We start from the raw sequence: 54,324 nt of genomic DNA, 5'->3' as shown, positions 1-54,324 counted from the left end.
CGCCAGAGGTACTGCGCACCATGGCCATTTCGCCGGAGTCCACCGCACTGTCCAAGGACCTGAAGAAGCGCGGCTGGCGTTTCGTCGGCCCCACCACGATGTATGCGCTGATGCAGGCCATGGGCCTGGTCAACGACCACCAGGAAGGCTGCGCCACGCGCGTGCAGGTGCTGGCGGCGCGCAAGGTATTCAAGGTGCCGCGCTAGCCGGTATACGGGCCGCCGCGTATACGTGGCGGCAAGGTGCTACCGCCACGCGCAATGGTCCTGGCTGTCATCTTTATATTGTTTACGTATGTAAACATAGTAGTAGTAGGTAAACCTGGCTGCGGGCCGTGGATAAGTCACCTTTTCCCTTCCGGCTCAGTGACTTGCAGCAAAGATAACGGCCCCGGGATAACCCTGATTTCCCGGGACAAGACGCCGGCAACGTATACATCTGCCGCGCGCCCACGCGAGTTGTTCGTATACGTTTCACAGCGCATCCCCAACCGCGACACAGCTTGTCCGGCCGGTTATCCCCAGCCTGGGCAAAGCTGTCCACAGCCCGGCTCAACCCTCGGCAGTGGCTGCGCCCACGTATACCGGGTCGACGTGCGTCATCACGTTCAGCACATGGTGGTGTTCCAGCGTGCGGCGCCGCGCTTCCACGGCGATGGCATGGCCCTGCGCCACGGTCAGGGTGGCGTCGATCTCGAGGTGAACGTCGACCAGGACCTGGTCGCCCATCTTGCGCGTGCGCAGTTCGTGCAGGCCCAGCACGCCGGGCGTGGCCAGCATGGTCGCGCGGATTGCGGTGACGGTCTCCTCGTCGGCGGCGCGGTCCATCAGGTCGTTGAGCGCGTCCCAGCCGAAGCGCAGCCCCATGCGCGCCACCATCAGCCCGACCACGAGCGCCGCGATCGGGTCGAGGACGTGGTAGCCCAGCAGGTTGCCGCCGATGCCGAGCGCCACCACCAGCGAAGACGCCGCATCGGAGCGCGCATGCCAGGCGTTGGCCACCAGCATGCTCGACCGTACCCGCCGCGCCACGGCCAGCATGTAGCGGAACAGCAGTTCCTTGGACGCCAGCGTGGCCAGCGCCACCCACAGTGCCACCGGCTGCACCGGCTGCGCCCCGCCCGCGGACTGCAGCTTGCCCAGCGCCGCCCACAGCATGCCGGCCCCCACGGTCAGCAGCAGCACGCCCAGGGCGAGGGAGGCAGCGGTCTCGAAGCGCAGGTGGCCGTACTGGTGATCGGCATCCGGGTCCTTGCGGCTTTGCCAGCCGGCGGCCAGCACGACAAAGTCTGAAAGCAGGTCGGACAGCGAATGCGCGGCGTCGGCGATCAGCGCCTGCGAGCCGGAGATCACGCCGGCGACCGCCTGCACCGCGGTCAGGCCGATATTGACCGCCACGCTGACCAGCGTGCTGTTGCGGCCGGCGCGATGGCGTGCCTCGGCTTGCGCCGCGGGCGGGGCGTCGTCGTCTGGCAGGCTGCCCGGTCTTGCGCGCAGGCGGGGCGAGTGCGAATCCATCGGGTGACTATAGCCGAACCTGCGGGCCGCGCCATCGTGCCGAATTCGTAACAGCGCTGGCTAACTTATTGCGCCGCCTTTACCGTAGACAGGACGGGCACCGCACGAAGCGTGCGGACCAGCGCCAGCGGGCGCACCCGGTCTTTGCAAGGAGGGCTCTCACGATGGCGATCCGTTCGCTAGCCTCGCACAGCACATCCCAGCTACGCCGCCTGGTCGGACAGATGCAGGCGGAAGTCGATGCACTCGAAAACCTTTCCACGCCCGATGCCGATGCGCAAAGCCGCCTGGGCTATGCCACCGGCCGCCTGCGCGACGGCATCGAAGCGGTCGAGGATGCCCTGCAGTCACTGCGCGCGCTGCAACAGGTACGCCCGTCGGCGATGAAGGCCAGGCGGCCTGCGCGGGTGGCCTAGCCTGCGCCTCAGGTCGCTCAAGCGCCTGCCGCGGCTGCAGCCGGCGAGTCCGCCGGCCCCTGGCGCAGCGCCAGCCCCAGGGCGCGGGCCAGCGCTTCGCATGCGGCCGGGATGGGCCCGATCACGGGTACCGCGAAGCGCTGTTCCAGCGCCCGCGCGGCCTCGCCAAGCGGCCCGCCGCCGATGATCACGGCCTGCGCGCCATCGTCGATGCATGCCTGCACCGCACCGGCGAGCCGTTCCTCCTGTTGCTGCGGCGCGCTGCCCAGCGCGCGGGGGTCGCCATCAGTGAAGCGCGCACCGGTAAACCAGGCCTCCAGCCCGTGCCGGCGCACGCCCGACGCGATCGACGCCGCCAGCCGCGGCGTGGTGGTGGCGATGCCGAAGCGCCGCTTGCCCGCCGCGGCGGCGCGCATCGCCGCCTCGCCGATGCCCACCACCGGCACTGTCAGCTGCGCGCGCAGGGCTTCCAGGCCCGGATCCCCGAAGGCGCCCACGATCACGCCCCCGGCAAGGCGGGCCAGGCGCACCATGTCCGCATCATTGACCGCGTCGGCGGCCACCGCCAGATCGCCATCGTCGACGATCATTGGCGCGCCGCGCGTCGCCGTCGCGCCGACCACGGCCGGCGGCGCGGCCAGGCGCTGCGCCAGCCAGGCGCGGGCGATGCCGACCATCATCTGCGTGGTGGCGCTGGAAGTATTCGGGTTGATCAGCAGGATATGGCTCATTCACGTCTCGGGATTCAGGAATGCTGGCCGGCGGCGGGCTGGCCGGCCGGATGCCGCGGTGCGTCGCCGGGCTCGTCGTCGGCGCCGTCCAGCGCCCGGCCAAAGGTCTCGGGGGCGAACTGCAGCACCAGCGCGAACACCGCGTACATGCCGGCCATCATCCCGAACATGCCGCCGATGCCGTACTGGTCGAACACGCGTCCGGCGATCAGCGGCATCGCCGCGCCGGCCATGGTGCCGAGCGCCAGGATGAAGGCGGTGCCGAAGGCGCGCACGCGGGTCGGATACAGCTCGGGCGCGTAGATCCAGATCGAGGTGTTCAGCAGCAGCACGCAGAACTGGAAGGCCGCGCCGAACACCAGGACCAGCGCCGCGGAGCTGGACAGGAAGCCGAAGCACAGGCCGATCACGCACGCCAGCAGCGCGCCCAATGTGAGCACACGCTTGCGCGGGAAGCGGTAGCCGAAATACGAGGCCGCCACCGCACCCAGCAGGCTGCCGGACTGCATCACGATGGTGAAGGCAAAGCTCTTGGTCAGCGTATAGCCCTGCGCCATCAGGATCGTCGGCATCAGCGTCAGCACCGAGATCTGCGCGCCGTAGGTCATGCATACCGCAATCCCCACCGAGATCGTGCGGCGTGCCAGGCGGCCGGTGAAGACTTCGCTCAGACGGACCTTTTCCGGCTGGATATCGCCCTCGCGCGCGGCACTCAGGTATTCCGTCGACTGCGCCGTGCGCCGCGACAGCTTGCCCGAGGCGAGGATATTGAGCACGTGGTTGGCCTCGTCGACGCGCCCCTTCGACAGCAAAAAGCGCGGCGTCTCCGGGATAAAGCGCCGGTACAGCAGCACGAAAAATGCCGGCAGCACCAGGCAGCCGAACAGCCAGCGCCAGCTATCCGGGCCGGGGAACAGGGCAAACACCGCCAGCCCGAAGGCCGGCGCCAGCATATTGCCCAACCCGCCGCCCGCCACATTGATGGCCCCGACCGCGACGCCGCGGAAACGCGACGAGCAGAACTCGGCCAGCATGGTCACCGCGATCGAGATCTCGCCGCCCAGCCCGAAGCCGACAATGAATCGCCCCGCGGCCAGCACCGCGTAATTCGGCGCCAGCGCGCAGATCAGCGCACCCAGCGTGAACAGCATCAGGTTGATGCTCAGCATCGCGCGGCGCCCATACCGGTCGGCGATATAGCCGGAACCCAGCCGGCCCAGCGCCGCCGCGCCGAAGGTCAGGGTGTTGAGAAAGCCGATTTCCGCCGCCGACACGCCCCAGTGTTCCCGCAGCAGCGGCCCCACCAGGCCCACGGCATTCTGCTCGAACACGTCGAACAGCACGCCGAACAAAATCAGCGCCAGGATTTTCTTGTGCGACGGGGTGACGCCGATACCGTCCAGCGCCCGCTCAAGTTGCTGCAGCCGCGGCTGCGTCGAGGAAACGATGACTTCCGCACCCATGCCCTGCCTCCATGCGCACGCCGGCGCTTTTTTTTCAGGCCGGGATTCAGCCGCTCCCGACGTAATGTTTTTCTTTTTTCATATGATAAATATTTGAAAAGAATTTTTCATGCGGGTTTATACCGACGCGTGCCGGATGCGTATCGGCAGCGTGTGGTTTAAGGCGGCCGGCAATGCGGCGAAACGTAGGAAACGGAGTGGCATCCCGCCGCCGGCGGCAGGTGCTGACGCTCAGAGTTCGTCGAGCGCGTCGTGGAAAGCCTCGACCAGCCCCAGATGCCGCCTGCCCGGCGTACCGGCCAGTTCCATCACCTGCGTGACGATCAGGTGGCACAGGCCGATCACGGCGGCATGGTTGTCCAGCACGCCAGGAGCCTGCACATCGCAGCGCAGCACCCACCGGGCGGGCACCTTGGTCGTGGCACCCTGCTCTGTGATGTAGAGCAGCCTCGGACAAGCCTTCGCCGCCTGCGCCACCACCGACGGCAGTTCGCGCACGCGCCGGCGCAAGGCCAGCACGATCACCACGTCGTCTTCGGTCATGCCGGCGAGATGTTCGCCCATGGTCTCGCCGGCGCCGGGCACCGCCTGTGCGCTCGGCACGATCTGCAACAGTTGCCAGCGCAGGTACATGGCCAGCGGCTGGCTCGAGCGAAAGCCGACGATCCACACCTTGCGTGCGTTGAGGATGGCCTCGGCGATTTCCCGCAGCGTTGCCTCTGACAGGCGCCGGTAAGTGGCGCCAAGGTTGGCCAGGCCCTGCTGGAGATGCGCGCCGAGCGATCCGGTATCGGCCGCGCCGGGCCCGCTTTCGGTGCCGGCCAGCAGCAGCGGCGAGCCTGCGCTCTTCTCCGAGCGCACATGCTTGCGCGCATCGTCATACGAGGCATAGCCCATGCGCCGCACGAAGCGCGTTACGGTGGCATTCGACACATTGGCCAGCCCGGCCAGTTCCGAGGCGGTATAGCCGGCGAGATCGCCGGGGAAATCCAGCGCGAACTCCGCCAGCCTGCGCTCCGAAGGCGACAACTGGTCCAGCTGTTCGCGGATGCGTCCGACGAACGATTTCCTGGTGGCTTGCATGGGTCGAGGCGGCTTTGGTGCGCACGGTCGGTCGACTGAGCCCGGCGCGCGCACGGGGCTCCAAGGGGCTCAACGATAACGTATGGCGCCGCGCGATGCGAGCCGCAGGCGCCGGCCTGCCTGACCTGCCGCGCGTGGCGCTTAACGCTGCGCCGCGCTGGCATTCATGTGGGATTCAGGTGGCATTAACCCATCGCGGCGCTGGCGCTGCGCCGGCATTAAATGCCCGTCCTGGCCTGGCCCGAGCCAGCGCAATTACCTTTTATTTAGCCCGAAAAATCGCGCGCGATGATATTTCCGCGTACGGAAGACTGTCCACAAATCGAACAAATCCTTACATGTGATCCTCGGGCGAGTAATCGTTACGTCTCAACTACGCACTGCAATAGTGCACAGGTGCCCCGCCCGAAAATCACACGTAACCCATTGTTACCGCTCTGTACGGTGTCGGACGCGTACCCCTAGTATCGCCGCTGCCGGGTTTTCCAAGGGGTTAACCCGATCCGCTTTTTATGCCACTGCAATTCGTCGCGCACACTGCAAACCGGCTCAAGAACGGGCGTGGTGATGTTTATTCACTTTCATCTTTTATCCATTTACTTAAAAATCAATGACTGGGAAAAATCTACCTCGCGATAACCCATCCGACCTGCGCAGAGCGCGCAATTCTTACATTCTCCCGAGCCTGAACTTCCTGGCTGCTGCCTGTGCCGCTGTGGTGCTTACGGCATGCGGCGGCGGTGGCGACAGCGCTGATGCAACCAGCTCCGGTAGCACCTCGTCGACCGAAGCCTCGCGTAGCCCGACCACTCCTGCTGAATCGACCCAGGTCGCCGACGAGATTTTCGACGGTTCCGGCAATTTGAATGCCGACGAATATGTCGCCATTGCTTCGGATTATTCCGGCGAAAAAGCCATGGCTTATCGCTACGGCGCAAGTAATTCCGCCGCCGCAGCAGTTGGTACGGTATGGAAGCCCGAGGACAAGACCTTTTACCCGCACGGCAATACCTGTTTCCAGCAGGATTACCCGGGCGCCACGATGGATACCAGCACCAACGTGATCTATCAGCTGGGTAACATCGACTGCGCCCGCAACGACTACGGCAGCAACATGGGCGACGTGATTTTCCGCGCGGACGCCGCTTCGGATTCCGGCGTCACGCCGCTGCTGACGCTCGCGCTGAGCGCCGGCACCATTGCCGAAAAGCCGCAGACCCCGTGGTTCTGGGGCCATACCACCACCAATCCGCTGCTGAAGGAACACGTCACGGCCAACGGTGGCGCGATGCCGACGCAGCCGATCGCCATGGGCCGCTGCAGCGAGCACGATTGCGCACAATCGCTGGTGGCTTTCCAGAACGGCCTGATTGCCTCGGTCGGCATGAATACGGCTTCGCACTCGGCTTCGGTGAAGCTGCCGGAGGGCAAGGTGCCCACGGCAATCGCCATTACGTCGAATTCCGAATTTGCCCTGGTGACCATCTGGGACACCAAGAACCTGAAGGGGCAGGTGGCGGTGATTGCGCTGGGCAGCCTCGCCGACGGCAGCCAGGTGGGCGGTCCGTATGACTCCAGCGATATGTCGTGGCATGGCCTCTATCCGGGCTTCCGCAACATGTCGAACTTCGTCTTCATGAAGCTGCTGGGCTTCGTTGACCTGCCGGATATGAAGGCCCCGACGGAGATTTCCGCCGTGACCGACTTCAGCACCATGCAGGACAACACCACCCAGGGCTGGATGCGTGACCCGGTGGGTGACCGCGGCGCGAGCCTGGGTCGCGACGAAGCGACGCCTGGCCTGAGCGAAGCCAACCAGAAGAGCTACGCCGTGGGTGGCGTCAATGCCGACCTGATCTCCCGCGCCGGCGTGGCCGCAGTGATCTCGAAGTCGGAAAAGAAGGTGGTGTTCCTGGACCTGAAGCCGCTGTTCGACAAGGTCAACAACACCTACTTCGAAGGCAGCTTCAGCGATCTGCAGAACACCCTGAACAATACCGGCCTGGAAGACTCGCAATGGCCGCAGACGTTCTCGGTGGACAACTACGCTCCGACCATCGTCAAGACCATGAGCCTGGCCGAAAAGCCGACCGCGGTGCGGGTCTCGATGCTGGCAAACCCCGGCCAGGCCTGGGTGGCGACGGAAGACGGCGTGATCCACGCGATCTCGGTGGCTGGCGTGCAGTCGGGTACCAACCTCGATCCGGAACTGATCAAGGAAGTGACCAGCCTGCAAGTGGGCAAGAACCCGACCAGCATGATCCACCAGGTGAATCGCGAGAGCTTCGGCAACTCGAACACCAAGATGTGGGTGGTGTCGCGCGGCGAGCAGAAGGTCCAGCTGGTCGACATGGCAACGCTGACGGTCGAAAAGACGCTGCAGGATTCGCGTATCGTCGACCCGATCACGGTGTCTGAAACCCAGCAAAGCCCGCTGCTGACCAGCGTGATCTCGGTGACCGACTATGCCGGCAAGCAGGTGCTGAACTATCGCTATGCGCCGATCGACCTGCAGGGCGGGAACACCCCGCTGTATATCGGCGTGGGCCAGTCGGGCAATGAAGAGTTCGAGTTCGGCGGTTCCTATCAGGTGGCCGGCAAGCCGTTCAACTTCACCCAGAGCAATGTACCCTGAGCGCCATGTCAGCCTGAAGCGCGCCGGTTGATTCCGGCAAGCTTCTCTCCCTGATATCGCTTGTCAGAGGCCCGCACGGTTCGCCGTGCGGGCTTTTTCCATTGTGCGGACGCCGGCCACGCCGTGACGCCGCGTGCGCTGGAGCACAGATATCCTGCCCGGGGACATGACAACCTCGCCATATGCGCAAGGAGCCTGTCCCATGCCGAATCCGTCCACTCACGACCTGAACGCCCGTGGCATCGGCGCCACCATCAGCCTGGTCGCGCCCGGCGAAGGTGGCGTCAGGGACTATGCCGCGACGCTCAACGGGCTGCTGCAGGGACATCTGGTCGAGGCAACGCCCGACCTGCCGGCGGCCGCGCTGGCCGGCGCCGACGTGATCCTCCATTACGTCGGCTACGGCTACGCCCGGCGCGGCACGCCGCTGTGGCTGCTGCGGCGCCTGCGCGAGGCCCGGCCGCACATGCGCCGCCTCGGCATCTTCTTCCACGAACTGTATGCCGACGGCGCGCCATGGCGCTCGGCGTTCTGGCTCTCCCCGGTGCAGCGCTACATTGCCGCCGAACTGGCATCGCTGGCCGACTTCTGGGTGACCAACCGCGAGGGTTCGGCGCGCTGGCTCAACGCCCACGCGCCGGCGCGGCCGCACCGGGTGCTGCCGGTGTTCTCCAACCTGGGCGAAAGCGGCGCGCAGCAGCGGGACCGGCAGGCTGCCGTGGTGGTGCTCGGGGGCTCCGCGCTGCGCGCCCAGACTTACCAGGAGGCAGGCGAGGCCCTGTTCGACTGGGTCGGCCGTGCCGGCTTCACGCTGCATGACGTCGGCCCACCCCTGGGCGATGCCGGCCTCGCCGCCCGTATCGCCCGGCGCGGCGCGGTGGTGCACGGCCGCGTCGAAGCCGCCGAAGCGGCGCGGCTGCTGTCAGTGTCGACCTACGGCGTGCTGGCCTACCCCGTCGACTATGCAGCCAAGAGCGGGGTCTTCGCCGCGTACTGCGCCCACGCCCTCTGCCCCGTGCTGCTGTCCCGCCACGGCGGCGTGCACGATGGCATCACGCCCGGCCACTACCTGCCTTCGATCGAGGCCATGACGCCGGACCTGGACGCCGCCTGGCGCATCGGCCGGGCCGCCAACGCCTGGTATGCGCCGCACGCGCTGCGGCACCACGAGGCAGGGTTCAGGGAGTTGCTGGGCCTGGAAACGCTGCCGGTGCAGGTCGCCGCGGCGTTGTGAGGGGGCGGCGGGAACGCCGCCAACAAAAAACCCCGGCAGCCTGGCGGCTCCGGGGTATTCGGCGCGTATTGCGGATACTGGCAAGAATTCTGGTGGACCGAAGGAGGATCGAACTCCCGACCTCTGCATTGCGAACGCAGCGCTCTCCCAGCTGAGCTATCGGCCCGTCGCGGAGGATTGTAGCGTACTTGGGCGGCGCGCTTCAATCCTCCGCGCCCCCATGCGTGCTGTTGGCCACATCACGCCGCGATGCCGGCATTGCCGTCCATGCCGCGCACGCGCGGCAGGTTCAGCGGGCGCGCGCTGACTTCGCGGGTGCTGCGCAGCCACTGCGCCATCACGTCCCAGATCGGCGCCGCGCCGGATTCACGCGCTTCCTCCGCGACCGGTGCCCAGCCGGCTACCTTGTAGGTCTTGCCGGCCTCCAGCGGCTTGCCCGCAAGGCGCATGTCGGTGATGCGCTTGCCCATGCCGGCGGCCGGATCGATGGTGTACTGCAGGCCGCCGACGCGCACCATGTCGCCGCCCTGCTGGTAGTACGGGTCGGGATTGAACAGGTTGTCGGCGACGTCTTCGAGGATGGTCTTGATGGTCGCGCCGCTCATCTGCGTCACCGTGGTGTACGGGTACGTGATGGCGGTCTGGTCCATCAGGTGCTCCATGGTGATGGCCTGGCCCGGCAGCAGCGTGGTGCCCCAGCGGAAGCCCGGCGAGAACGCGATCTGCGCGCCCTGCGCCTGCATCAGGCCGTCGAGGATCAGCTGGTCGAAGGTGCCGTTGAAATTGCCGCGGCGGTACAGCAGGCCACGGTTGACGGCGAGGACTTCGGACAGCTTCTTTTCATACGGCGCCCGTACCTTGCCGATGAGCGCATCCATGGCCGGGTCGGCCGGCAGGTAGTTGGCGAAGACCGGCAGCAGCCGGTAGCGGAAGTCCGCCACCTTGCCGTTTTTCACGTCGAAATCGAGCACGCCGAGGAACTTGCCGTTGGAGCCGGCATTGGTTACCAGCGTGGTGCCGCCGGCGTTCTTCACCGCCACCGGCGCGGGCACGCCGTCATGGGTATGGCCGCCGAGGATGGCGTCGAGCCCGCGCACGCGCGAGGCCAGTTTCAGGTCGACGTCCATGCCGTTGTGCGACAGCAGCACCACCGCCTGCGCGCCCTTGCCGCGCGCGGCGTCGATGACCTGCTGCAGGTTCTCTTCCTGGATGCCGAAGGTCCAGTCCGGTACGAAGTAGCGCGGATTGGCGATGGGGGTGTAGGGGAACGCCTGGCCGATGATGGCCACCGGCACGCCGTTGATCTCGCGGATCACGTACGGATCGAACACCGGGTCGCCGAAGTCGTTGGTCTTGATGTTCTGCGCCAGGAACGCGACCTTGCCCTTGAAGTCCTTGTCGACGATCTCCCTGACGCGCTCGGCGCCCAGGGTCATCTCCCAGTGCGGCGTCATCACGTCGACGCCCAGCGCCAGCGCAGCATCGACCATGTCCTGGCCCTTGGTCCACAGCGCCGTGGCCGAGCCCTGCCAGGTATCGCCGCCGTCGAGCAGCAAGGCGCCCGGCCGGCCGGCCTTGAGCCGCTTCACCAGCGTGGCCAGGTGCGCGAACCCGCCGACCTTGCCGTAGCGGCGCGCCGCCTCGTTGAAGTCGAGGTAGGTGAACGCATGCGCCTGCGCAGTGCCGGGGCGGATGCCGTAGTGGCGCAGCAGCGCCTCGCCGACCAGGTGCGGCGGCTTGCCGGCATAGTCGCCGATGCCGAGATTGACGTTGGGTTCGCGGAAGTACACCGGCCGCAGCTGCGCATGGCAGTCGGTGAAATGCAGCAGGTGCACGTTGCCGAAGCGCGGCAGGTCGTACATGGCGTCGGCGGCCTGCGCGGCGTGCGCATCCTGGTGGGGGAACGTCATGCCGCCGGCGCCGGCGATGGCCAGCACCTGCAGGAACTCGCGTCGGTTCATGTCTCTTCCTGTGGATAAGTGCGTGCCGGTGTGCGCGTGGCGTCCGGCATCGCATCGCTATGGCTTTGCGTAACGCTCCAGCGCGGCCACGTCGTCTTCGAGCATCTCGCCCACTTCCTTCTGCACCACGCGGCCGCGCGCGTCGATCACGTACAGTTCCGGCAGGCCCTTGCGCTTGCCGAACACCGCCTGCAGCGCGGCCGAATCCATGGTCGCGGCGAAGGTGTAGCCGCGCTTCTTCATGTAATCGGCGGCTTCGCGCGGGTCCTTGTCGATGCTGATGGCCAGCACCTGCAGCGGCGTGCCGCGCGTGCGCTCGTACAGCTTCTGCAGGCGCGGGTTCTGCATCGCGCAGAACGGGCACCAGGTGGCCCAGTACTCGACCACCAGCGGCTTGCCGGCGAGCGCGGCCGCGCTCAGCGTGCGGCCGTCGAGGGTGCGGACCTCGGGCAGGCGCACGGTGTCGCCCACCTCCAGCGCGGCGGCGCCGGCCGCGGCCAGCATCAGGCTCGCGGCCAGCAGCGCGCGCAGCAGGATGGCGGGCGCGCGCATCGGCGTTACTGGTTGACCGGCGAGGCCGGGTCGAGCAGCAGCGCCATCACGTCGCGGATCTGGGCCTCGGTCAGGATGCCCTTGTGGCCGAAGCGCGGCATGTTGGAGCAGGCGGCGTAGGCGCTGGAGTCCCAGATCTTGCCCCAGGTGTACTTGATGACCTCCTGCGAGTTGCCGCGCAGCTTGCCGTACTGGTACAGCGACGGACCGATATTGCCGAACGAGATCTCGGCCTTGGTCATCTGGTGGCAGGCGTAGCAGTTGCCGCCATTGGTGCCGCCGACCTGGTCGGTGAACTGCATGCCGCGGCCGTTCTGGGCGACCTTCTCGCCTTCCTTCCAGTCGCCGAGCCATTTGTCGTCGGCCGGGTACTTGATCTGCTTCAGCTCGGCGGCTTCGACCTTCTTCGCCACTTTCGCCGGCACCCTGGTGCGGTCCGGGTACTGGCTGCAGGCCTGCTGCATGCCGTCCTGGTTCAGCACGCCCTCGACCGTGACCGGGCCGCGCGAAGAGAACGAGTCTTCGATCAGGTGTTTCATGTCGGCGCCGCTGACGGCGGCGGGCCTGGCCTTGGCGGGGCGGGCCTTGGCGCCGCCCTGTGCGCTGTCCTGTGCGTAGGCGCCGGTTGCCAGCAGGGCGGCCAGGGCCGCGACGGCCACTGCCTTGGTATGTCGTTGCATGGTGTCTCTCCCGTCCTGGTCAGCGCTTCATCGCCGGGCCGTCGTAGGTGCCGCCGTTGGCGTTCCTGGCCAGGAACATGGTCAGCGCGGTGATCACGTCCGAGCCATAGGCGGGTTCGGGAAAGCGCTGCTGGCGCAGGCAGTCGTACAGGCGGTGCTGCATGGTGCGGACCTCGCCCTGCGACACGCGATAGGCGGGCCAGGTGGTGTAGGCCGCCTGCGCGCCCTTGTCGGTCAGCAGGTTGGGCAGGTCTTGCAGGCGGATGCGCTGGCCGTCCACCGCATGGCAGGTGGCACAGGCAAAGTCATAGGCGCCGCCGCGGTAGAAGAACATCTTCTCGCCCAGCGCATAGGTGCGCTTCTCTTCCGGATGGCTGAGCTGCACGTTCATCTTCACGCCGCGCGACTCGCCGGTCAGGTAGGCCACCAGCCGTTCGATCTCGGATGGCTTGCCCGACGACGAGAACGGGTTTTTGGTGGCCTCTTCCTTGCTCAGCCCCTGCAACGTCATGCGGCAGTGGGCCAGCCGCTGCTCCAGGTCCATTACCTTGTTGGTGTCCTTGAAGTAGCGCGGCAGCTCCGCGTAGGCGCCCTTGGTCACGCCCGGGCCCTTGCCCAGGTCGCATTGCTCGAGCGAGGCGTTTTTCGGCCCCGCGGGCTTTTTCCACAGCTCTTCGCCGGCGGCTTCCCACAGCTCGGCGGGGTTGCCTTCGGCCAGCATCTGGCGATATTTGGCGATTTCGTCGGCGGTGCTGCCCTGCGCGTGCACGGCGGCAGCGCCTGCGGCCGCCGCGGTGGCGGCCAGCGCCAGCGCAGCGCGCCGGGCCAGGCTTGGGATCGGTTTCATGGGGCTTCTCCTCGCGGCCGCGCCTTGCGGGACGGGCCGTTTTTTCTGTCTTGTCTTGCCGTCAGGCCGCGCCAGCCCGGCTCAGGGCTTGATATACGCGTAGCCTTCCTCGGCCTGCAGGCGGGCGATCTCGACCACGCCGGCCTGGACCACCTTGGCTTCCATCAACAGCTGCGACTCGCTGATCTTGCGCGCGGTCAGCGTATTGCGGCACACGCGGAACTCCACGCCTTCGGCGGCCAGCGCGCCCACCGGGCTCTCGAAGCTGTTGCCGCGCGCATCCTTGGCGCCTTCCACCAGAAAGTCGATGCCGTAGCCGAACGCGACCACCACGATCTTGGTGCCGGGGGCGCCATTCAGGTGGTTGCGCAGGTTGCCCATCGCGCGCACCGCCTGGTCGATGCCTTCCGACAGCTGGTACACCACCTTCACGCGCCCGCCCTTGCCCGGCCCGCCCACCGCCGACTGGCCGGACTGTGCCGAGGCCTTCGCCGCCAGGCCGATGGCAGCCAGCGCCGCCGATGCTCGAATAAATGCTCGCCGCATAATGCTCCTTCGGGCCGGGTCCGTCCCGGCATTCCGCCCCGAACCTTAGCAGAGGACGGCGCGGCGTGCCGGCGCCATGCAAGCGTGGCCGCGCGGCCTCAGGCGATGGTGGCCTCGTCGGTGCGCTTGTCGCCCTTGTTGTCGATCCAGGTCACGGCGACCTTGTCGCCCTTGGCGCCGCCCTTGAACTTGAAGTTCAGGAACGGGTCCTTGGACACCGCCGGGCCGAACTGGGCGCGGAACACTTCCTTGCCCTTGCACTGGGCGGTCACGGTCTGGATATGCCAGGCCGGGATGACCTTGCCGGCCGCATCCTTGCGCTGGCCAGTCTCCATGTCGTGCTTCATCAGAATCTTGACGTCCACCACGCCGCCGTTTTCGGTGGCGCGTACGCGCATCGGGTCTGCCATGTGTTTCTCCTGTTGCAGTTTGGCGGGAATCTCGGTCGGGGGCGCGGCGTCAGCCGCCGCAGCCGCCCAGCGTGACCTTGATTTCCTTCGATGCCACGTACCACTTGCCGCCGGCCTTGACCGCGGCGTGCACCACCGAGGTCTGGCCCATCTTCACGCGCGTGGAGACGAACGGCTCGGTGCCGGCCGGGATGATGAAATCTGCGGCCAGGGTGTTGGGGTTCTTTTCCACCAGGATGGCGATCTGTTCGGTATCCGGCAGGGTGCTGGTCACGGCCACCGGCACCACGGCGCCGTTTTCGGCGATATCGGGGGCGTTGAAGGTAATGGCGGTGCTTTTCTCGGTGCCACTGCCGCCGAGGGCCTTGATCACGTCGGCAACGCTCTTGCCGTCAAAGGCGTTCTTGTTCCACTCGGCCGCCTGCGCTTCGCTGATCAGGCCGGTGGCGGCCATCAGCGACAGGACAGCGGTGACCCGCAGCACTTCTCGTCGTTTGGAATTCATTGCTTGCTCTCCGGCTACTCCGTTCCAGTCGGTCGTGGACCGTTTCAGGGGTGTTGCATGCGGCCGGTACATCGCCGGCCGCTGGTTGTCCCAGGCCGCGCGGCATTCACTGCCCGGCCCGGTGCATCGGCGGACTGCCCGCTGTGGCAGTCGGTCTTACTTGGCGGGGGCGCCTGCCAGCACCCACTCGACCACGGTCTTCAGGTCGGCGTCGCTGATGGCGGCGTTGGCCGGCATCGGCACCGGACCCCAGACGCCCGAGCCACCGCTCTTGACCTTCTTGCTCAGGGTCGCCAGGGCGTTCTTGTCGCCCTTGTACTTGGTCGCCACTTCCTTGTAGGACGGGCCGACCAGCTTCTTGTCGGCCTGGTGGCAACCCATGCAGGCGTTCTTGTTGGCGATCTCCTGTGCCTTGGCGGCATCGACCGCGTGGGCCGATGCGGCGGCGCCGAGCATCAGCGCTGCGATGACAAACTGCTTCATTGTTAAGCTCTCCAAGCTCTGTAAAGCCGTGGGGACGGCAAAGGCCGCGCGGCCGTGCTGCAATGGCCTGGCGGCACACACCGGCCGCCGCCTGGGGGCACTGCGGCGGCCAGTCCGCTATTTTGCCTCAAGAATCCAGCCCACCATGGCCTGCACGTCCGAATCCGGGATTTGCGGCTGCGGCGGCATCGGCACGGCGCCCCACGCGCCCTGCCCGCCCGCCTTGACCTTGCGCGCCAGTGCCGCATGCGCATCCTGCCCCTTGTACTTGCCTGCGATGTCGGCAAACGACGGCCCCACCAGCTTGCGGTCCATCGCGTGGCAGGCCACGCATTGATACTGGCTGGCCAGGCGCGCGCCCGGCGCGGGCGCCGCCGCGGCCACGGCTGCGCCGCCTGGCCTGGCCGCGCCGGCGGCCGCGATGCCGCGCACCGGGCCGAACGCGCGCTGCTGCTGCGCCAGGTCGCCGTGGGCGTCGCGGGCATAGTCGGGCATCGACGAGGCGATCGAAACCTGCTCCGCGCAGCGCGACATGCATGCGGTGTTGCGGGTATCCGGCCGGCCGCGCCCCGGCCACAGGCCGTGCTCGGTGGTCATGCCGGCGCGGTTGGGCATGCGCCGCTGGACCTCGGCGATATTGGCGTCGGACAGCGCGAAGTCGGCCGGCACGATCTCGCCCAGGTGGAGCAGGTAGGCGGTGACCGCATAGACCTCGCTCACGCTCAGGCTCTTGGGCGCGTTCCACGGCATCGCGCGGTGGATGTAGTCCCACAGCGTGCTGACCGTGCTGACCTTCATCAGCGTGGTGCGGTACGGCTGGTTGCCGGTCATGCCGGCGACGCGCCCGCGCCGGATGTCCTCGGCGGTGGTGCCGCCGACCAGCGGCGTGAACACCTCGTTGGATTCGCCGAAGTCGCCGTGGCACGATGCGCACTTGCCGTCCCAGACCTTCTGGCCCTGCGCCACCGTGCCGCTGCCCTTGGGCAGGCCCTTGAAGTCCGGGCGCACGTCGATGTCCCACGCGGCCAGCTCGGCTGGCGTGGCGGTGCGGCCAAGTGCCGCACGCGCTTCACTCGCGCCGCTTGCCGCCGCGGCTGGCGACACGGCGCAGCCGGCCGCCAGCAGCAGCGCCGCCGCGATCCTGAGCTCAACCCACATGGACATTGGTCACCTCGCCGCCGGCCGCCACCTGCCAGCTCTGGATCGCGTTGTTGTGATAGATCGAGCGCGTGCCGCGCACCGCGCGCAGCTGCCCCAGCATCGGCTGCACGTAGCCGGTCTCGTCGATGGCGCGGCTTTGCAGGATGGCCGGGCCGCCGTCCCAGACCCAGTCCAGGTTGAAGCGCGTCAGGCATTTGGACAGCACCGGCGCCTCCAGCCGTGCGGTGCGCCAGTTGCGCCCGCCGTCGGTCGAGACATCGACCCGCTTGACGCGGCCGCGCCCGGACCACGCCAGGCCGCTGATGTTGTAGAAGCCCTTGCCGACCAGTTGCTGCCCGCCCGACGGCGTGGTGATGACCGACTTGCACTCCTGGATCGAGGTGTACTGGCGCAGCTTGCCGTCGGGCATCATGTCGACGTAGTGGATGGTCTCGTCCTTGGCGTTCCAGGGCTGGTCGCCCAATTCGAGCCGGCGCAGCCACTTGACCCACGACACGCCCTGCACGCCCGGCACCACCAGCCGCAGCGGGTAGCCGTTCTCCGGGCGCAGCATCTCGCCGTTCATGCCCCAGGCGACGATGATCTCGTCGGCCAGCTCCATCGGGATGGTGCGCGTCATCGACGAGCCGTCGCCGCCCTCGGCCAGCAGGTAGCGGCCGCGGCGCAGGTCGGCGCCGGCGTCGTCCAGCAGCACCCGCAGCGGCACCCCGGTGAACTCGCAGCACGAGAGCATGCCGTGGGTGTATTGCACCGTCGGCACCGCGACGTTGCCCCACTCCATGCCGGTATTGGCGCCACATTCGATGAAATGCATGCGCGACACCGCCGGCAGGCGCATCAGGTCGTCCATGGTGTAGACCCGCGGCCTGCGCACCAGGCCGTTGATCATCAGGCGATGGCGCGCCGGGTCGATATCGTGCCAGCCCTGGTGGTGGCGCTCGAAGTGCAGGCCGTTGGGGGTGATGATGCCGAAGAAGCCCTGCAGTGGCGCGAACGCCACCGAAGCCGCCGACACCCGGGTCAGGCCGGGCGACTCGCGCCGGATCAGGTTTTTCTCATGGACCGAGGGCTGGCCATAGGGTCGCGCGGCAACCGGCTGACCCAGCGACGTGGCCCACGGCTGCGGCTGCAGGATGGCGGCATCGCCGTCCGCGGCCAGCGCCTGCCGGCCCGCCGCCGCCGTGGCAATGCCCGCGGCGGCACCCAGGAAGCTCTTGCGCAGGAAGTCGCGCCGCGGCGCGTCGAGGCCGTGCCGGCCGATGTCCTGCTGCAGCGATGCGCTGACGAAGTGCTCGGGCGCGGGCACGATGCGCCCGGGCCGGTTCCGTTCCTGCAATGCGGTCTCCTCCGGCGCGCTCGCCCTGGTCGGTCAGACCGGTCGGCATGCCTGTTGTACAGGGCGCTGCAACGGGTGCGGCGCCGCCGTTTGCTGCCGGAAGAGTGGTGGCGCGGCTACCCTGCGGTGCGCCGCCGGCGCGCCGGGGCTTCCGGCGCGGGCTGTGCCATGAAGCGGTCGACCACGCCGGAGGGCAAGGCGTTGTCCTCCAGCCGGCTCGCCACCTGCACGCAGACCGTGCGGCACAACTCGATCACGCTTTCGTCCGCAATGGCGTAGAACACCAGGTTCGCCTCCTTGCGGCGCGACAGCACGCCCGAGCGGTACATCGCGTTGAGATGCCGCGACACGTTGGTCTGCGACGAACCCACCGTCTCGACCACCGTGCTGACCGGCTTCTCGCCATCGCACAAGGCGTGCAGGATCTTCAGCCGCGTCGGCTCCGCCAGCAGGCTGAAATAACCCGATACCTTTTCGAACACGCGATCCAGCTCTTCCATGCCGTCCAATATATTCGTATATGCGTGAATGCGCATATAGTGTTTACCCATTGATGCAGCACAACATGAGGCGCCGCGCGCGCCGGCTCAGCGGCGCGCCAGCGCCCTGCCCGCCCACAGGCGCTGGCCGAACACGTTGAGCAGCAGCCCCGCCATCACCACCGCGGCGCCGATCCACTGGGTACCGGACAGGTCCTCGCCCAGCAGCACGTGCGCCGACACCAGCCCCACCACCGGCACCAGCAGCGTCAGCGGCGCCACCTGGCTGGCCGGATAGCGCGTCAGCAGCCGGCCCCACATGGTGTAGCCGAACACCGTCGCCGCGAACGCCAGGTACGCCACCGCGAACACCGCCATGCCCGACACCTGCGTCACGCTTTGCACGATGCGCGCCGGCCCCTCGAACCACAGCGACAGCAGCGCGAACGGCACGATCGGCACCAGCGCGCCCCAGATTACCAGCCCGAGCAAGTCTACGGGGCCGATCTTCTTGCTGACGATATTGCCGCTGGCCCAGCAGAATGCCGCGCACAGCGTCAGCACGAAGCCGGCCGCGCTCATGCCGCCCATGCCTCCCGATAGGTCACCCGCGCCGGCGCCGATCAGCGCCAGCCCGCCGGCCGCCACCGCCATGCCGGCGAAGTTGTGCCAGCGCACCGGCTCGCCCAGCCACAGCGCGGCGATCGCCAGGGTGAAGAATGCCTGCGACTGCAGCACCAGCGATGCCAGGCCGGCCGGCATGCCGACCGCCATGGCGTAGAACAGGAAGGCAAACTGGCCCAGGCTGATGGTGGCGCCGTAGGCCAGCAGCAGCCGCCACGGCACGCGCGGGCGCGGCACGAAGAAAATGGCCGGGAACACCACCAGCAGGAAGCGCAGCGCGCCCAGCAGCATCGGCGGCACGCCCGCCAGCCCGACCTTGATCACGACGAAGTTGACGCCCCAGACGCAGATGATGGCGAGGGCGAGGAGACGGTCTCTGGCTTGCATGGAAATGCCGTGCGCGGGCGCGGAGTTCAATCGGACGCCTAGCGTAGCAGCGCAGGCGCGCGCGCCATTGCACGTTCTTGCGGTTTTGTGCGGGCAGCCGTGCCGCCCGCACCGCCGCCAGTGTCAGGCCAGCATCTCCGCCCAGATTCCCCGCGCCCATGCCAGCGCATAATCCCCCTCCAGCACCGTCGGCGCCGGCGACAGCCCGCCCGAGCCCGGCACCGTGACCATGGTCTTCTGTGCCGCGTCGTAGCGATGCACGCTGGACACATGCACCGCCTCGCGGTCGGAAGTAAAGCTGTAGCAGGTGTTGTTGTACAGCGGCTCCGGGTCCGGGGCGCGGTCCGACAGCAGCGCCACCAGCGCCGCCGCCGCGACCTTGCCGTGCTGGTTGGCCATATGGCCGGACTTGGGCATCAGCGGCGCGATCTGGATCGCATCGCCGATCACATGGATATGCGCCGCGGCGCGCGACTCGAAGCTGAGGAAGTCCACCTCGCACCACTTGCCATTGGCCGTGGCCAGCCCGGCCGACACCGCGATCGCGCCGGCGCGCTGCGGCGGCAACAGGTTGAGCACGTCGGCGCGCACATCATCCTGCACCTCGAACTTGAGCGTATGCGTGGCGGGGTCGACATCGGCCACCTCGTGCTGCGCCCGGTATTCCACCATGCCCGGGTATTGCGTGGCCCACACCTGGCGGAATAGCGCGGCCTTGGAGGTAATGTCGGCATTGGCGTCCAGGATCAGCACCTTGCTGCGCGGCTTGTGCTGCCTGAAATAGTGCGCCACCTGGCACGCGCGCTCGTACGGGCCCGGCGGGCAGCGGTACGGCGCCAGCGGCACGCTGATGGCGTAGGTGCCGCCGTCGGGCATCGCCTCCAGCTGGCGGCGCAGCGCGACGGTCTCGGGGCCGGCCTTCCAGGCATGCAGGATCTGGTCGCCGCCGGGCCGCTTCAGCCCCGGCAGCGCGTCGCGCATCATCTCGACGCCGGGCGACAGCAGCAGGCGGTCATAGGGCAGCACGCTGCCGCCCGCGAGGCGCACGGTCCGCTTGGCCGGGTCGATGGCAACCGCGGTGTCGCGCACGAGTTGCACGCCGTGGCGGCGCACCAGCGCGTCGTACGGCAGCGTCAGGTCGCCGAGCTGGCGGCTGCCGCCCAGCACCAGGTTCGACAACGGGCACGAGACAAAGGCCGGATTCGGTTCGACCAGCGTCACCTCGATCGCCTGCCCGCTCCATTCGCGCAGGTAGCGCGCCGCCGTGGCGCCGCCATAGCCGCCGCCGACCACCACCACCCTGGCACGGGCCGCGGCGCGCGCCGGCCGGATCCCGGCCGTACCCAGTACTGCGGCGCCCGCGGCGCCGAGGAAGCTTCGTCTGTGCATGGCTCGCTCCTGTCAGCGCACGGCGGCAAACCACGCCGCGATCGCGGCGATCTGGTCGTCGCTGTAACCCTTGGCAATCTGGTGCATCACCGTGGCCGGGCGCGTGCCGGCCTTGAAGGCCTGCATCTGCGCGGCCAGCTCGCCCTGCGGGCGGCCGGCCAGCGGCGGGATCGTGCTGCCCGCCGGGGCCCGGCCGGCCGGGCCATGGCAGCTGGTGCAGGCGGCGGCCTGGCTGCGCGCGCGCAGCGCGGCATCGGTGGCCGGGACAGGCGCCGCGGCGGGCGCACCGCCCGGTGCGGCCGACAGGACCGGCTGGGCGCACAGCATCGCCGTCAGCAGCGCCCATCGCAGCGGCAGACGCCAGGCAGGCCGGGGGATCGTTGTTGTCATGGTCTCGCTCCGTCTGGGGCCGGCGCAGTCAGCCAGCGTGGCAACCGTAGCACATCGGCCGGGCCCGGTGTGCGTTGCAAACCGCAGAACGAAAAACGGCGCCCGCATATGCGGGCGCCGCCTTGACGGACCAGAGCCGGCCGGAGCCGGGCGAGCACTGCGCGCTTCAGGGCAGGTTGCGGCCGGGCGGCAGCGCCACCGGCGAAGTGACCGGGGCCGCGACCGGCGCGGTGGTGGCGCCCGCGGGGCCGGCGGTACCCGGTGCCGCGCCGGCCGGCGCATCGATCGGCCCGCCCACGCCCGGCACCGACTGCACCGGCGCCGGCGTGCCGACGCTGCCATCGAACGACGGGTTCTGCGAGGTCGAGGCCGCATCCAGGCGCGCGCGCTCGGTGTCGTTGACGTAGTCGAAGGCCTTGACCACCTTGGTCACGCCCGAGGCATTGCGCGCCACGTCGGTGGCGCGGTCGCCCTCGGCGCTGGTGACCACGCCGAGCAGGTAGACCACGCTCTTTTCCGTGGTGATCTTGATCGAGTTGGACGGCACGCCGTCGGCGGTCATCAGCAGCGTCTTGACCTTGCTGGTCAGGTAGGCGTCCTGGCTCTGGGTCATGAAGCCGGGCGAGTTGACCACCTCCAGCTCATTGATCACCACGCGCGCATTCTGCAGGCCGCGCACGTACTGCTCGATCTGCTGCTTGACGCTGTCGTTCCTGGCCTCGCCGGTCAGCAGCACCTTGCGGTTGAACACGGTCACGTTGACGCGGGCCTGGCCGCTGTAGCGCGAGTTGATGGTGTTCTCGGCCTCGAGCTGCAGGCCGCGGTCGACGGTCTGGGTGGCGGCCGGGCGGCGGTCGGTGGCCATGGCCACGCCGGTGCCCATGGCGCCGGCGATCACCGGGAAGCAGCCGGCCAGCTGCGTGGCGCACACCAGCGCGGCCGCGGCCAGGCCGGCGCGGCCCAGGCCGGAACTGGCCAGCGGGCGGGAAGGATGGCGCGCGTCCGCGCCGTTCCGGGGAGCTTGCGTAGTGGGCAGATGGGTCATGCGGTCCTTGCTGTGTCGGGATGATAGGAATGGGAAGGTCGGCGGATGCGCGGCATCAGGCCTCTCCGAGCAGTGCCTCGTCGATGCCGTTGCACAGGCAGTGCAGCGTCAGCAGGTGCACTTCCTGGATGCGCGCGGTGCGCTCGCTCGGCACGCACAGGTGGATGTCGAATTCATCGAGCAGGCCGGCGATGGCCCCGCCACCCTTGCCGGTCAGCGCCACCACCGCCATCTCGCGCTGGTGCGCGGCGGCCACGGCGGCCATCACGTTGTCCGAATTGCCCGAGGTGGAAATCGCCAGCAGGATGTCGCCGGGCTGGCCGAGCGCCTCGACCTGCTTGGCAAACACCTTGCTGAAGTCGTAATCGTTGCCGATCGCGGTGAGGATGGAGCTGTCGGTGTTCAGCGCGATCGCGGCCAGGCCGGGCCGCTCGCGCTCGAAGCGCCCGACCAGCTCGGCGGCGAAATGCTGCGCCTGCGCCGCCGAGCCGCCGTTGCCGCACGCCAGGATCTTGTTGCCGCTGGTCAGCACGCCGACCATGCGCTCCACTGCGGCGTCGATATAGGGGGCCATCACCGCCGCAGCCTGTCGCTTGGCTTCGGCACTGTCTAGGAACTGTTGCTGGATACTGTCGATACTCATGGCTCTGGGGCCCGTTTGTTGCCATGGCGATCCGCAAATCGCCCCTCATGTTTGCCGCTCATGTATGCCGTGCATTATGACCCAGCCCCGGCGGCATCCAGGTCAAAGGCGTGCTGCAGCCACTCCAGCCGGCCGGGTTCGAGCGCCACCACGTCGAAGCGGCATGGCGGCACCCGGGCCAGCGTCGCCAGATAGTGCCCCGCGGCCAGCAGCACGCGCCGCTGCTTGGCCGGCGTGACGCTGGCCGCGGCGCCGCCGAAGCCGCGCCCGCTGCGCTGGCGCACCTCGACGAACACCAGCGTGCCGTCCGGCGCGCGCATGACCAGGTCGATCTCGCCGCCTTTGCAGCGATAATTGCGCACCACGGGCTCCAGGCCCTGGCGCCGCAAGTGGGCCAGGGCCCGGTCCTCTGCCTGCGCCCCGCGTGCCTGCCGGCTTGGCGCCTGCCTACCCGGCACCTGCGTGGTGGATTTGAATGATCGCATCAACGGAAGTTCTCAAGCATGAGTGACTGGATCTCCCTGGCGGCAAGCCAGTCGTACCCGGCCGGCACGCTGTATGTCGTGGCGACGCCCATCGGCAATGTGGCCGACCTGTCCCTGCGCGCGCTGCATGTGCTGGGGCTGGCCGACGCGGTTGCCTGCGAAGACACCCGCAATACCGGCCAGCTGCTGTCGCGCGTCGGCCTGCAGCGCCCGCTGGTGGCGGTGCACGAGCACAACGAGCGCGAGGCCGCGGGCCGCATCGCCGAACGCCTGGCGGCGGGCGAGCGCATTGCCTATGTCTCGGACGCCGGCACGCCGGGCATCTCCGACCCCGGCGCGCGGCTGGTCGAAGCGGTGCGCGCCGCCGGCCATACGGTGGTGCCCCTGCCCGGTCCCAGTGCGGCGGTGGCGGCGCTGTCGGTGGCGGGCGACCTGCTCGATGCCGGCGCGGGCCGCTTCACCTTTGCGGGCTTCCTGCCGCCCAAGCCCAAGGCGCGCGCCGAGGCCATCGCCCGGCTGGCGGGGCTGGACCACGCCTGGGTCTGCTACGAGGCGCCGCACCGCATCGCCGACACGCTCGCGGCGCTGGCCGCGGGCCTGCCGGGCGAGCGCCGGCTGCTGGTCGGGCGCGAACTGACCAAGCTGTTCGAGGACATCGCCGTGATGCCGGTGGCGCAGGCGCCGGACTGGCTCGCGGCCGACCCGAACCGGGCCAAGGGGGAATTCGTGCTGGTGGTGGAAGGTGCCGGCAGCGCCGCCGCCGATGGCCTGCCGGATGCCGAAGCGCAGCGCGTGCTGTCGCTGCTGCTGGCGGAACTGCCCGCCAAGCGCGCCGCCAAGCTGGCGGCCGCGATCACCGGTGCGCAGACCGGCGCGCTGTATCAGCTGGCGCTGGCGCAGCGTGCCGGCGACGCCGACGATTGAGAGCACGGGCCGCGCGTGGGCACCGGCGCGGGCCTGCAGGTCAGAATGTAAGGAGGAAGTGTCAGCGCGCGGCGGCATGCGACGGCGCTGGCGCGCTCAGCGGCGCTTGCGCTTGACGGTCTTGCCGCTGGCCTTGGCCGCCTTGCGCGCCTTGGCGGGCGCCAGCGAATTGGCCAGTTCCGGCACGGACACGTCGTCATCGCCGCTGCCGTCGCCGGCCTCGGTGCCGCCGGCGTCGACCTGCGGGCCCAGCGCGGCGACTTCGGTGCGGGTCAGGCGGCGGATCTCGACGTTGGTGGCGCCGCGCTCGACAAAGCCCAGGCGGCGCGCGGCGCCCATGGACACGTCCAGTACGCGGTTGCCGTGGTACGGCCCGCGGTCATTGATGCGAAGCACTGCCACCTTGTTGTTGCGCAGGTTGCGCACCAGCACCCAGCTGTCCAGCGGCAGCGACGGATGCGCCGCGGTCATGGCGCGCATGTCGAAGCGCTCGCCGTTGGCGGTCTTGCGGCCATGGAAGCCCTTGCCGTACCACGAGGCCACGCCGCGCTGCTCGAACGTGCCGATGTCGGCGCGCAGGCCTTCGAGCGAGTTGCCGCTGCGGCCTTCGTCGGGGTCATAGCCGAACAGGTTCCAGCTACCGGTGTCGGGCGTGCGCGCGGATGGCCTGGTCTCGGCGCGGTCGGTCCGGGCGGACTTGCTGTTTTTTGCCGCGCGCGTGGGCACGGCATCGCCGGCGTCGGCGCCGGCGGTATCGCTTTCAGGCGGCGTGGCACAAGCGGCCAGCACCACGGCGCATGCGGTGCATGCGCCGAGCTTGGCCAGCCGTTGCCAGCGCTTGGTGAGAGCGGAGATCTGTAACATGGGCGGCAGTCTAACATTGACTGTTTGGGACTATCTCTTTCAATTTGTTACGAAATCTGTGCGATTTCGCACGATCGGGGCCTAATTTGGCGGAATCCCGCTTGTGGCAAGGGATTCAGGCCGATGCGGCGCGGCTCGCGGCGGGTACCCATTGATCACATGGAAGCCGCCGGGCGTGCCCAACCTTCCCGGCGCTACAATGCTGGGCACTGCCGCCGATCGCCCGCCACGAGGCCCGGGCCGGCCACAAAAGATCTCCATGAAAGCCCTGCTCATTCCCGTCACGCCCTTCCAGCAAAACTGTTCCTTGCTGATCGATGAAAGCACCGGCGCCGCCGCGGTCTGCGATCCCGGCGGCGACCTCGACCGCATCCGCGCCGCGGTGAAAGAGCAAGGCGTCACGCTGGAGAAGATTTTCCTGACGCACGGCCACGTCGACCATTGCGCCGGCGCCGCGGCGCTGTCGCGCGAACTCGGCATTCCCATCGAGGGCCCGCAGCAGGACGAGCGCTTCTGGATCGAGCAGCTGCCCGAGCAGACGCGCCGCTTCGGCTTCGGCCACGCCGAGAGCTTCGAGCCCGACCGCTGGCTCGAGAACGGCGACACCGTGGCGTTCGGCAACGAAACCCTGGAGGTCTACCACTGCCCCGGCCATACCCCGGGCCACGTGGTGTTCTTCTCGCGTCCCAACCGGCTGGCCGTGGTCGGCGACGTGCTGTTCGCCGGGTCGATCGGCCGGACCGACTTCCCGCGCGGCAACCACGCCGACCTGATCCGCTCGATCCGCACGCGGCTGTGGCCGCTGGGCGAGGACGTGACCTTTATTCCCGGGCACGGCCCGGTCTCGACCTTCGGCGAGGAGCGCCGCAACAACCCCTTCGTCGCCGATCACCTGGTCGACGCGGGCTGAGGCCATGGCCAAGCAACAGGCGCCCGACACCCGTCCCGAGATCTACGTCAGCACCGACGTCGAGGCCGATGGGCCGATCCCGGGGCCGCACTCGATGCTGTCCTTCGCCTCGGTGGCGATGCTGGCGGACAAGACCGTGCTCGGCACCTTCTCGGCCAACCTCGAAACCCTGCCCGGCGCCGCCGGCCACCCGGTGCAGATGCAGTGGTGGCAAACCCAGCCCGAAGCCTGGAGCGCCTGCCGGCGCGACCTGCAGCGCCCCGAGGACGCCATGGTGCGCTATGTCGAATGGGTCGAGGCGCTGCCGGGCAAGCCGGTCTTCGTCGCGTTTCCGGCGGGCTTCGATTTCACCTGGATGTTCTGGTACATGATGCGCTTCGCCGGGCGCTCGCCGTTCGGCTGGGCCGCGCTCGACGTCAAGACGCTGGGCTTCGCGCTGACCGGGCGACCCTATCGCAAGACCGTCAAGGCGGCCTTCCCGGCCGGCTGGATGGATCCGCTGCCGCACACCCACGTGGCGCTCGACGATGCGATGGAACAGGGCGCGCTGTTCTGCAACATGCTGGCGACGCTACGCGAGCGCGAAGCGGCGCTGGCGGCGCTGGCGGAGGAAGTGGCAGCCAACGCAAGCGTGCCCTCACCTCCGCCGACATCGTCCTGATCGTCTGTTGCGCCGCATCAAGCGCGGCGGCATGTCCCTTGCAGGCCTTCGCTCGCATCCGGCGCCAGCCCGGCTATAGTAGAAGCGAATATGGCGTTACCGGGCGAAACGAGCCATGACTAACCGGCGCACTTGCGCAGCCACGCCATATGACGTTTGAGCATCCTGCCCGGACCGCGCGGCGCCTGCCGAGGAGGTGTCGATCATGCGTTTCCCTACCGACCTGCACTTGAGAGACTTGGCCGGCCGGATCCATTGGCCGCATGCCACGCGGGACGCCACGCCCATTACCCATCGCCACTCCTCGGATGAGGACGCCGAAGTCGCCAAGGCCACGCTCTACGTCAGCACCGTGACGCTGGTGGTGCTGCTGGTGGTGCTGGCGGCCATCGCTTTCGGTCAGGAGGCCATGCACTGGCTGGGTGTTCATTAGACGACCCTGCCTGAAGCAGACTGCCTCGCAGACCGGCCGGCCCCCGCACACCGTGGGGGCCGGTTTTATTTCAGGCCAGCAGCGGCGCCACGTTCTCGGGCGGGCGGCCAATCGCCGCGCGGCGATTGCGCACCACCACCGGACGCTGCAGCAGGATCGGGTTGTCGGCCACCGCCGCCAGCAGCTCGGCATCGGTCAGGCCGGGGTCGGCCAGGCCCAGTTCGGCATAGGGGCCTTCGTTGTCGCGCAGCATCTCGCGCACCGGCACGCCCAGCAGGGTGTGCAACTGGCGCAGCGTCGACAGCGACGGCGGGTCCTTCAGGTACTCCACGATCTCCACCGGCTCTCCCAGCCGCTCGGCGGCGGCCTGGACCAGGGCGAGGGTCTCGCGCGACTTGGAGCAACGGGGGTTGTGGTAGATGGTGATCATGGCAGGTCCTTTCTTGTGATGGCCGCGCCCCGCGGCAGGGCATCGGCACTAATGCGGTGCAAATCCATCCGCACTATATACAAGACCGTGGCCGGCGCGCAGCATCATGCGGTGCAGCGCCACCGGCACGCATCCTGCGTTGCACCGGTTCTTGCCCCAGGCGCCATTTCCGATGACCTCCATTCCTGCTTCCACCGCCGCGCCCCGCGGTCCTCGCACGCGCCAGCCCTTTACGCTGCGTGACGCCACCCCCGCCGACATTGTCGCCATCCACGCCATCTACGCCCACCACGTGCAGCACGGCCGCGCCTCGTTCGAGGAAGTGCCGCCGAGCGCCGACGAGATGCGGTTGCGCCTTGCCGAAGTGCACCGCAAGGGCCTGCCCTACCTCGTCGCGGAGCGGCACGGCGAGGTGCTGGGCTACGCCTATGCCTCGGCCTACCGCGCGCGCAGCGCCTACCGCTTCGCCATCGAGGACTCGATCTACATCGACCACCGCCGCGTCGGCGAAGGCCTGGGCCAGGCGCTGCTGGCCGCGCTGATCGCCCGCTGCGAAACCGGCCCCTGGCGCCAGATGGTCGCCGTGATCGCGTGCACCGCCGCCGGCGAAGGCGCGGGCTCGCTGGCCGTGCACGAACGGCTGGGCTTCCGCACCGTCGGCCGGCTCGAGGCGGTGGGGTTCAAGCATGGACAGTGGATCGATACGGTGCTGATGCAGCGGGTGCTGGGGGCGGGGGCGGCGACGCTGCCGGTGTAGGCGGAATCGGCTGCGGCAAGTTCAGACGTGTCTTATCGACGTGCAGGTGTCGCGGCTTCGACAATGCCTGTACTCTGTCATTAAAGGACACCGGACATGCTTGTGTCGGAAGAAACCAAGTTTACCCTCACGCTGAATGCGCAACTGCGTGACGCCTTCATGGCCGAGGCCGCGGCCGAAGGCCTTACCACCTCGCAGGTGGCCGAAGCCTTGATACGTCAATATCTCGCGCAGCGTCAGCAATCGCGCGACGACGAGGCCCTTTTTCAGCAGATGGTTGAAGAAGGCAGAGCTTCCATGCGCGCCGGCATCGGCATTCCAAACGAGCAGGTGGAGGCGGAGTCCGCCGCCTGGTGCGCGGCGATCTTGCGGCAAACTTGAAGCTCGTTTGGACGCCACAGGCCCTGAAACAACGTATAGCGATCCGGAGCTTCATCGCACAGCATGATCCCGTTGCCGCAGTCCGGATGGAACGGCGGTTCAACGAGGCGGCTGCGCGGCTGCAGCAGTTCCCTGAACTTGGCACGGCGGGCCGCTTGACTGGCGCTCGTGAGTACGTGGCGCACGAGAATTACCGGTTGGTTTACGAACTCAATGAAGGAGTGATCTGGATAGTGGGCGTCGCACACACATCGCGGCGTTCCCTATAGCAACCTGTCCCCGGCCATGCAGGCAAAGCAAAGCGCCACGGTTCCCGTGGCGCTTTTGCATTGGCCAGCCGGCTATGTGGTGCGCCGGCAACGCGTCATGCCTTACTGCATCAGATCCGACAGTGCCAGCGCCACCACCTTGGTGGCACGGTTCAGGTCGTTCAGGCGCAGGTTCTCGTCCGAGTTGTGGCCGCGGGCTTCCATCAGCGTGCGCGGGCCGGCGCCGTACAGCACGGTGGGGATGCCGCGCTTGGTGTAGTGGCGCGCATCGGTGTAGAGCGGCACGCCCTGCACCGGGATTTCCACGCCGAAGACCGACTCGGCACGGCTCTTCAGCGCGCCAATCAGCTTTTCCACGCCCGGCAGTTCCGACAGCGGCTCGGCCAGGATGATGCGCTCGACCTTCACCTCGATGCCCGGGCGGTCCTTGGCGGCCTGCTCGACCACGGCGCGGATCTCGCCCTCGGCGTCGAAGCCGATTTCCTCGGGGATCATGCGGCGGTCGACGCGGAAGGTCACCAGGTCCGGCACCACGTTGGTGTTGATGCCGCCCTTGATCAGCCCGACGTTCAGCGTGGCGGTGTCGATGCCCGGCACCTTCGACTTGCGCGTGGCCAGCTCGGCGCGCAGGCCGTAGATGGCCTGCAGGATGTGGGTGGCGGCCTCGATCGCGTCGACGCCGGTGTGCGGCATGGCGGCGTGGCCCTGCTTGCCCTTGACCGTCACTTCGACGTGCAGGCAGCCGTTGTGCGACGAGGTGATGCCGTACGAGAACCCGGCCGAGATGGCGTAGTCGGCCTTGCTCAGGTTGTTGTCCAGCAGGAACTTCGGACCGATGTCGCCGCCGGTTTCCTCGTCATAGGTGAACTGCAGCTCGACCGCGCCGTTGATCTTCGCGCCCTGCTTCTCGGCTTCCATCAGCGCCAGCACGGCATAGGTGTAGGTGGCGAAGTCCGACTTCGACACCGCCACGCCGCGGCCGTACATGACCGGGCCGTGCTCGCTGTCGGCCGTATCGACAATTTCGCCGCCGTACGGATCCTTGGTCCAGCCCAGGCCGGGAGGCACCACGTCGCCGTGGGCGTTCATGGCGATGGTCGGGCCGCCGGTGCCGAACTGCTTGCGCACGATCAGGTTGGTGGCGCTGATCATGCCGGCGGCCTTGACCTGCGCCTCGGGCACCTTGTGGGCCTCCACCGTGAAGCCCAGGCCCTCCAGCAGTTCCTTGGCGCGCTTGCCGTGCGCGTCGCAATCGCCGGCCGGGTTGTCCGACGGCACCTTGACCAGCTCGGCCAGGAAGGCTTCCTGCTGCGGGCGGTGCTGGTCGATGAACTGCGTCAGCGTGGTTTCGATGGGGTTCATATTGTCTCGTGCGGTCATGACTTGTTCTCGTAACAACTGAAGGAGGTTCGGGTGGGGCTTCCGGGCGCGCTGGCTTACTGCGGCAGCCGGAAGTGCTCGACGAAATCGCTGAACACGCGCGCGGACAGTGCGGCATCCTCGGCGGTCATGGTTTCGGTGGGATGGTGGCTGATGCCGCCGTTGCCGCAGCGCACGAACAGCATGGCGACATCGGCGATGGCGGCAATGGCCATGGCGTCGTGGCCGGCGCCCGACGGCAGGTGGCGCACCGGCACGCCCTGGCGGGCGATGGCAGCGGCCCATTGCTCTTGCAGCCACGGGGCGCACGGAACGCTCCTGGCCTCGTGGGTCTTGCGGATCTGCGCGCGCACGTTGCGGCGCGCGCAGACGCGCTCGATCTCGGCCAGCACGTCGTTGACGGCGGCCTCGCGCTCGGCGTCCTCGCCGGCGCGGATGTCGATGGAGAACACGGCGCGGCCCGGCACCACGTTGGTGGCGCCGTTGGGCACGTTGAACTGGCCCACGGTGCCGACCAGGCCCGGCTTGCCGCCGCAGCGCTTCTCGATATAGAGGCCGATTTCGGCGCCGGCCATGGCGGCGTCGCGGCGCATGTCCATCGGCACGGTGCCGGCATGGCCGGCCAGGCCTTCGAGCTCGACCAGGAAGCGGGTCGCGCCGGAAATCGCGGTCACCACGCCCACCGGCAGGCCTTCGTTCAGCAGCACCGGGCCTTGCTCGATATGCACCTCGACAAAGGCCGCCACCTTGCTGCGGTCATGCTTTGCGGCGGGCAGCGCGGCGGCGTCGAAACCGGCCTCGCGCATCACATCGCGCATGGTCTTGCCGCTGTCGTCGAGGTTGTCAAGCACGTTGTTGTCGAACGTGCCGGCGATGGCGCGGCTGCCCAGCAGCGTGGCCTTGAAGCGCACACCCTCTTCCTCGGCGAAGCCCACTACCTCGAGCGCGAACGGAAAGCGCTTGCCCTGCCGGTTCCATTCCGCCACGCACGCGATCGGCAGGATCACACCCAGGTTGCCGTCATAGCGGCCGGCGTCGCGCACGGTGTCGAAATGCGAGCCGGTCAGCAGCGCCGGCGCGTCGGCCGTGGTGCCCTCGTAGCGGCCGATCACGTTGCCGGCGGCATCGCGGCGCACCGTCATGCCGGCCTGCTGCATCCACTCGGTCAGTTGCGCGGCGGCGCCGTGGTGGGCCTCGGTCAGGTAGGTGCGGGTGAGCATGCCGGGCTGCTCGGTGTGGACGGCCAGGGCGTCGGCCCAGGCCATGATGCGCGTGCCAGTCTCTGCGGCGGACGGCGACGGATTTGCTGCCATGCGTGTCTCCTGCTGGAAGTGCGTGAAAGCCGCGGCGGCGTGGCTGGCGGGGTGCCAGTGCGGGCGGGACGCCCATGGCCGAAGCTCTATTCTGTGCGATTCATGGTAGCACAGTGAATTCAAAAATTGCATACAAAAATGATATGCACTATATTCGGTTCCACGTTCAGACAATCCGCTGCGGACAATCCGGTCCGGACAACGGATGGCGTGGAGTCCGCCCCAACAGGGGGGCTATCCGCGCGGTGGCGCGTTCCCGACCCGGAACCCTGCCCAGAACGTAAGGCCGGCAGCCCACCCCAGCCGTCAGAGCAGCACGGGCCGCCGGTGATTCCTGGATCGAAATGGGCCAGCCAGCGCACAAGGCGCGGGACCGGCCCCGCACGGAGACAACCATGCAGCACGCAGTTCCCTCGCAGCAGCGCCCGGGTACACCCCGCCTGCACACCCGCTTTACCCGCTCGCTGTTCGGCCAGGTGCTGATCGCCCTTGTGATCGGCACGGCACTGGGCCTGGCGTTTCCGGAATTCGCCGCCAAGCTCAAGCCGCTTGGCGATGCCTTTATCAAGCTGATCAAGATGCTGATCGGCCCGATCGTGTTCTGCGTGGTGGTGGCCGGCATCTGCGGCGCCGGCGAGCTGAAGAAGGTGGGCCGCGTCGGCATCAAGGCGGTGGTGTACTTCGAGATCGTCACCACCATCGCGCTGGCGCTGGGCATCGTGCTGGCCTACGTGTTCCAGCCCGGCGTGGGCATGAACGTCGATCCCCGTTCGCTCGACGCCTCGGCCATCGCCGGCTTTATCGACAACGCGACCAAGGTCAAGGACCAGGGCACGGTCGACTTCCTGCTCAAGCTGATCCCCAATACCGTGTTCGGCGCCTTCGCCAACGGCGACGTGCTGCAGGTGCTGGTGGTGTCGATCCTGTTCGGCTGCGCGCTGTCGCTGGTGGGCGAGCCCGGCCGGCCGCTGGTCAGCCTGATCGATACCTTCTCGCACACGCTGTTCAAGATGATGGGCTTCATCATCAAGCTGGCGCCGCTGGGCGTGCTGGGCGCAGTGGCGTTCACGGTGGGCAAGTACGGCATCGGCTCGCTCAAGCAGCTGGGCTTCCTGGTGCTGCTGTTCTACGGCGCGGTGATCGTGTTCGTGCTGGTGGTGCTGGGCGGCATCATGCGCGCCTGCGGTTTCTCGGTGATCAAGCTGATCCGCTACCTGCGCGCCGAGCTGCTGGTGGTGCTGGGCACCGCCTCGTCCGACAGCGTGCTGCCGCAGGTGATGAAGAAGCTCGAGTTCATGGGCGTGAAGAAGTCGGTGGTGGGCCTGGTGATCCCGACCGGCTACTCGTTCAACCTCGACGCGTTCTCGATCTACCTGACGCTGGCCGCGGTCTTTATCGCGCAGGCAACCAACACGCCGCTGGCGATGGCCGACCTGCTCGGCATCCTGGCAGTGGCGCTGATCACCTCCAAGGGCGCGCACGGCATTCCCGGCTCGGCCATCGTGATCCTGGCCGCGACGCTGTCGGCACACCCGGCGATTCCGGCGATCGGCCTGGTGCTGGTGCTGTCGGTGGACTGGTTTATCGGCATCGCGCGCGCGCTCGGCAACCTGATCGGCAACTGCGTCGCCACCGTGGTGGTGGCCGCGTGGGAGAAGGACATCGACCGCGCCCGGGCGCATGGGGTGCTGAACGGCACCATCGAGGCGTCCGACCTGGATGCCGGCCTGGCCGCGATGGCGCAGGACGCCACCGCTGCGGCGATCGTGCCGGGCCCGGTCGCGGGGCGCTAGAATCACGCATCTCCCCCACCGCGCAGCCTCTGCGCAAGTGCGCTGCCATGCCCGAGCATATCGATCCTGACATGACTGCCGAAGCGATTGCCGACGACATCGTCGCGGCGATCGTTTCGCACCGCCTGCCGCCCGGCACCAAGCTGCGCGAGGAGGCGCTGGCCAGCGTCTACCGCGTCAGCCGCACCAAGGTGCGCGCGGCGCTGCTGATGCTGTCCAAGGACAAGGTCATCCAGATCGTGCCGGACAAAGGGGCGTTCGTGGCCAAGCCCAGCGCCGAGGAGGCGCGCGAGGTGTTCGCGGTGCGCCGCATCCTCGAAGCCGCGCTGGCGCGCGAGTTTGTCGCCAAGGCCACCGCCGCCGACTACAAGCGCATCGACCGCCACCTGGCGGCCGAGCGCAAGTCGCTGGCGGGCAACGATGCCCAGGTGCGCACCCGGCTGCTGGGCGACTTCCATATCGTGCTGGCCGAAGTGGTAGGCAACGGCGTGCTGACCGAGATGATGCGCGAGCTGTCGACGCGCAGCGCGGTCATCACCATGTTGTACCAGTCGCGCCGCGACGCGGCCTGCTCGTCGGACGAGCACCGCGAGTTCATCGAGGCGGCGCGTGCCGGCGATGTCGAGCGCGCCGTCACGCTGATGGTGGACCACCTGGGCCATGTGGAAGGGGCGCTGCATTTCGAGGAAACCGCGCCGGTGGCGCGTGGCAAGGACCTCGTTGCCGCGCTGCTGGCCTAGGCGCGACGCACCCGCCCGCCTTCAGCTTCCCTCCTTCTTCCGCCTTTGCCGGCCGCTTGACGTGAGTCAAAGCACGCCGGGCCGCCCGCGCGCAAACTTCATCTCGCCATGAAGACGCGGGGGCGCACTTCATGAGCACTTGCCTGCCGGCACCTCATCGTCGGCAGGCTGCCCGCACGCTGCAACGGTGTGCGGGCTTTCTTTTTTCTGAGGACGGGGTTCCGCGGCGCCGAATGGCGCGCTGCCCCGCGGCCTCGAACCGGTGCCGTCCCGCACCGGTTTTTCCCTTTTCCGACAGCAGGTTGCGGTGCGCGGCGCCTGCGCTCAGGAGAGCCGCCTGGTCGGCTCGTGTGCATCCCGCGCGGGCTTGCGCGCTGGCCACGCGTGAAAAGCGAATCCCGCCTTCGGGTTAGGATGCCGCAGGCCCCGCCAGAGGCCCGCGCCGTCCCGCCACGCTGCGGTGGCGGCCGCACACGATAACAATCACAGGGAGACCGCCATGCGCCATCGCGCGATATCTGCCGTGCCGCCGCACCGCCGGCGCTAGCCCTCGCCTGAATCCGCCCTGCTTCCCGATCGAAAAGGACTTCCCATGCCCAGCGCCTTTCGCCCCGACGCTTTTGCCGGCAAGACCGTATTCGTCGCCGGCGCCTCGTCCGGCATCAACCTTGGCATCGCGCACGGCTTTGCGCGCGCCGGCGCCCGGCTGGCGCTGATCAGCCGCACCGCCGAGCGCATCCAGGCCGCCGCCGACACCATCAACGCGTCCGGCGGCACCGCCATCGGCATGGCCGCCGACGTGCGTGACTACGCGGCGGTGGAAGCCGCCCTTGTGCGTGCGCAGGACGAACTGGGCCCGATCGACGTGGTCATCTCCGGCGCCGCCGGCAATTTCCTGGCGCCCGTGGTCGGCATGTCGGCCAATGCCTTCAAGACCGTGGTCGATATCGACCTGCTCGGCACCTTCAACGTGTTCCGCGCCAGCTTCGACCACCTCAACAAGCCGGGTGCGTCGCTGATCGCGATCACCGCGCCGCAGGCGGTCAACGCCATGATGTTCCAGGCCCATGCCTGCGCCGCCAAGGCCGGCATCAACATGCTGATCAAGTGCCTGGCGATGGAATGGGGACCGGCCGGGGTGCGCGTGAACGGCATCTCGCCCGGCCCGATCGCCGACACCGAAGGCATGGCGCGGCTGGCGCCGACGCCGGAGATGGAGGCCCGCTACAAGGCGCGCCTAGCGCTGCGCGACTACGGCACCAAGGACGACATCGCCGACGCCGCGATGTACCTGAGCAGCGACAACGCCCGCTACGTCACCGGCACCATCCTCGACTGCGACGGCGGCAGCAAGCTCGGCGACGCCTCCGCCGACGCGCTGAAGAAGCCGCAATAGCCGGCGGTACCGGATCTCGCACCCGCAACGACACAGAAACCAGGAGAACCACCATGACGGCAACCGTCCTCTACCAAGCCAGCGAAGGCGTGGCCACGCTGACCCTGAACCGCCCGGACGTGCTCAATGCACTGAACGCCGACATCCTGCGCGAACTGCGCGAGGCCGTGGACCGCGCCGCGGCCGATGCCGAGGTGCGCGCCGTGCTGCTGACCGGCGCCGGCCGCGGCTTCTGCGCCGGCGCCGACCTGGCCGCGCGCCAGGGCGGCGGAGTAACCGATTCCGGCACGCTGCTGCGCGAGCGCTACCACCCGCTCATCATGGCGCTGCGCGAGATGCCCAAGCCGGTCATCACCGCGGTCAACGGCGTCGCCGCCGGTGCCGGCATGAGCCTGGCGCTGGCGGGCGACGTGGTGCTGGCGGCGCGCTCCGCCAGCTTCCTGCAGGCGTTCTCCAAGATCGGCCTGATCCCGGATGCCGGCAGCACCTACTTCCTGCCGCGCTACGCCGGCGAGATGCGCGCCCGCGCGCTGGCCATCCTGGCCGAGAAGATCGACGCGGAAGAAGCCCACCGCATCGGCCTGGTGTGGAAGGTCCATGACGACGCCGCGCTGCAGGACGAGGCCGGCAAGCTGGCCCGCCACCTGGCGACCATGCCGACCATGGCTTACGCCATGATCAAGCAGGCCCTCAACCAGAGTTTCGACAACGACCTGGCCGCGCAGCTGGAAGTCGAAGCCACGCTGCAGTCGCGCGCCAGCCGCAGCGAAGACTGCAAGGAAGGCGTCGCTGCCTTCGTCGAGAAGCGCAAGCCGCAGTTCAAGGGCCGCTGAGCGCGGCGACTGCCACCACCGCCACTTCGAAGGAGCCCGCGCATGAGCGCCAGCAATGAACGTATCCTCGTGACGATCGAAGGCGGCGTCGCCGACGTCCGCCTGAACCGCCCCGACAAGATGAACGCGCTCGACCAGGCCATGTTCGACGCCCTGATCGAGACCGGCGAACAGCTCGCGCGCCTGCCGGACCTGCGCGCGGTGGTGCTGTCCGGCGAAGGTCGCGCCTTCTGCGCGGGCCTGGACATGGGCCGCATGGCCGGCATGTTGTCGGAGGATGCGGGCGCGTCGCAGCCCGACAGCATCGGCGCGGGCCGGCTCGGCCAACGCACCCACGGCCTCTCCAACCGCCCGCAGTACGCCTGCATGGTCTGGCGCGAGCTGCCGGTGCCGGTCTTTGCCGCCGTGCATGGCGTGGCCTTTGGCGGCGGACTGCAGGTGGCGCTGGGCGCGGATGTGCGCTACGTCGCGCCGGATGCCAGGCTGTCCGTGATGGAGCTGAAGTGGGGGCTGGTGCCCGACATGGCGGGCATGGTGCTGACGCGCGGGCTGGTGCGCCCGGATGTGCTGCGCGAGCTGATCTACAGCGCGCGCGTGCTCAGCGGCAGCGAGGCGTGCGCGCTGGGGCTGGGCACCTACCTTGCCGATGACCCGCGCGCCGCGGCACTGGCGGCCGCGCGCGAAGTCGCGCTGAAGAATCCGGATGCGGTCCGCGCCGCCAAGCGGCTGATGGCGGTGGCCGAGGGCGGCGACCACGCCGCCATCCTGCGGGCCGAGTCCGACGAGCAGGACCGGCTGGTGGGCTCGCCCAACCAGCGCGAGGCGGTGCTGGCCAACCTCGAGAAACGCGCGCCGCGCTTCACGCCGGCAAGCTGAAGCCGGTCGCTCAGCGCCTGGCATGGTGGTGGCGCCGCCGGCGCCACCACAGCGCATAGATCGCCACGTTCACCACCAGCACCACCAGGCCGAGCCACAGCTGCACCGCGGGCGTCAGCCCCGCCGGATAGATCAGCGGCAACAGGTAGCGCTCGACAAAGCCGCCGCTGTAGCCGGCCTGCCCGGCAGCCCGGCGCAGCATGTTTTCCAGCGGCGTCAGCGGGCAGATCCAGCCGGCCCATTCGATCAGCACGCCCCACACCGCGGCGGGCAGGTGCACCCACGCGGCACGCGGCCAGCGCAATACCAGCAGGCCGCCCGCCACCACGAACACGATGAACAGCGCGTGCGCGATCACGACAAGGTCGGCCAGCCAGGCGGCGATCGGCATCGTATGCGGCGGCGGCCTCAGTTGCCGCCCGCCGTGTCCATCCAGTAGCCCGGGCGCGCGAACTGCGCCTTCAGGTGCTCGATGAAGAAGCGGATCTTGGCCGGAACCGGACGCTGCTGCGGGTACACGGCAAGGATGTCGTAGGCGGGCAGCGCGTATTCGTCCAGCACCGTGATCAGCTCGCCGCTCTCCAGTTGCGGCAGGATTTCCCAGGTGGAACGCCAGCCCAGGCCCAGGCCCTCGCCGGTCCAGCGGTGCAGCAGCTCGCCGTCATTGCAGTCCAGGTTGCCGTTGACGCGCACGGTCACGGTCTTGCCGTTCTGGCTGAAGTACCAGCCGCGCTGCTGGCCGCCCTGCAGGTTGAACGCCAGGCAGTTGTGCTGGGCCAGGTCGTCCAGCGTTTGCGGCACGCCGTATTTGGCGAAGTACGCCGGCGTGCCGCACACCACGCGCTTGTTCGACGCCAGCTTGATCGCGACGAAGTTCGGATCGATGGCGCCGCCGATGCGGATGCCGACGTCATAGCCCTCGCGCACCAGGTCGACCACGCGGTCGGTCAGGTTGAACGAGATCTGCACCTCGGGGTTGCTGGCCAGGAACGCCGGCGCGTGCGGCGCCACGTGCTTGCGCCCGAACGCCGCCGGCGCCGACACGATCAAGTGGCCGGTGGCCTTGTGCTTGCCTTCGGCGATCAGCATCTCGGCACGGTCGAGGTCGGCCAGCGCCTTCTTGCACTGCTCCATGAACACCGCGCCTTGCTCGGTCACGGCGATGCGGCGCGTGGACCGGTGCAGCAGCTTGACGCCGATGCGGGCTTCGAGCGCGTTGATGCGGCGGCCGATCATCACCGGCGTGACGTTCTGCGTCAGCGCCGCGGCCGCCATGCTGCCGTGCTCCACCACGGCGATAAAGGCTTCGATTTGCTTGAGTTTGTCCATCGGATATAGGTCTCCCGGGCGCCATTGTGCGGCATCGCCGGGGTTGTGGCATCCCTGCGCGGCTGATGGACCGGATCGAAGCCACCGCATAAGGGCCGCTGCCGGGGTCCGCCACGGGCACGGGGCGGCACCCGTTGCGTGAGCGGCGTCAGCCCGCGCCCGCCGTGCGCTTGCCGAGCTGCGCGTTCAGTTCGGCCGCCTCGCCCAGCACATGGGCCAGGCGCCGCAGCGGCCGGCTGCATTGCAGATGCAGGTACAGGTAGCAGGCGGCGCCGATCACCACCATCACGCCGTAAAGCCACAGCAGCGTGCCGGCCACGGCCTGCTGGCGCGGCAGCGCGGCCAGCACCGCGGCGGCCGGCGCCAGCGCCAGCAGCACCGCCAGCATGCGCGCCGCGCCCTCCCACAGCCGCAGCTGCAGCGCCACGCGCCGCTGGCGTGCCTGCAGCTGCTGCGGCGGGATCCGCGCCAGCCGGCGCAGCAGCGCGTCTTCGGCGGCGCTGTCGCGGTCCAGTTCGGCGGCCTGCCAGCGCAGCGGATGGCGCAGCCGCGCCAGCGCCGTGCCGGCACGGGCCAGCCCCGCGCCGACATAGCACGCGGCCGCCAGCGCCAGCAGGGCCTCGAAGCCGCGCAGCGACCAGAGCGGTACGGCGTGCTTCAGCCCCAGGCGCCACACGGCCAGGCCGGCGCCACACAGGATCGTCGCGGCCAGCGCCGCGACAAAGCCGAGCCACAGCGCGCGCCCGAGCCGGCTGTCCGGCGCGGCGGCAGGCGCGGTCTCAGGCGAGGCGGCGGCAAGCGCTTCCAGCAGTTCATAGGTGGACGGCAGCCTGGAATACATGGTCGGCCCGGATGGCAGGAAATGCCGCCATTTTGCCGCAGCGCGCCGCGGCGGCACGCCGGCGCGCTGGCGTACCCAGTGCTGCGCGGCGTGTCCGTACCGTCACACCACATATCCAATGGCATGCATCGGCGTACCTGCGCCGACCATCCGACGTGGCTTTCCAGCCCATATTGCGTACTACAGGTATCGAATCAACTGATCGCTCTTCTGTTTATCCCAACCGGCCTGCGGGAATAGGATCAACTCCAACGAAATTCCCACCATTACCGGAGACAAGATCATGGCAAAGATGAGAGCAATCGACGCGGCAATCGCCGTGCTGGAGAAGGAAGGCGTGACCACTGCGTTCGGCGTGCCCGGCGCGGCCATCAACCCGTTCTACTCGGCAATGCGCAAGTCGGGCAACATCAACCACGTGCTGGCCCGCCACGTCGAGGGCGCCTCGCACATGGCCGAAGGCTACACCCGCGCCGAGCCGGGCAACATCGGCGTCTGCGTCGGCACCTCCGGCCCCGCCGGCACCGACATGATCACCGGCCTGTACTCGGCCTGGGCCGATTCGATCCCCATCCTCTGCATCACCGGCCAGGCCCCGCGCGCACGCCTGTACAAGGAAGACTTCCAGGCCGTCGACATCGAATCGATCGCCAAGCCCGTGACCAAGTGGGCCGTGACCGTGCGCGAGCCGGCGCTGGTGCCGCAAGTGTTCCAGCAAGCCTTCCACATCATGCGCTCGGGCCGCCCGGGTCCGGTGCTGATCGACCTGCCGTTCGACGTGCAGGTCGCCGAGATCGAATTCGATGTCGACACCTACCAGTCGCTGCAGCCGTACAAGCCGGCCGCCTCGCGCGCCCAGATCGAGAAGGCCATCGCCATGCTGAACGCGGCCGAGCGCCCGCTGATCGTGTGCGGCGGCGGCGTGATCAACGCCGATGCGTCGGAACTGCTGGTCGAGTTCGCCGAGCTGGTCAACGTGCCGGTGGTGCCGACCCTGATGGGCTGGGGCGTGCTGGCCGACGACCACCCGCTGCAAGCCGGCATGGTCGGGCTGCAGACCTCGCACCGCTACGGCAACGCCACGCTGCTGGCCTCGGACTTCGTGATGGGCATCGGCAACCGCTGGGCCAACCGCCACACCGGCAGCGTCGACGTCTACACCAAGGGCCGCAAGTTCGTGCACGTCGATATCGAGCCCACCCAGATCGGCCGCGTGTTCGGCCCGGACCTGGGCATCGTGTCCGACGCCAAGGCCGCGCTGGAACTGTTCGTCGAAGTCGCGCGCGAAATGAAGATGGCCGGCCGCCTGCCGTGCCGCAAGAGCTGGGTCGCCGACGTGCAGAAGCGCCGCCGCACCATGCAGCGCAAGAGCGACTTCGACAACGTGCCGGTCAAGCCGCAGCGCGTGTACCGCGAGATGAACCAGTACTTCCCGCGCGACGTGCGCTACGTCAGCACCATCGGCCTGTCGCAGATCGCCGCGGCCCAGTTCCTGTCGGTCAACCAGCCGCGCCACTGGATCAACTGCGGCCAGGCCGGCCCGCTGGGCTGGACCATCCCGGCCGCGATCGGGGTGAAGACCGCTTCGCCGGATTCGGATGTGGTGGCGATCTCGGGCGACTACGACTTCCAGTTCATGATCGAAGAACTGGCCGTGGCCGCGCAGTTCAAGGTGCCGTACATCCACGTGGTGGTGAACAACTCCTACCTCGGCCTGATCCGCCAGGCGCAGCGCAACTTCGAGATGGACTACTGCGTGCAGCTGGCCTTCGACAACGTCAACGCCCCTGAGCTGAACGGCTATGGCGTGGACCACGTCAAGGTGGTCGAGGGGCTGGGCTGCAAGGCGATCCGCGTGTTCAAGCCGGAAGACATCGCCCCGGCCTTCGCCGAGGCGCGTGACCTGATGGCCGAGTTCTCGGTGCCGGTGGTGGTCGAGGTGATCCTGGAGCGCGTGACCAATATCGCGATGGGCACCGAGATCGACAACATCAACGAGTTCGAGCCGATCGAAGACCTCGAGGACATCGAGGAAGCGATCCTGAAAGAAGAAGTGGAAACGGCGTAAGCAACACCATTCCAGCATGGAACGCGCGGGCCACGGCCCGCGCCAATCCAGTGCCCCCCTGCAGCAGGGCTCCACACCGGCGGAGCGACAACACAATTAAACCGGAGAGACTCATGACTAAACTTGCGGCCAACCTCACCATGCTGTTCAACGAAGCGGGTTTTCTCGACCGCTTCGAAGCCGCCGCGCGCGCGGGTTTCCGCGGCGTGGAATTCCTGTTTCCCTATGCGTTCCACGCGGACCAGATCGCTGACCGCCTGAACCGCTTCCAGCTGGACCTGGTGCTGCACAACCTGCCCGCCGGCAAGTGGGATGCGGGCGAGCGCGGCATTGCCTGCCATCCGGACCGCGTCGGCGAGTTCCAGGACGGCGTGGGCGAAGCCATCAAGTACGCCAAGGTGCTGGGCGTGCGCCAGCTGAACTGCCTGGTCGGCATCCTGCCGCAGAACGTCAAGCGCGAGCAGGCGCAGGAAACGCTGGTGGAAAACCTGCGCTTCGCCGCCGGCGCGCTGGCCGCCGAGCATATCGACCTGCTGATCGAGCCGATCAACACCTTCGACATCCCCGGCTTCTTCCTGTCGCGCACGCAGCAGGCGCTGGACCTGATCACCCAGGTCAACGCGCCCAACCTGTACGTGCAGTACGACATCTATCACATGCAGCGGATGGAAGGCGAGATCGCCAACACCATCAAGGCCAACCTGCCGAAGATCAAGCACATCCAGCTGGCCGACAACCCGGGCCGCAACGAGCCGGGCACGGGCGAGCTGAACTACCAGTACCTGTTCAGGTTCCTGGACGAGATCGGCTACACCGGCTGGATCGGCTGCGAGTACAAGCCGAAGACCACCACCGAAGCCGGCCTGGGCTGGCGCGCCGCGCACGGCGTGCAGTAAGCGCTGCGCGCTGCGGTCGTATCCCGCTACTACCTACACGAACCAAGACACATTTAATCTCAAGCAAGGAGACATCACATGGCAACCACTCGCAACGTCGGCTTCATCGGCCTGGGCATCATGGGCGCACCGATGGCGGGCCACCTGCGCGCCGCCGGCCACACGCTGTTCGTGCATGACGTCAACCCGGCCCCGCAGGCGCTGGTCGATGCAGGCGTGACCGTCTGCACCAGCGCCGAGGAAGTCGCCAAGCGTGCCGACATCATCGTCATCATGGTGCCGGACACGCCGCACGTGGAAGCGGTGCTGTTCAGCGAGAAGGGCGTGGCGGCCGCGTTCAAGGCAGCCGGCAAGGAAGCCAGCTACAGCAAGATCGTGGTCGACATGAGCTCGATCTCGCCGATCGCCACCAAGGACTTCGCCGCGCGCATCAACAAGCTGGGCGCTTCGTACCTGGACGCGCCGGTTTCGGGCGGTGAAGTGGGCGCCAAGGCCGCGTCGCTGACGATCATGGTCGGCGGCCCGCAGGAGGCCTTCGACCAGGTCAAGCCGCTGTTCGAGCTGATGGGCAAGAACATCACGCTGGTGGGCGGCAACGGCGACGGCCAGACCACCAAGGTGGCCAACCAGATCATCGTCGCGCTGAACATCCAGGCCGTCTCCGAAGCGCTGCTGTTCGCCTCCAAGGCCGGCGCCGATCCGGCCAAGGTGCGCGAAGCGCTGATGGGCGGCTTTGCCGCGTCGCGCATCCTGGAAGTGCACGGCGACCGCATGGTCAAGCGCACCTTCGACCCGGGCTTCCGCATCGAGCTGCACCAGAAGGACCTGAACCTGGCGCTGCAGGGCGCCAAGGCGCTGGGCGTGGCGCTGCCCAACACCGCCACCGCGCAGGAGCTGTTCAATACCTGCTCGGCCAACGGCCTGGGCAAGCAGGACCACTCGGCCCTGTGCCGCGCGATCGAGATCATGTCGAACCACCAGATCGCCAACGCCAAGTAAGCAGCAACCCGTCGTCCCCGCCCAGCGGGGACGACACGCTTTGCAGTACCGCTTTGTACCCACTGCGTACCCGAAGTACCCGGCGTACCCGTCAGCACCCAGGATTCTTCATGCTCGTCACCGAACCCCAAGCCGCCCTGCTGTCGCCCCAGCGCACCGCAGCCAACGCTGAACCGCGCGCGCTGCTGCGCGACCTGTTCGATACCGCGGTCGCCTCCGTCAGCGCCAGCCACTGCCTGCCGCCGCACCTGCCCGCGCCGCCGAAGGGCCGCACCGTGGTGATCGGCGCCGGCAAGGCCGCCGCGGCAATGGCGCAGGCGGTGGAAGCGAACTGGCAAGGCGAGCTGTCGGGGCTGGTGGTGACGCGCTACGGCCACGGCGCCGACTGCAGGCGCATCGAAGTGGTCGAAGCCGCCCACCCGGTTCCCGACGAAGCCGGCGCGCGCGCCGCGCAGCGCATGGTGGAACTGGTGCAGGGCCTGGGCGCCGACGACCTGGTGCTGTGCCTGATCTCCGGCGGCGGCTCCGCGCTGCTGGCGGCGCCAGCGCCAGGCCTGACGCTGGCCGACAAGCAGGCCGTGAACAAGGCACTGCTCAGGAGCGGCGCCAGCATCGGCGAGATGAACTGCGTGCGCAAGCACCTGTCGGCCCTCAAGGGCGGCCGCCTGGCATTGCACTGCGCGCCGGCACGCGTGGAAACGCTGCTGATTTCCGATATTCCCGGCGATGACCCGACGCTCATCGCCAGCGGCCCGACGCTGCCTGACGCGACCACCTGCGCCGATGCGCTGGCGGTGATCGCGAAGTACGGCATCGAGGTGCCGGCCAACGTGCGCGCGCACCTGGAGAGCGGTGCCGGCGAAACCCCCAAGCCCGGCGATGCGCGCTTCAACGGCCACCGCAGCGTGACGCTGGCCACCGCGCAGCAGGCGCTGGAAGCCGCCGCGGCGCGTGCGCGCGAACTGGGCTTCGAGGCCCATATCCTGTCCGACTGCATCGAGGGCGAAGCGCGCGAAGTCGCCGAAGTGCATGCCGCGATCGCGCGCCAGGTGGCGCAGCGCGGCCAGCCCTTCGGCAAGCCCTGCGTGATCCTGTCCGGCGGCGAGACCACCGTGACCGTGCGCGGCAAGGGCCGCGGCGGCCGCAATGCCGAGTTCCTGCTGGCACTGGCGGTGGCGCTCGACGGCCTGCCCGGCGTGCACGCCATCGCCGGCGACACCGACGGCATCGACGGCTCGGAAGACAACGCCGGCGCCATGCTGTCGCCCGACACCCTGACCCGTGCCGGCGCGCGCGGGCTCAATGCGCGTGCGCACCTCGAAAACAACGACGGCTACGGTTTCTTCGCCGGCCTGGAAGACCTGATCGTCACCGGCCCGACCCGCACCAACGTGAACGATTTCCGCGCGATCCTGATCGTCTGACGATCGCCGCCAACGTAGTACCGACTGACTCGCGGCGCCGACGCGCCGCTACCGAGAATGGAAGAGGAGACATCATGAGACGCCAGCGCAAAGCGAAGATCGTGGCCACGCTCGGCCCCGCCAGCACCGACATCGCGGTGATCCGCGCGCTGTTCGAGGCCGGCGCCGACGTGTTCCGGCTGAACTTCAGCCACGGCACGCACGACGACCACCGCGCGCGCTACGACGCGGTGCGCCAGGTCGAGGCCGAGACCGGCCGCCCCATCGCCGTGCTGGCCGACCTGCAGGGCCCCAAGCTGCGCATCGGCACCTTCGCCGCCGGCAAGGTCGCGGTGCGCACCGGCGATGTGTTCGTGCTCGACAGCGACCCGACCCCGGGCGACGGCACCCGCGTCTACCTGCCGCACCCGGAGCTGTTCCAGGCCGCGCAACCCGGCCAGTCGCTGCTGATCGACGACGGCAAGGTGCGCCTGGCGATCGAGTCGGTCACCACCGGCACCATCACCACGCGTGTCGCCAACAACGGCTCGCTGTCCGACCGCAAGGGCGTGAACGTGCCCGACGCGGTGATTCCCATCCCCGCGCTGACCGAGAAGGACCGCAAGGACCTGGACTTCGCGCTGTCGCTGGGCGCCGACTGGATCGGCCTGTCGTTCGTGCAGCGCCCGTCCGACATCGTCGAGGCGCGCGAGATCGTCGGCACCCGTGCCGGCATCCTGTCCAAGATCGAGAAGCCGGCCGCGCTGCAGCAGCTGGAAGAGATCGTGCGCGTATCCGATTCGGTGATGGTGGCGCGCGGCGACCTCGGCGTGGAGCTGCCGCCCGAGCGCGTGCCGGGCGTGCAGAAGCGCATCCTGCGCGTGTGCCGCCAGCTGGGCAAGCCGGTGGTGATCGCCACGCAGATGCTGGAGTCGATGATCGACTCGCCGGTGCCGACCCGCGCCGAAGCGTCGGACGTGGCCAGCGCCATCTATGAAGGCGCCGATGCGGTGATGCTGTCGGCCGAGTCGGCCAACGGCCGCTACCCGGTGCAGGCAGTGTCGATGATGAACCGCATCGTCACCGAGGTGGAGCGCGACCCGCTGTACCGCAACCTGCTCGATGCCCAGCACGAGACCCCGCTGAACACGCGCCAGGATGCCATTTGCGCCGCGCTGCGCGAAGTCACGCACATCATCGGCGCCGCCGCGACGGTGACCTATACCTCGTCCGGCTCGACCGCGCTGCGCGCCGCGCGCGAACGGCCGTGCGCGCCGATCGTCAGCATCACGCCGAACCTGGAGATCGCCCGCCGGCTGGCGATCGCGTGGGGCATCCACTCCACCGTGAGCCCGGACGTGCAGAGCGTCGATGAGATGGTCGAAGCCGCCACGCGCGCCGCCGTCGCCGAAGGCTACGCCGCGCCGGGTGACCAGATCACCATCGCCGCCGGCATGCCCTTCGGCCAGGGCGGTACCACTAACCTGCTGCGCGTGGCCGAAGTCAGCGCCAGCGTGGTGGCCGCCGCGCCTGCCGCACGCGAGGCCGCACTGGCCTGAGCGCGCGCTCGCGCTCCGGAACCTCCAGGCCATGACGGAACCGGGTGCAAACCCGGTTCTTCGCTTTGCCGCACACCGCCCGCATTGCCCGTCTCCAGGGTGAGTGGGCGGTGTTTTTTTTGGGGTGCCGCGCGCCTCCGCCGGCACGGCGCGACGCCGCAACGAGCACCGAAGCGCGGATTGCTATACTGAATTCCACTTTCCTCACCCTCTTTCCCAAGCAGCGGAGCCCCCATGCGCCTAGATGACGAAGCCGAAAGCCAGCACGTTGAAGACCGCCGCGGCGGATTCGGCGGTCTTGGCGGCAAGTCGATCGGCATCGGCACGGTCATCATCGCGCTGGCGGCGTCGTACTTCTTCGGCATCGACCCGATGCTGATCATGCAGGGCGCGTCGGTGCTGCAGGGCTCCGGCCCGCAGCAGCAACAGCAGCAGGTCAACCGGCCGCCGGCGACGGACCAGATGACCGTGTTCACGCGCAAGGTGCTGGGCAATACCGAGCGCACCTGGCAACACATCTTCGAAACCCAGCTCAACCGCCGCTATGCACCGCCCACGCTGGTGCTGTTCTCCGGCGCCACGCCGACGGCATGCGGCACCGGCCAGTCGGCGATGGGCCCGTTCTACTGCCCCGGCGACCAGAAGGTCTATATCGACCTGGCCTTCTATGACGAATTGCGCCAGCGCTTCGGCGCCAGCGGCGACTTCGCCCAGGCCTATGTGATCGCGCACGAGATCGGCCACCATGTGCAGAACCTGCTCGGCGTCTCGGACAAGGTCGACAGCGCGCGCCGCCGCATGGGCGAGGCCCAGGCCAACCAGCTGTCGGTGCGCATGGAGCTGCAGGCCGACTGCCTCGCCGGGGTCTGGGCCGCCACCGCGCAGCGCGCCAACCAGCAACTGCTGGAACCGGGCGATATCGAGGAAGGCCTGAAGGCCGCCGCCGCGATCGGCGATGACCGGCTGCAGCGCCAGTCGCAGGGCTATGTCGTCCCGGAAGCCTTTACCCACGGCTCGAGCGAGCAGCGCGTGCGCTGGCTGCGCCGCGGCATCGAGTCCGGCGACATCCGCAAGTGCGACGCCTTCGCCGCGCGCGACCTGTAATTCCCGGCCCCGCCCCCGACCTCCGTGGGGGCCGGGAATGTGATGTTTGCGTTGTCCGGGCCGCGCTTCCCTGTCTATAATCGCCGGCAAGGCCGCAGTATGACGGCCGGTCGCCGGCGTTGATCCTTACCGATCCTTCCCGCCGCAGCGCCGGGTCCATTCCCGCCGGACCCCCGTACCCCCGGTACGCGCGCCACTTGCCGCAGTCGTTTGCGGCGTCTCCGCACCCAAGCCGTTCCGTTCCAACCGCACCGGAGCCACGGCCGATCTTCACTTGCCGTGCGCCCGTGCCAGCCCTGACCTGACATGGCGTCGTTTTTCCTGAAGCGCCCGGCGTTCGCCTGGGTGCTGGCCATCCTGACCGTGGTGGCGGGCCTGCTGGCCCTGAACCGCATCCCCATCGCCCAGTATCCGGCGGTGGCGCCCCCGACGGTGATCATCTATGCCGATTACCCCGGCGCGTCCGCGCGCACGGTGGAAGACCGCGTCACCGCGGTGCTGGAGCAGCAGATGCACGGCATTCCCGGCCTGCTCTACCTCGATTCCAGCAGCGAGGGCGGCACCGCCACGGTGACCCTGGGTTTCCGCCAGGGCACCGACCCGCAGCTGGCGCAGGTCAACGTGCGCAACCGCGTGGCCCAGGCCGAGCCGCTGCTGCCCGAGGCGGTGCGCCGCGGCGGAGTCTATGTCGACCAGGCCAGCAGCAGCGCCTTCATGTATGTGTCGCTGGTGTCGGACAGCGGCCAGCTCGACGAAACCGCGCTGGGCGACTTCGCCGCCGGCTCGGTGCTGCCGCTGCTGCGCCGCCTGCCCGGCATCGGCAAGGCCGAGCCCTACGGCGCCGAGTACGCCCTGCGGATCTGGTTCGACCCGGAAAAGCTGCACGCCTTCAACCTGACCACGGCCGAGGTCGAGGCCGCCATCCGCGCGCGCAACGGCAACGTCACGCCGGGCCAGCTGGGCGGCGCGCCGGCGGTGCCGGGCCAGCCGTTCCAGGCGATCGTGCGCCCGCCCGCGCCGATGAGCGACGCGCAGGCTTTCGGGCGCATCGTGGTGCGCGCTGCCACCGACGGCTCGGCGGTGCTGCTGCGCGACGTGGCGCGGGTGGAACTGGCCGCCAGCGACTACCGCTACGGCTCCACGCTGAACACGCGCAACGCCGCCTCGATCGGCCTGAAGCTGGCCGACGGCGCCAACGTGCTGCAGACCTCGCGCACCGTGCGCGCCGCGCTGGATGCCGCCAGCAAGGGCTTCCCGGGCGACGTGCGCTACGAGATCTCATATGACGGCGCCACCTTCGTGCAGGCGTCGATCTCGCGCGTGGTGCTGACGCTGATCGAGGCCACGGTGCTGGTGTTCCTGATCCTGTACCTGTTCCTAGGCAATCTGCGCGCCACGCTGATCCCCTGCATCGTGGTGCCGGTGTCGCTGCTGGGCACGGTCGCGTGCCTGTACGCGCTGGGCCTGTCGCTGAACGTGATCACGCTGTTCGGGGTGGTGCTCGCGATCGGCATCCTGGTCGACGATGCCATCGTCGTGGTGGAAAACGTCGAGCGCATCATGCGCACCGACGGCGTCGGTGCGATGCAGGCCGCGGCGCGCTCGATGCGCGAGGTCTCCGGCGCGCTGGTCGCGGTGACGCTGGTGCTGTGTGCGGTGTTCGTGCCGATGGCGTTCTTCGGCAGCGCGGTGGGCGTGATCTACCGGCATTTCGCCGTGACGCTGGCGGTATCGATCGCGTTCTCGCTGTTCTTTGCGCTGACGCTGGCGCCGGCGATGTGCGCCAGCCTGCTGCGCCACAGCGCCGCGCCCGCGCGCGGGCCGCTGGCGTGGTTCGATGCGCGCTTTGCCGCTTTCACCGCACGCTATGCCGGCTGGGTGCAGGCGCTGCAGCGCCGCCGGCTGCGCTGGCTGGCGGTGTACCTGGCGCTGACGCTGGCGTGCGGCTATGCGCTGTGGAAGATGCCAAGCGGCTTCCTGCCGGAAGAGGACACCGGCGAGATCGTGGTCGACGTGGAGCTGCCCGCCGGCAGCACGCAGGCCGACACGCGCCGGCTGGTTGCCAGCCTCGAGCAGTGGATGCGCGACCAGCGCTACCCGGTGCGCTCCAGCTTTGCCGTGCTGGGCTGGTCCAGCGGCGGCAGCGGCGAGCAGCGCGCCAGCCTGTTCATCGGCCTGGCCGACTGGAAGGCGCGCGGGCGGGAGCACACCGCACAGGCGGTGCTGGAGCGGCTTGCGGCGGGCCTGGAAAGCTGGCCCGGCCGCGGCGCCGCGCAACTGTTCGCCTACAACAGCTCGGCGCTGCCGGAACTGGGCAGCATCGGCGGCCTGGACATGCGCCTGGTGGCGCGCCAGCCGGTGGGGCGCGAGGCGCTCTTCGCCGCGCGCGACAAGCTGATCGAGCGGGCCAGGCAAGACCCGGTGCTGGGCGAGGTGCGTGCCACCACCGGCCAGCCGGTGCCGGCGCTGGACCTGAAGATCGACTACCGCAAGGCCGAGGCCTTCGGCGTCGATGCCGAAGCCGTGCACCACACGCTGTCGGCGACGCTGGGCTCGCGCTATATCGACGAAGTGGCGCGCGAAGGCCGGGTACGGCGCGTGATCCTGCAGGCCGATGCCCCGTTCCGCATGCAGCCGGACCAGCTGGCACGGGTGCATGTGCGCAACGCACAGGGCGCGATGGTGTCGCTGGCCGCCTTTGCCTCGCTGGAATGGGGGCAAGGCGAAGTCACGCTGGAGCGCTTCGACGGCTTCAGCTCGGTGCGCATCAATGCCGAAGTGGCGCCGGGCTACACCACCGGCGCGGCGATGACGCGGCTGGCGGAACTGGTGCGCGAGCTGGGTCCCGAATTCGACGTGCGCTGGACCGGGCGCGCCTACGAACAGGAGCAGACCGGCACGCAGGCGCCGTGGCTGTTCGCGCTGTCGCTGCTGTTTATCTTCCTGTGCCTGGTGGCGCTGTATGAAAGCTGGACCCTGCCGCTGGCGGTGATCGCGATCGTGCCGACCGGCCTGATGGGCGCGGCCGCCGCGATCTGGCTGCGCGGCATGCCCAACGACGTCTACTTCAAGGTGGGGGTGGTGGTGATCATGGGGCTGGCGGCCAAGAACGCCATCCTGATCGTCGAATACGCCGAGCAGCTGCGGCGCGGCGCCGGGGGCGCGATGGACGTGGTCGAAGCCGCCACGCGCGCGGCGCGCCAGCGGCTGCGGCCGGTGGTGATGACCTCGCTGGCGTTCGTGCTGGGCGTGGTGCCGCTGGCCATCAGCACCGGCCCGGGCGCGGGCGCGCAGCAGGCGGTCGGCACCGGCGTGCTGGGCGGCATGCTGGGTGCGACGGTGCTGGGCACGCTGGCGGTGCCGCTGCTGTACGCGGCCATCGCGCGCCGCTTGCCGCGCGCGCAGCCGGCGCCGGAACAAGCGGCAGCTACGGAATAGAAAAACGCCTGCCTGGCGAAGAGAGAAGGAGGAGGAGGTCGGCCGGGCAGGCGGGAGAGAAAACATGCGGCCACCGCAGTGGCCGCGTCGGGTCTTGGGGCAGACCCGGGGGATCAGACGCGATAGCCGTACAGGGAACCGTCGCCGGAGCGCGAGTTGTCGAGCGCGCGTTCGGCCACGTCACCGGTGAAGGTGTGCGTGCCTTCGCTGAAGGTATCGAACTTGCCGCGCTTCGAGATCTCGCCGCTGAAGCTGTGCGCCCCTTCGCTGAAGGTGTCGAACTTGCCATCGCGGCGCGAGCCTTCCGAGTACGGATCGAAGCGGCCGGTGCGGGCGCCGTCGGTGTAGGTGTCGAACTTGCCTTGCTTGGCGCCGTCCGTATACACATCGTACTTGCCGACCCGCAGCGCGTCGGCATACACATCAAACTTGCCAACCTTGCTGGCAGCGGGGGCAGCCATCGCCGCAGCGGACGCGGCTACCGCCGCGAACACGAGCGCGCCGCCAAGGATACGTCTGGCGATCATTTGGGACTCCTTCAACTGATTTCGTCGTTCTTTCTTGTAGGTCCGGGATAAGACTCCGGCCGCTCTGCAATCTATGTTGCGATGCGAGCACGGACTGAAGATTAGTCACAGCCCGCGCCAGCAGAAATACCGCTGCGACGAATGGTGCGTTGCGAGTCGTGAAACGACTGGCTTGCCGATGAATGGTGTCCACGGATCGCCGGCGACACGCCGCTACGGCGGGTGCGCGTGGCGGCGGCCGCACCCGAGAGGGCGCGCCCGCGGCTGTTCAAAGGGTGTACTGGCCGCTGGCTTCGGGCTGGAACGCGATCTCGGCGACAGTCACCTCCTGCTGGCGGCCATCCGGCAGGCGGTAGCTGACGGTCTGGCCGGCACGCGCGCCGAGCAGCGCCTGGCCCACCGGCGACAGCACCGACAGCCGGCCCGCATCGAAGTCGGCGGCGTCGGGATACACCAGGGTCCAGTCGCGCGGCGCCTGCTCGCCCGGCAGCGTGCACACCACGCGCGTGTTCATGGTCACCACGTCGGTCGGAATCTCTTCGGGCGCGACGATGGTGGCGCGCGCCAGCAGGCTGTCGAGCATGTCCTCGATCTGCGCGGAGCCGGCGCGGCTGGCGATGCGCTCCAGGCGGGTGACGTCGAGTTCGGTCAGGTACAGGGTGGCGGTCTGGGTCTTGGTGGCCGTCATGGCGGGTCCTCCGGCAGTCGTGGGTGGGCGCGGCCGGCCTGCATGGCGGGCGGCGGCGGTCAGGTCTTGCGGGGTTGGCGTGCCGCGCAGCGGCGCGCGCATCAACGGATCGGCAAAAGCGTTGCGGCGATCGCCGGCAACAACGGAAACGCTGGCTCGGGCCCGGTTCGGCCCGGGCCCCGCTATGGGAGACGAATCAGGCTGGGAACCGGGCGGAATCAGGCGGTGCGCTGATCCGGCGGGGAGACATCGCGCGCTTGGCGCGCTGGGGCAGGCTGGGGGCCAGGGCGACCGCGGACGCGTGCGCGCAGCCGGTCCGCAGCGGGCGGACAGGCGCATCGGGCATCGGCGTCAGGCGATCGGTCATGGCATTGCGGAAAAGGATAAGCGGCAGCGGCTGGCGTGCTGCAACAGCGAGCCCCGAAGTGGTGGCTCACCTGCCTTGCTGCCCCGGTTCGTGCACCGTGCTGGTGCGAAGCCGGAGCAACCATCGTAGCACAGCGCCGCGTTCGGGGTCGTCACCCGTTAGTGGCATGGCACTCACAGCCCGCCCCGGCCGCCGCCTGCTGCAGGTTCTGCAGGATGCCGCATGCGCTGGCGGGCTGGTGATGGCGGCAGGTTTCGCGCAGGGCGCGCAGCTGGCCTTCGAGCGCCTCCAGCGCCACGCGCTGGGCATGGATCTGGGCGATCTGGCGGTCCAGCAGCGTGTTGATGTCATCGCAGTCCTGCGACGGGTTGCGCTCGAACTCGCGCAGCCGCCTGACGTCCGACAGGCTCATCCCCAGCGAACGGCAATGGCGCACGAAGTTCAGCTGCACCACATGGCCCTCGTCATAGCGACGGTAGCCGTTGGCCTCGCGCCGGGGCGCGTCGAGCAGCCCTTCGCGCTCGTAATAACGGATGGTCTCGACATCGCAGCCGCTGGACCGTGACAGTTCACCGATACGCATGTGCCTGTTCCTTGCCATACCCTGTAACGACTACAGGGTTGGCGATAGTGTAGGCCAGTCTGCCGCATCCTGCAGAGGGGCCGAAGCCCGCTGCAACCGTCCGTGTGCTACCGCCGCCACGGCGGCGCCGGCGCGGTGCGGCATCCTGTAGAATTCCTTCCACTTTCACCGATAAGCCGTCCCCTGTCCGTGCGCGCCCTGCGGCTGCTCCTGCTGGTCATGATGCTGGCCTTCCTGCCCCTGCCGGGCTGGGCGGCCGCATTCGCGCACGCGGTGGTGTCCACCACCGAAGCCGCGGCCGTACCTGTCGCTGCGCCCGGCATCGAGAATGCCGGCGATGCCGCCGAAACCGATCCAGCCGCGGTCACAGGCGACGCTGCAGGCGATCCCCTGCCGCTTCCCGAAGCCGCCGAGCCGCAATGGCAGCCCGGCGCCGACCTGGCCGAGCAACTGCTGCCCGCCACCCCCTTGCGCCTGGCCCCCTGGGCCGGCCGCGCCGGGCCGCCGCGCTATGCCGGCGCCCTGCTGCCCGAACCCGACCTGCCGCGGCTGCCGCGACCACCACGCGCCTGATCCCCTGTGGCGCGGCCCGGCCGCGCCCGCCCGAACCCGCGTGCCGCGCACGAGTGCGGCGCGCGCCTGCGGTCCGACCGCACCTTTGCGCCCCATGGCGCGACCCACCACTGCTCCACATTCACATGAAACGCGTACTGCTTTTCCTGGCGACCAACCTCGCCGTCATGCTTGTCCTCAGCATCACCGCCAGCGTGCTCGGGGTGAACCGCTTCCTGACCGCCAACGGGCTGAACCTGGGCATGCTGCTGGCGTTCGCCGCGCTGATGGGTTTCGGCGGCGCCTTTATCTCGCTGCTGATGTCCAAGACCATCGCCAAGTGGTCGACCGGCGCGCAGGTGATCACCCATCCCAGCACCAGCACCGAGCTGTGGCTGGTGCAGACCGTCGAGAAGCTGGCGCAGCGCGCCGGGCTGCCGATGCCTGAAGTGGCCATCTACGAGGGCGAGCCCAATGCCTTCGCCACCGGGGCCACCAAGAACAGCTCGCTGGTGGCGGTCTCCACTGGGCTGCTGCAATCGATGTCGCACGAAGAGGTCGAGGCCGTGCTCGCGCACGAGGTCGCGCACGTGGCCAACGGCGACATGGTCACGCTGACGCTGATCCAGGGCGTGGTCAACACCTTCGTGATCTTCCTGGCGCGCGTGGTCGGCTACTTCGTCGATTCGATGCTGCGCAAGAACGACGAAGAGTCGAGCGGCCCCGGCATCGGCTACATGGTCACCGTGATCGTGTGCGAGATCGTGTTCGGCATCCTGGCCAGCATCATCGTGGCCTGGTTCTCGCGCCGCCGCGAGTTCCGCGCCGATGCCGGCGCCGCCGGCATGATGGGCACCCCCACGCCGATGGTCGCGGCCCTGCGCCGCCTGGGCGGGCTGGATCCGGACGGGCTGCCGCAGAACATGCAGGCAATGGGCATCGCCGGCGGCAAGTCGTGGATGGCGCTGTTCTCGAGCCACCCGCCGATCGAGCAGCGCATCGCCGCGC

56 protein-coding genes and 1 tRNA gene (2 of these 57 running past the window's edge) are annotated in these 54,324 nt (G+C 68.6%); 25 read left to right on the top strand and 32 right to left on the bottom strand.

The features are described 5' to 3' along the window. A protein-coding gene (locus FHX60_RS25475; protein ID WP_183285006.1) for a DNA-3-methyladenine glycosylase I crosses the window boundary here: on the top strand, positions 1 to 206 show its 3' end. It extends 421 nt beyond the left edge of the window; 206 of the gene's 627 nt are visible here — the last part of the coding sequence; its start codon lies beyond the left edge, outside the window; it ends in the stop codon at positions 204 to 206. Between the two features lie 345 nt (positions 207 to 551). On the opposite strand, the gene FHX60_RS25470 is transcribed toward FHX60_RS25475, so the two are convergent. Then, positions 552 to 1,517, bottom strand: coding sequence for a cation diffusion facilitator family transporter (locus tag FHX60_RS25470; RefSeq protein ID WP_183285005.1), 966 nt, complete (start codon positions 1,515 to 1,517; stop codon positions 552 to 554). A 164-nt stretch (positions 1,518 to 1,681) separates the two neighbouring features. On the opposite strand from FHX60_RS25470, the gene FHX60_RS25465 reads away from it, so the two are divergent. Continuing rightward, positions 1,682 to 1,933 (top strand): hypothetical protein, encoded by a 252-nt coding sequence (locus FHX60_RS25465; RefSeq protein WP_092316621.1) that lies wholly within the window; start codon positions 1,682 to 1,684, stop codon positions 1,931 to 1,933. Between the two features lie 17 nt (positions 1,934 to 1,950). Here FHX60_RS25465 and FHX60_RS25460 read toward each other — a convergent pair whose 3' ends face one another. From FHX60_RS25460 to FHX60_RS25450, 3 genes are all read right to left on the bottom strand, one after another. Then, positions 1,951 to 2,664, bottom strand: coding sequence for an aspartate/glutamate racemase family protein (locus FHX60_RS25460; protein WP_183285004.1), 714 nt, complete (start codon positions 2,662 to 2,664; stop codon positions 1,951 to 1,953). 14 nt (positions 2,665 to 2,678) lie between these two features. Next, complete coding sequence (locus FHX60_RS25455; protein WP_112777080.1) at positions 2,679 to 4,127, bottom strand: MFS transporter; 1,449 nt, start codon at positions 4,125 to 4,127, stop codon at positions 2,679 to 2,681. Positions 4,128 to 4,358: 231 nt separating this feature from the next. Next, positions 4,359 to 5,210 (bottom strand): MurR/RpiR family transcriptional regulator, encoded by an 852-nt coding sequence (locus FHX60_RS25450; RefSeq protein WP_183285003.1) that lies wholly within the window; start codon positions 5,208 to 5,210, stop codon positions 4,359 to 4,361. Positions 5,211 to 6,126: 916 nt separating this feature from the next. Between FHX60_RS25450 and FHX60_RS25445 the strand changes: the two genes are divergently transcribed. Both FHX60_RS25445 and FHX60_RS25440 read left to right on the top strand, forming a co-directional pair. After that, positions 6,127 to 7,845, top strand: coding sequence for a hypothetical protein (locus FHX60_RS25445; RefSeq protein ID WP_258397114.1), 1,719 nt, complete (start codon positions 6,127 to 6,129; stop codon positions 7,843 to 7,845). Between the two features lie 202 nt (positions 7,846 to 8,047). Continuing rightward, the gene (locus FHX60_RS25440) at positions 8,048 to 9,079 is read left to right on the top strand and encodes a hypothetical protein (protein WP_183285002.1); all 1,032 of its coding nucleotides are present in this window, start codon (positions 8,048 to 8,050) and stop codon (positions 9,077 to 9,079) included. Between the two features lie 90 nt (positions 9,080 to 9,169). Here the strand turns inward: FHX60_RS25440 and FHX60_RS25435 are convergent. The 18 genes from FHX60_RS25435 to FHX60_RS25350 all read right to left on the bottom strand — a co-directional run bounded on the left by FHX60_RS25435 (position 9,170) and on the right by FHX60_RS25350 (position 23,002). Then, positions 9,170 to 9,245: transfer RNA gene (locus FHX60_RS25435), tRNA-Ala, on the bottom strand. Positions 9,246 to 9,318: 73 nt separating this feature from the next. After that, the gene (gene soxB, locus FHX60_RS25430) at positions 9,319 to 11,040 is read right to left on the bottom strand and encodes a thiosulfohydrolase SoxB (RefSeq protein ID WP_183285001.1); all 1,722 of its coding nucleotides are present in this window, start codon (positions 11,038 to 11,040) and stop codon (positions 9,319 to 9,321) included. Between the two features lie 57 nt (positions 11,041 to 11,097). Beyond that, positions 11,098 to 11,592, bottom strand: coding sequence for a TlpA family protein disulfide reductase (locus tag FHX60_RS25425; RefSeq protein WP_183285000.1), 495 nt, complete (start codon positions 11,590 to 11,592; stop codon positions 11,098 to 11,100). Positions 11,593 to 11,597: 5 nt separating this feature from the next. Further along, a complete protein-coding gene (gene soxX, locus FHX60_RS25420; protein ID WP_112777074.1) occupies positions 11,598 to 12,272 on the bottom strand; it encodes a sulfur oxidation c-type cytochrome SoxX in 675 nt (224 codons plus the stop codon). Between the two features lie 19 nt (positions 12,273 to 12,291). Next, positions 12,292 to 13,119: a sulfur oxidation c-type cytochrome SoxA gene (gene soxA / locus FHX60_RS25415; RefSeq protein WP_116293765.1), complete on the bottom strand. Its 828-nt coding sequence runs from the start codon at positions 13,117 to 13,119 to the stop codon at positions 12,292 to 12,294. An 81-nt stretch (positions 13,120 to 13,200) separates the two neighbouring features. After that, positions 13,201 to 13,665, bottom strand: coding sequence for a DsrE family protein (locus FHX60_RS25410; RefSeq protein ID WP_183284999.1), 465 nt, complete (start codon positions 13,663 to 13,665; stop codon positions 13,201 to 13,203). 98 nt (positions 13,666 to 13,763) lie between these two features. Then, positions 13,764 to 14,075: a thiosulfate oxidation carrier complex protein SoxZ gene (gene soxZ, locus FHX60_RS25405; RefSeq protein ID WP_112777071.1), complete on the bottom strand. Its 312-nt coding sequence runs from the start codon at positions 14,073 to 14,075 to the stop codon at positions 13,764 to 13,766. A gap of 49 nt (positions 14,076 to 14,124) precedes the next feature. Further along, positions 14,125 to 14,580 (bottom strand): thiosulfate oxidation carrier protein SoxY, encoded by a 456-nt coding sequence (gene soxY, locus FHX60_RS25400; RefSeq protein WP_092316643.1) that lies wholly within the window; start codon positions 14,578 to 14,580, stop codon positions 14,125 to 14,127. A 156-nt stretch (positions 14,581 to 14,736) separates the two neighbouring features. Continuing rightward, a complete protein-coding gene (locus FHX60_RS25395) occupies positions 14,737 to 15,063 on the bottom strand; it encodes a c-type cytochrome (protein WP_112777070.1) in 327 nt (108 codons plus the stop codon). A 117-nt stretch (positions 15,064 to 15,180) separates the two neighbouring features. Continuing rightward, positions 15,181 to 16,227 (bottom strand): c-type cytochrome, encoded by a 1,047-nt coding sequence (locus FHX60_RS25390; protein ID WP_183284998.1) that lies wholly within the window; start codon positions 16,225 to 16,227, stop codon positions 15,181 to 15,183. Beyond that, a complete protein-coding gene (soxC, locus tag FHX60_RS25385) occupies positions 16,211 to 17,560 on the bottom strand; it encodes a sulfite dehydrogenase (protein ID WP_092316647.1) in 1,350 nt (449 codons plus the stop codon). Before soxC ends, FHX60_RS25390 begins: the two co-directional genes overlap by 17 nt. 116 nt (positions 17,561 to 17,676) lie before the next feature. Then, complete coding sequence (locus tag FHX60_RS25380; RefSeq protein ID WP_111521233.1) at positions 17,677 to 18,096, bottom strand: ArsR/SmtB family transcription factor; 420 nt, start codon at positions 18,094 to 18,096, stop codon at positions 17,677 to 17,679. Between the two features lie 51 nt (positions 18,097 to 18,147). Further along, positions 18,148 to 19,050: an EamA family transporter gene (locus tag FHX60_RS25375; RefSeq protein WP_092316651.1), complete on the bottom strand. Its 903-nt coding sequence runs from the start codon at positions 19,048 to 19,050 to the stop codon at positions 18,148 to 18,150. Positions 19,051 to 19,173: 123 nt separating this feature from the next. Continuing rightward, positions 19,174 to 20,439: an NAD(P)/FAD-dependent oxidoreductase gene (locus FHX60_RS25370; RefSeq protein WP_183284997.1), complete on the bottom strand. Its 1,266-nt coding sequence runs from the start codon at positions 20,437 to 20,439 to the stop codon at positions 19,174 to 19,176. Between the two features lie 12 nt (positions 20,440 to 20,451). Continuing rightward, on the bottom strand, positions 20,452 to 20,829 hold the full coding sequence (locus FHX60_RS25365; protein ID WP_183284996.1) for a c-type cytochrome: 378 nt from the start codon (positions 20,827 to 20,829) through the stop codon (positions 20,452 to 20,454). Between the two features lie 166 nt (positions 20,830 to 20,995). Continuing rightward, positions 20,996 to 21,874 (bottom strand): BON domain-containing protein, encoded by an 879-nt coding sequence (locus FHX60_RS25360; protein ID WP_183284995.1) that lies wholly within the window; start codon positions 21,872 to 21,874, stop codon positions 20,996 to 20,998. A gap of 55 nt (positions 21,875 to 21,929) precedes the next feature. Then, a complete protein-coding gene (locus FHX60_RS25355) occupies positions 21,930 to 22,517 on the bottom strand; it encodes a phosphoheptose isomerase (RefSeq protein ID WP_183284994.1) in 588 nt (195 codons plus the stop codon). Between the two features lie 74 nt (positions 22,518 to 22,591). After that, a complete protein-coding gene (locus tag FHX60_RS25350) occupies positions 22,592 to 23,002 on the bottom strand; it encodes a YraN family protein (RefSeq protein ID WP_092316661.1) in 411 nt (136 codons plus the stop codon). 18 nt (positions 23,003 to 23,020) lie between these two features. Between FHX60_RS25350 and rsmI the strand changes: the two genes are divergently transcribed. Next, a complete protein-coding gene (gene rsmI, locus FHX60_RS25345; protein WP_183284993.1) occupies positions 23,021 to 23,926 on the top strand; it encodes a 16S rRNA (cytidine(1402)-2'-O)-methyltransferase in 906 nt (301 codons plus the stop codon). Between the two features lie 96 nt (positions 23,927 to 24,022). Here the strand turns inward: rsmI and FHX60_RS25340 are convergent, their stop codons facing one another. Then, positions 24,023 to 24,790, bottom strand: coding sequence for a septal ring lytic transglycosylase RlpA family protein (locus tag FHX60_RS25340; RefSeq protein ID WP_183284992.1), 768 nt, complete (start codon positions 24,788 to 24,790; stop codon positions 24,023 to 24,025). A 259-nt stretch (positions 24,791 to 25,049) separates the two neighbouring features. On the opposite strand from FHX60_RS25340, the gene FHX60_RS25335 reads away from it, so the two are divergent. From FHX60_RS25335 to FHX60_RS25325, 3 genes are all read left to right on the top strand, one after another. Then, positions 25,050 to 25,700, top strand: a complete 651-nt coding sequence (locus FHX60_RS25335) for an MBL fold metallo-hydrolase (protein ID WP_092316665.1) — start codon at positions 25,050 to 25,052, stop codon at positions 25,698 to 25,700. 4 nt (positions 25,701 to 25,704) lie between these two features. Continuing rightward, entirely contained in the window at positions 25,705 to 26,361 is a 657-nt protein-coding gene (locus FHX60_RS25330) for a 3'-5' exonuclease family protein (RefSeq protein ID WP_112777061.1), read from the top strand. A 205-nt stretch (positions 26,362 to 26,566) separates the two neighbouring features. Further along, positions 26,567 to 26,794, top strand: a complete 228-nt coding sequence (locus FHX60_RS25325; RefSeq protein ID WP_012354224.1) for a hypothetical protein — start codon at positions 26,567 to 26,569, stop codon at positions 26,792 to 26,794. A 70-nt stretch (positions 26,795 to 26,864) separates the two neighbouring features. Here the strand turns inward: FHX60_RS25325 and arsC are convergent, their stop codons facing one another. Then, on the bottom strand, positions 26,865 to 27,224 hold the full coding sequence (arsC, locus tag FHX60_RS25320; protein ID WP_112777060.1) for an arsenate reductase (glutaredoxin): 360 nt from the start codon (positions 27,222 to 27,224) through the stop codon (positions 26,865 to 26,867). Positions 27,225 to 27,396: 172 nt separating this feature from the next. Between arsC and FHX60_RS25315 the strand changes: the two genes are divergently transcribed. The 3 genes from FHX60_RS25315 (at position 27,397) to FHX60_RS28025 (ending at position 28,631) form a co-directional block, all read left to right on the top strand. Beyond that, positions 27,397 to 27,981 carry a GNAT family N-acetyltransferase gene (locus tag FHX60_RS25315; RefSeq protein ID WP_183284991.1) on the top strand — a complete coding sequence of 195 codons (585 nt, stop codon included), beginning with the start codon at positions 27,397 to 27,399 and terminating at the stop codon, positions 27,979 to 27,981. A gap of 96 nt (positions 27,982 to 28,077) precedes the next feature. Next, positions 28,078 to 28,362: an antitoxin of toxin-antitoxin stability system gene (locus FHX60_RS25310; protein WP_112777058.1), complete on the top strand. Its 285-nt coding sequence runs from the start codon at positions 28,078 to 28,080 to the stop codon at positions 28,360 to 28,362. After that, positions 28,335 to 28,631, top strand: a complete 297-nt coding sequence (locus FHX60_RS28025) for a type II toxin-antitoxin system RelE/ParE family toxin (protein ID WP_221210140.1) — start codon at positions 28,335 to 28,337, stop codon at positions 28,629 to 28,631. Before FHX60_RS25310 ends, FHX60_RS28025 begins: the two co-directional genes overlap by 28 nt. Positions 28,632 to 28,733: 102 nt before the next feature. Here FHX60_RS28025 and FHX60_RS25300 read toward each other — a convergent pair whose 3' ends face one another. Beyond that, entirely contained in the window at positions 28,734 to 30,011 is a 1,278-nt protein-coding gene (locus FHX60_RS25300; RefSeq protein WP_183284990.1) for a M20/M25/M40 family metallo-hydrolase, read from the bottom strand. Positions 30,012 to 30,067: 56 nt separating this feature from the next. Next, entirely contained in the window at positions 30,068 to 31,324 is a 1,257-nt protein-coding gene (locus tag FHX60_RS25295) for an allantoate amidohydrolase (RefSeq protein WP_183284989.1), read from the bottom strand. 395 nt (positions 31,325 to 31,719) lie between these two features. On the opposite strand from FHX60_RS25295, the gene FHX60_RS25290 reads away from it, so the two are divergent. The 5 genes from FHX60_RS25290 (at position 31,720) to FHX60_RS25270 (ending at position 36,962) form a co-directional block, all read left to right on the top strand. Beyond that, positions 31,720 to 33,117, top strand: a complete 1,398-nt coding sequence (locus tag FHX60_RS25290; RefSeq protein WP_092316681.1) for a C4-dicarboxylate transporter DctA — start codon at positions 31,720 to 31,722, stop codon at positions 33,115 to 33,117. 47 nt (positions 33,118 to 33,164) lie between these two features. Continuing rightward, complete coding sequence (locus FHX60_RS25285; protein ID WP_092316683.1) at positions 33,165 to 33,857, top strand: GntR family transcriptional regulator; 693 nt, start codon at positions 33,165 to 33,167, stop codon at positions 33,855 to 33,857. A gap of 592 nt (positions 33,858 to 34,449) precedes the next feature. Beyond that, positions 34,450 to 35,253 carry an SDR family oxidoreductase gene (locus tag FHX60_RS25280; protein WP_112777053.1) on the top strand — a complete coding sequence of 268 codons (804 nt, stop codon included), beginning with the start codon at positions 34,450 to 34,452 and terminating at the stop codon, positions 35,251 to 35,253. Between the two features lie 53 nt (positions 35,254 to 35,306). Then, positions 35,307 to 36,086, top strand: coding sequence for an enoyl-CoA hydratase-related protein (locus FHX60_RS25275; RefSeq protein ID WP_112777052.1), 780 nt, complete (start codon positions 35,307 to 35,309; stop codon positions 36,084 to 36,086). Positions 36,087 to 36,128: 42 nt separating this feature from the next. Next, positions 36,129 to 36,962 carry a crotonase/enoyl-CoA hydratase family protein gene (locus tag FHX60_RS25270; RefSeq protein ID WP_183284988.1) on the top strand — a complete coding sequence of 278 codons (834 nt, stop codon included), beginning with the start codon at positions 36,129 to 36,131 and terminating at the stop codon, positions 36,960 to 36,962. 10 nt (positions 36,963 to 36,972) lie between these two features. Here FHX60_RS25270 and FHX60_RS25265 read toward each other — a convergent pair whose 3' ends face one another. The 3 genes from FHX60_RS25265 to FHX60_RS25255 form a co-directional block, all read right to left on the bottom strand. Beyond that, positions 36,973 to 37,353, bottom strand: a complete 381-nt coding sequence (locus tag FHX60_RS25265; protein WP_092316691.1) for a DUF2784 domain-containing protein — start codon at positions 37,351 to 37,353, stop codon at positions 36,973 to 36,975. 17 nt (positions 37,354 to 37,370) lie between these two features. Continuing rightward, positions 37,371 to 38,291 (bottom strand): LysR family transcriptional regulator, encoded by a 921-nt coding sequence (locus tag FHX60_RS25260; RefSeq protein ID WP_025586057.1) that lies wholly within the window; start codon positions 38,289 to 38,291, stop codon positions 37,371 to 37,373. 148 nt (positions 38,292 to 38,439) lie between these two features. Further along, positions 38,440 to 39,132 carry a hypothetical protein gene (locus FHX60_RS25255; RefSeq protein ID WP_112777050.1) on the bottom strand — a complete coding sequence of 231 codons (693 nt, stop codon included), beginning with the start codon at positions 39,130 to 39,132 and terminating at the stop codon, positions 38,440 to 38,442. Between the two features lie 283 nt (positions 39,133 to 39,415). Between FHX60_RS25255 and gcl the strand changes: the two genes are divergently transcribed. The 7 genes from gcl (at position 39,416) to FHX60_RS25220 (ending at position 50,599) form a co-directional block, all read left to right on the top strand. Next, positions 39,416 to 41,200 carry a glyoxylate carboligase gene (gcl, locus tag FHX60_RS25250; protein ID WP_092316695.1) on the top strand — a complete coding sequence of 595 codons (1,785 nt, stop codon included), beginning with the start codon at positions 39,416 to 39,418 and terminating at the stop codon, positions 41,198 to 41,200. Between the two features lie 113 nt (positions 41,201 to 41,313). After that, complete coding sequence (gene hyi, locus FHX60_RS25245) at positions 41,314 to 42,096, top strand: hydroxypyruvate isomerase (protein ID WP_018006166.1); 783 nt, start codon at positions 41,314 to 41,316, stop codon at positions 42,094 to 42,096. A 78-nt stretch (positions 42,097 to 42,174) separates the two neighbouring features. Then, positions 42,175 to 43,095, top strand: a complete 921-nt coding sequence (locus FHX60_RS25240; RefSeq protein WP_092316699.1) for a 2-hydroxy-3-oxopropionate reductase — start codon at positions 42,175 to 42,177, stop codon at positions 43,093 to 43,095. 110 nt (positions 43,096 to 43,205) lie between these two features. Continuing rightward, complete coding sequence (locus FHX60_RS25235) at positions 43,206 to 44,519, top strand: glycerate kinase type-2 family protein (protein WP_112777049.1); 1,314 nt, start codon at positions 43,206 to 43,208, stop codon at positions 44,517 to 44,519. Positions 44,520 to 44,593: 74 nt separating this feature from the next. Next, a complete protein-coding gene (gene pyk, locus FHX60_RS25230; RefSeq protein ID WP_092316703.1) occupies positions 44,594 to 46,057 on the top strand; it encodes a pyruvate kinase in 1,464 nt (487 codons plus the stop codon). A gap of 234 nt (positions 46,058 to 46,291) precedes the next feature. After that, positions 46,292 to 47,161 carry a KPN_02809 family neutral zinc metallopeptidase gene (gene ypfJ, locus FHX60_RS25225; protein WP_092316705.1) on the top strand — a complete coding sequence of 290 codons (870 nt, stop codon included), beginning with the start codon at positions 46,292 to 46,294 and terminating at the stop codon, positions 47,159 to 47,161. Positions 47,162 to 47,467: 306 nt separating this feature from the next. Continuing rightward, positions 47,468 to 50,599, top strand: a complete 3,132-nt coding sequence (locus tag FHX60_RS25220) for a multidrug efflux RND transporter permease subunit (RefSeq protein ID WP_183284987.1) — start codon at positions 47,468 to 47,470, stop codon at positions 50,597 to 50,599. Between the two features lie 113 nt (positions 50,600 to 50,712). Here FHX60_RS25220 and FHX60_RS25215 read toward each other — a convergent pair whose 3' ends face one another. The 3 genes from FHX60_RS25215 to FHX60_RS25205 all read right to left on the bottom strand — a co-directional run bounded on the left by FHX60_RS25215 (position 50,713) and on the right by FHX60_RS25205 (position 52,764). Beyond that, complete coding sequence (locus FHX60_RS25215) at positions 50,713 to 51,126, bottom strand: hypothetical protein (RefSeq protein ID WP_092316709.1); 414 nt, start codon at positions 51,124 to 51,126, stop codon at positions 50,713 to 50,715. A gap of 268 nt (positions 51,127 to 51,394) precedes the next feature. Continuing rightward, positions 51,395 to 51,814 carry a nucleoside diphosphate kinase regulator gene (gene rnk, locus FHX60_RS25210; protein ID WP_112777047.1) on the bottom strand — a complete coding sequence of 140 codons (420 nt, stop codon included), beginning with the start codon at positions 51,812 to 51,814 and terminating at the stop codon, positions 51,395 to 51,397. A gap of 518 nt (positions 51,815 to 52,332) precedes the next feature. Further along, positions 52,333 to 52,764, bottom strand: coding sequence for a Cd(II)/Pb(II)-responsive transcriptional regulator (locus FHX60_RS25205; RefSeq protein WP_062795796.1), 432 nt, complete (start codon positions 52,762 to 52,764; stop codon positions 52,333 to 52,335). A 189-nt stretch (positions 52,765 to 52,953) separates the two neighbouring features. On the opposite strand from FHX60_RS25205, the gene FHX60_RS25200 reads away from it, so the two are divergent. Continuing rightward, positions 52,954 to 53,337 carry a hypothetical protein gene (locus FHX60_RS25200; protein WP_112777045.1) on the top strand — a complete coding sequence of 128 codons (384 nt, stop codon included), beginning with the start codon at positions 52,954 to 52,956 and terminating at the stop codon, positions 53,335 to 53,337. Between the two features lie 125 nt (positions 53,338 to 53,462). Beyond that, on the top strand, positions 53,463 to 54,324 hold the 5' portion of the coding sequence (gene htpX, locus FHX60_RS25195) for a protease HtpX (protein ID WP_092316717.1). 17 nt of this gene lie beyond the right edge of the window; only the first 862 of its 879 coding nucleotides appear in the window; the start codon lies at positions 53,463 to 53,465; its stop codon lies beyond the right edge, outside the window.

It is taken from the genome of Cupriavidus alkaliphilus (assembly GCF_014191175.1).
GTDB classification, from domain to species: domain Bacteria; phylum Pseudomonadota; class Gammaproteobacteria; order Burkholderiales; family Burkholderiaceae; genus Cupriavidus; species Cupriavidus alkaliphilus.
The sequence above is the reverse complement of the archived record's forward strand: the minus strand, read 5'-3'. Positions and strand labels throughout refer to the sequence as shown.

Bases quoted from the DNA above. Each gene is read 5' to 3' on its own strand.
- FHX60_RS25470 (WP_183285005.1), bottom strand. From the start codon at position 1,517: ATGGATTCGCACTCGCCCCGCCTGCGCGCAAGACCGGGCAGCCTGCCA.
- FHX60_RS25465 (WP_092316621.1), top strand. From the start codon at position 1,682: ATGGCGATCCGTTCGCTAGCCTCGCACAGCACATCCCAGCTACGCCGC.
- FHX60_RS25460 (WP_183285004.1), bottom strand. From the start codon at position 2,664: ATGAGCCATATCCTGCTGATCAACCCGAATACTTCCAGCGCCACCACG.
- FHX60_RS25455 (WP_112777080.1), bottom strand. From the start codon at position 4,127: ATGGGTGCGGAAGTCATCGTTTCCTCGACGCAGCCGCGGCTGCAGCAA.
- FHX60_RS25450 (WP_183285003.1), bottom strand. From the start codon at position 5,210: ATGCAAGCCACCAGGAAATCGTTCGTCGGACGCATCCGCGAACAGCTG.
- FHX60_RS25445 (WP_258397114.1), top strand. From the start codon at position 6,127: ATGGCTTATCGCTACGGCGCAAGTAATTCCGCCGCCGCAGCAGTTGGT.
- FHX60_RS25440 (WP_183285002.1), top strand. From the start codon at position 8,048: ATGCCGAATCCGTCCACTCACGACCTGAACGCCCGTGGCATCGGCGCC.
- soxB (WP_183285001.1), bottom strand. From the start codon at position 11,040: ATGAACCGACGCGAGTTCCTGCAGGTGCTGGCCATCGCCGGCGCCGGC.
- FHX60_RS25425 (WP_183285000.1), bottom strand. From the start codon at position 11,592: ATGCGCGCGCCCGCCATCCTGCTGCGCGCGCTGCTGGCCGCGAGCCTG.
- soxX (WP_112777074.1), bottom strand. From the start codon at position 12,272: ATGCAACGACATACCAAGGCAGTGGCCGTCGCGGCCCTGGCCGCCCTG.
- soxA (WP_116293765.1), bottom strand. From the start codon at position 13,119: ATGAAACCGATCCCAAGCCTGGCCCGGCGCGCTGCGCTGGCGCTGGCC.
- FHX60_RS25410 (WP_183284999.1), bottom strand. From the start codon at position 13,665: ATGCGGCGAGCATTTATTCGAGCATCGGCGGCGCTGGCTGCCATCGGC.
- soxZ (WP_112777071.1), bottom strand. From the start codon at position 14,075: ATGGCAGACCCGATGCGCGTACGCGCCACCGAAAACGGCGGCGTGGTG.
- soxY (WP_092316643.1), bottom strand. From the start codon at position 14,580: ATGAATTCCAAACGACGAGAAGTGCTGCGGGTCACCGCTGTCCTGTCG.
- FHX60_RS25395 (WP_112777070.1), bottom strand. From the start codon at position 15,063: ATGAAGCAGTTTGTCATCGCAGCGCTGATGCTCGGCGCCGCCGCATCG.
- FHX60_RS25390 (WP_183284998.1), bottom strand. From the start codon at position 16,227: ATGTCCATGTGGGTTGAGCTCAGGATCGCGGCGGCGCTGCTGCTGGCG.
- FHX60_RS25380 (WP_111521233.1), bottom strand. From the start codon at position 18,096: ATGCGCATTCACGCATATACGAATATATTGGACGGCATGGAAGAGCTG.
- FHX60_RS25375 (WP_092316651.1), bottom strand. From the start codon at position 19,050: ATGCAAGCCAGAGACCGTCTCCTCGCCCTCGCCATCATCTGCGTCTGG.
- FHX60_RS25370 (WP_183284997.1), bottom strand. From the start codon at position 20,439: ATGCACAGACGAAGCTTCCTCGGCGCCGCGGGCGCCGCAGTACTGGGT.
- FHX60_RS25365 (WP_183284996.1), bottom strand. From the start codon at position 20,829: ATGACAACAACGATCCCCCGGCCTGCCTGGCGTCTGCCGCTGCGATGG.
- FHX60_RS25360 (WP_183284995.1), bottom strand. From the start codon at position 21,874: ATGACCCATCTGCCCACTACGCAAGCTCCCCGGAACGGCGCGGACGCG.
- FHX60_RS25355 (WP_183284994.1), bottom strand. From the start codon at position 22,517: ATGAGTATCGACAGTATCCAGCAACAGTTCCTAGACAGTGCCGAAGCC.
- FHX60_RS25350 (WP_092316661.1), bottom strand. From the start codon at position 23,002: ATGCGATCATTCAAATCCACCACGCAGGTGCCGGGTAGGCAGGCGCCA.
- rsmI (WP_183284993.1), top strand. From the start codon at position 23,021: ATGAGTGACTGGATCTCCCTGGCGGCAAGCCAGTCGTACCCGGCCGGC.
- FHX60_RS25340 (WP_183284992.1), bottom strand. From the start codon at position 24,790: ATGTTACAGATCTCCGCTCTCACCAAGCGCTGGCAACGGCTGGCCAAG.
- FHX60_RS25335 (WP_092316665.1), top strand. From the start codon at position 25,050: ATGAAAGCCCTGCTCATTCCCGTCACGCCCTTCCAGCAAAACTGTTCC.
- FHX60_RS25330 (WP_112777061.1), top strand. From the start codon at position 25,705: ATGGCCAAGCAACAGGCGCCCGACACCCGTCCCGAGATCTACGTCAGC.
- FHX60_RS25325 (WP_012354224.1), top strand. From the start codon at position 26,567: ATGCGTTTCCCTACCGACCTGCACTTGAGAGACTTGGCCGGCCGGATC.
- arsC (WP_112777060.1), bottom strand. From the start codon at position 27,224: ATGATCACCATCTACCACAACCCCCGTTGCTCCAAGTCGCGCGAGACC.
- FHX60_RS25315 (WP_183284991.1), top strand. From the start codon at position 27,397: ATGACCTCCATTCCTGCTTCCACCGCCGCGCCCCGCGGTCCTCGCACG.
- FHX60_RS25310 (WP_112777058.1), top strand. From the start codon at position 28,078: ATGCTTGTGTCGGAAGAAACCAAGTTTACCCTCACGCTGAATGCGCAA.
- FHX60_RS25300 (WP_183284990.1), bottom strand. From the start codon at position 30,011: ATGACCGCACGAGACAATATGAACCCCATCGAAACCACGCTGACGCAG.
- FHX60_RS25295 (WP_183284989.1), bottom strand. From the start codon at position 31,324: ATGGCAGCAAATCCGTCGCCGTCCGCCGCAGAGACTGGCACGCGCATC.
- FHX60_RS25290 (WP_092316681.1), top strand. From the start codon at position 31,720: ATGCAGCACGCAGTTCCCTCGCAGCAGCGCCCGGGTACACCCCGCCTG.
- FHX60_RS25285 (WP_092316683.1), top strand. From the start codon at position 33,165: ATGCCCGAGCATATCGATCCTGACATGACTGCCGAAGCGATTGCCGAC.
- FHX60_RS25280 (WP_112777053.1), top strand. From the start codon at position 34,450: ATGCCCAGCGCCTTTCGCCCCGACGCTTTTGCCGGCAAGACCGTATTC.
- FHX60_RS25275 (WP_112777052.1), top strand. From the start codon at position 35,307: ATGACGGCAACCGTCCTCTACCAAGCCAGCGAAGGCGTGGCCACGCTG.
- FHX60_RS25270 (WP_183284988.1), top strand. From the start codon at position 36,129: ATGAGCGCCAGCAATGAACGTATCCTCGTGACGATCGAAGGCGGCGTC.
- FHX60_RS25265 (WP_092316691.1), bottom strand. From the start codon at position 37,353: ATGCCGATCGCCGCCTGGCTGGCCGACCTTGTCGTGATCGCGCACGCG.
- FHX60_RS25260 (WP_025586057.1), bottom strand. From the start codon at position 38,291: ATGGACAAACTCAAGCAAATCGAAGCCTTTATCGCCGTGGTGGAGCAC.
- FHX60_RS25255 (WP_112777050.1), bottom strand. From the start codon at position 39,132: ATGTATTCCAGGCTGCCGTCCACCTATGAACTGCTGGAAGCGCTTGCC.
- gcl (WP_092316695.1), top strand. From the start codon at position 39,416: ATGGCAAAGATGAGAGCAATCGACGCGGCAATCGCCGTGCTGGAGAAG.
- hyi (WP_018006166.1), top strand. From the start codon at position 41,314: ATGACTAAACTTGCGGCCAACCTCACCATGCTGTTCAACGAAGCGGGT.
- FHX60_RS25240 (WP_092316699.1), top strand. From the start codon at position 42,175: ATGGCAACCACTCGCAACGTCGGCTTCATCGGCCTGGGCATCATGGGC.
- FHX60_RS25235 (WP_112777049.1), top strand. From the start codon at position 43,206: ATGCTCGTCACCGAACCCCAAGCCGCCCTGCTGTCGCCCCAGCGCACC.
- pyk (WP_092316703.1), top strand. From the start codon at position 44,594: ATGAGACGCCAGCGCAAAGCGAAGATCGTGGCCACGCTCGGCCCCGCC.
- ypfJ (WP_092316705.1), top strand. From the start codon at position 46,292: ATGCGCCTAGATGACGAAGCCGAAAGCCAGCACGTTGAAGACCGCCGC.
- FHX60_RS25220 (WP_183284987.1), top strand. From the start codon at position 47,468: ATGGCGTCGTTTTTCCTGAAGCGCCCGGCGTTCGCCTGGGTGCTGGCC.
- FHX60_RS25215 (WP_092316709.1), bottom strand. From the start codon at position 51,126: ATGATCGCCAGACGTATCCTTGGCGGCGCGCTCGTGTTCGCGGCGGTA.
- rnk (WP_112777047.1), bottom strand. From the start codon at position 51,814: ATGACGGCCACCAAGACCCAGACCGCCACCCTGTACCTGACCGAACTC.
- FHX60_RS25205 (WP_062795796.1), bottom strand. From the start codon at position 52,764: ATGCGTATCGGTGAACTGTCACGGTCCAGCGGCTGCGATGTCGAGACC.